Source organism: Stappia sp. TSB10GB4, from assembly GCF_900185745.1.
Classification (GTDB): domain Bacteria; phylum Pseudomonadota; class Alphaproteobacteria; order Rhizobiales; family Stappiaceae; genus Stappia.
Genome location: NZ_FYAV01000069.1, coordinates 1 through 56,059, shown reverse-complemented (window position 1 = coordinate 56,059; position 56,059 = coordinate 1). Strand labels below are relative to the sequence as shown.

The following is a 56,059-nucleotide window of genomic DNA, read 5'->3' as shown; positions in this document are numbered from 1 at the left end:
CGCGGGTACGCTCTCCCACGCCGGCGAAGACGGAGTAGCCGCCGTGCGCCTTGGCGATGTTGTTGATGAGTTCCATGATCAGAACGGTCTTGCCGACGCCGGCGCCGCCGAACAGGCCGATCTTGCCACCCTTGGCGTAAGGCGCCAGCAGGTCCACGACCTTGATGCCCGTCACGAGGATCTCGGCCTCGGTGGACTGCTCGGTGAAGGTCGGGGCTTCCTGGTGGATGCCGCGCTTCGTCTCATGAACGATCGGGCCAGCCTCGTCGACCGGCTCGCCGATGACGTTCATGATGCGGCCAAGCGTGCCGGCACCGACCGGAACCGAAATCGGCTCGTCCGTGTCGACCACCTTCTGGCCGCGAACGAGACCCTCGGTCGCATCCATGGCGATGGTGCGAACGGTGTTCTCGCCGAGGTGCTGAGCAACCTCGAGAACCAAGCGGTTGCCGTTGTTATCGGTTTCCAGGGCGTTCAGAATCGCCGGCAGATGATCGTCGAACTGAACGTCGACGACGGCGCCGATGACCTGCGTGATGCGCCCGACTGCTTTGTCAGCCATTTTGCTATCCTCGTCTCGATCCGGTCAGAGCGCCTCGGCGCCCGAAATGATTTCGATCAGCTCCTTGGTGATCTGAGCCTGCCGCTGACGGTTGTAACTGAGCGTCAGCTTGTTGATCATGTCACCGGCGTTGCGCGTGGCGTTGTCCATCGCGGACATGCGCGCGCCCTGCTCGGACGCTGCGTTTTCCAGAAGTCCACGGAAGATCTGCACAGAAATGTTGCGCGGCAGGAGCTCGGCCAGGATCTCGCCCTCGTCCGGCTCGTACTCGTAGACCGCGTCGGTCTGAACGGTCTTCGCCATCTCGCCGAAGGTCGCCGGAATGAGCTGCTGGGCCGTCGGAACCTGGCTGATCACCGACTGGAAGCGCGCATAGAACAGGGTGCAGACGTCGAACTCGCCGGCATCGAACATCGCGCGGACCAGGTCGCCGATCTCGTTCGCGTTCTCGAAGGCGACCCGCTTGACGTGCCGCAGTTCGATCGTCTTGACGATGTGCGAGCCGAGATCACGCTTCAGGGCATCGAAGCCCTTCTTGCCGACGCAGACGATCTTCACCGTCTTACCCTGCGCGATCAGCAACTTCGCCCGCTCGCGCGCCAGCTTGGCGATTGAGGAGTTGAAGCCGCCGCACAGGCCGCGCTCCGCGGTCGCGACCAGCAGGAGATGCACGTCATCCTTGCCGGTGCCGGCGAGAAGGCGCGGAGCATCGTCCCGGCCCTCGAAGGCGCTGGCGAGATTGGCGAGGACGGCCTCCATGCGTTCCGCGTAGGGCCGTGCAGCCTCGGCCGCCTCCTGAGCGCGACGCAGCTTCGCCGCGGCCACCATCTGCATGGCCTTGGTGATCTTCTGCGTCGCCTTAACGGAGGCGATCCGGTTTCGTAAGTCCTTCAGGCTCGGCATGGCCGCCCCTTGTCCTGGATGCCGTCAGTCGCGTCAGGCGAAGTTCTTGGCGAAGGCCTCGATGGCCGCCTTGAGACGAGCCTCAAGGTCGGCGTCGAGCGCCTTCTTCTCCCAGATGCCATCCAGGAGATCCGCATGTTCGCCGCGCAGGTTCAGAAGCAGGCCCTCTTCAAAGTCCCTGACCTTGTTGACCGGCAGCTTGTCCAGGTAGCCATTGACGCCGGCATAAATGACGGCGACCTGCTCCTGGGTCTTCAGCGGCTGGAACTGGCCCTGCTTCAGAAGCTCGGTCAGGCGCGCACCACGGTTCAGCAAGCGCTGGGTCGTGGCGTCGAGATCCGAACCGAACTGGGCGAAAGCCGCCATCTCGCGATACTGGGCAAGCTCGCCCTTGATCTTGCCGGCAACCTGCTTCATCGCCTTGATCTGGGCCGAAGAGCCCACGCGCGACACCGACAGACCGACGTTCACCGCCGGACGGATGCCCTGGAAGAACAGATCCGTCTCGAGGAAGATCTGGCCGTCGGTGATCGAGATCACGTTGGTCGGAATGAAGGCCGACACGTCGTTGCCCTGGGTCTCGATGACCGGAAGGGCGGTCAGCGAGCCGGAGCCGTTGGCCTCGTTGAGCTTGGCCGAACGCTCGAGCAGGCGAGAGTGGAGATAGAACACGTCGCCCGGGAAGGCTTCTCGTCCCGGCGGACGGCGGAGCAGCAGGGACATCTGGCGATAGGCCACGGCCTGCTTGGTCAGATCGTCGTAACCGATCACGGCGTGCATTCCGTTGTCGCGGAAGAACTCGCCGATGGCGGTGCCGGAGAACGGCGCCAGGAACTGCAGCGGCGCCGGGTCGGAAGCCGTCGCGGCGACGATCACCGAGTACTCGAGAGCGCCCGATTCCTCGAGCTGCTTGACGAACTGGGCAACGGTCGAACGCTTCTGGCCGACAGCGACGTAGATGCAATAGAGCTTCTCGCCCTCATTGTCGGTCGCATGCATCGGCTTCTGGTTCAGGAACGTGTCCAGAATGATCGCCGTCTTGCCGGTCTGACGGTCGCCGATGACCAGCTCGCGCTGGCCGCGACCGACCGGGATCAGGGCGTCGATGGCCTTCAGGCCCGTCGACATCGGCTCGTGAACGCCCTTGCGCGGCAGGATGCCCGGCGCCTTGACGTCGACGCGGCGCATCTCGGAACCCTCGATGGGGCCCCTGCCGTCGAGCGGGTTGCCGAGCGGGTCGACGACGCGGCCGAGCAGCCCCTTGCCGACCGGGATCTCGACGATGGCGCCGGTCCGCTTGACCGTGTCGCCTTCCTTGATGTCACGGTCGGAGCCGAAGAGCACGACGCCGACATTGTCGGTCTCGAGGTTCAGCGCCATGCCCCGGATACCGCCGGGGAACTCGACCATCTCGCCCGCCTGGACCTTGTCGAGGCCATAGACGCGCGCGATACCGTCACCTACCGAAAGAACCTGACCGACTTCGGTAACTTCGGCTTCCTGGCCGAAATTCTTGATCTGGTCCTTGAGGATGGCGGAGATTTCCGCTGCCCGAATATCCATCAGCCGACCTCTTTCATCGCGAACTTGAGGGAGTTGAGTTTTGTCTTGAGCGAAGTGTCGATCATCCGGCTGCCGACCTTGACGACAAGGCCGCCGATCAGCGAGGGATCGACCTTCGGCGAAATCACCACCTTCTTGCCGGTCGACGCATTGAGCGCGTCGGCGAGGGCGGAGAGCTGGGCCTCCGACAGCGGTGCCGCGGAGACGACGTCGGCCGGCACTTCGCCGCGGCGACGGGCGAGACCAGCGCGGAACGCGGCGATCATGCCCGGCACGGCGAAGAGACGCCGATTCTTCGCGGCGAGCTTGAGGAAGTTGGCGGCCAGCCCCGTAACGCCGGCCTTGTCCAGAACCGCCGTCAGGGCCTTTAGCTGTTCATCGGCGGAAAACACAGGGCTTTCCACGAGGCGGCGCAGGTCTGCGCTGTCCTGGAGCAGCTTGTCGAACGCTTCCAGCGCCTTCTCGACGTCCGCCACGGAGCCCTGCTCCTCTGACAAGTCGAGCAGTGCCGTTGCGTAACGGTGCGCCACACCTGAAATGAGAGATACGTTGTCGGTCACAGGGTCCGTGCTCTCTTCGGCAGGTTTGAGCCGATGCGCCCAGCAGGGCTGACCGCAAGGCTTTGGAAAATCTGATCTTTCGCGGTCAGGCGAGTGTGCTTGGTCACAACTGCCCCGGAAAGCCGCGCTTCGATTAGCACAGGCTTCAAGGCGGAGCAACATCGCCACGGTGTCCAAATGCCGCAATTGCGCCCGAAAAAGGTCGAACAGAGCAAAAGTGGCCGGCAAACGCCCCTGCTGCGGCTTTTTACCCTGCTCAGAAGAAGCTCTGCGGATCGATGTCGACCTGCAGGCGGACACCGCCCGCCGGCTTCGGCAGACGGGCGATCCAGGAGCGCATGAGCGCCTGCAGGTCGACAGTGCGCGGCGCCATCGCCAGCAGACGGAAGCGGTAGCGCCCGCGCACCAGCGCCAACGCCGCCTCCGCCGGACCAAGGACCGTGAGCCCGGGGCTCGTCGGCGACAGCCGCGCCACCTGGCGGGCATAGTCCTGTGCCCGCCCCCGGTCGGGCGCCGAAACGATCAGCGCGGCAAGACGTCCGAAGGGCGGCAGGCCGGCCGCCTTGCGCGCAGCAATCTCCGCCTCGTAGAAGGCGGTACTGTCTCCGGACGCCAGCGCGCGGATCACCGGATGGTCCGGCGCGTAGGTCTGCAGCAGACCGCGCCCGCCGCCGCCGATGCGCCCGGCGCGGCCCGTCACCTGCGCCAGAAGCTGGAAAGTCCGCTCCGCCGCGCGCGGATCGCCATTGGCGAGGCCGAGATCGGCGTCGACCACTCCGACGAGGCGCATGAGCGGAAAATTGTGGCCCTTGGCGACAAGCTGGGTGCCGACCACGATATCGGCCCCGCCCTCCTCGATGATCCGCATCTCGCGGCGCAGCCGGTCGGGGCCGCCCTGCAGATCGGAGGACAGCACCAGCACCCGCGCCTGCGGAAAGAGATCCGCCGCCTCTTCCGCGATGCGCTCGACGCCGGGGCCGCAGGCGACCAGCGACTGGGTGTCGCCGCAGGCCGGGCAGTGGTCGGGGCTCGGCTCCTCATGGCCGCAATGATGGCAGGACAGGCGGCCGCGGAACCGATGCTCGACCAGCCAGGTCGAGCAGTTGGGACACTGGAAGCGGTGGCCGCAGGAGCGGCACAGGGTCAGCGGCGCATAGCCACGACGGTTGAGGAAGAGCAGCGCCTGACCGCCGCCGGTCAGCGTCTCGCCGATCGCATGGCGGAGCGTGGGCGCCAGCCACTGCCCGCGCTCCGGTCCATCCTGGCGCATGTCGATGACCGAGATTTCCGGCATAGGCGCACCGGTGGCGCGCTCGGGCAGCTCGAGGCGGGCATAGCGACCTTGGTCGGCATTGACGCGGCTTTCCACCGACGGGGTGGCCGAGGCGAGAACCACGGGAAAGCGCGAGATGTGCCCGCGCACCACCGCCATGTCGCGGGCATTGTAGGGCACACGGTCGTCCTGCTTGTAGGCGCCGTCGTGCTCTTCGTCGACGACGACGAGGCCGAGCTCGCGGAACGGCAGGAACAACGCCGAGCGGGCACCCACCACCACCCGCACGTCACCCGTCGCCACCCCGCGCCAGACCCGCGCCCGCTGGCGGGTGGCGACCTCCGAATGCCATTCGGCCGGCAGCACGGCGAAACGGCGCTCGAAGCGCTGCAGGAAGGCGCTGGTAAGGGCGATCTCCGGGATCAGGACCAGCGCCTGGCGCCCCTGGCGCAGGGCTTCCGCCACCGCCTCGAAATAGACTTCCGTCTTGCCCGACCCGGTGACGCCGTCGATCAGGAAGGTGCGGAACCCCTGCCCCACCGCGGCGACCAGCTCCGCCGCGGCCCGCGCCTGCGCCGGTGTCAGGACAGGGGGCGCCCAATCGGGATCCGGCCGTGGCGAGGGAGGGATCGCCGGCAACTCGACACTTTCCAGCGCGCCGTGCGCCAGCAACCCGTCGACCACGGAAGAACTGACGCCGGCCGCATGGGCAAGACCGCTGCGGGTGAAGCCGGTGCCGTCCTGCAACAGCGCCAGAACCCGCTGGCGCGCCGGCGTCAGGCGCTCGGGACGTTCGCCGGTGGGCGACAGGCGGACGCCGGCGAGCGGCGGCTCGCTCTCCAGTGCTTCTTCCGAGCGCAGCACCATGCGCAGCACCATGCCGGGCGCGGCGAGCGTCCAGTTCGCCACCCAGTCGACCAAGGCGCGCAGCTCGTCGTCGAGCGGCGGGGCATCCTCGTAGACATGCAGGATGTCCTTGAGCCGTGAGGGGGCGACGCTGCCGGCCGCGGAACCGCCCTCCGGCTCCAGCGACCACACGGCGCCCACCACCTCGCGCGGGCCGAGCGGCACGCGGACAATGGAGCCGGGCTGCACGCGCAGCCCCGCCGGCACGCGGTAGCTGTAGGCCGTGCCGATGGCGACCGGCAACAAAACCCTGGCGACCGTGGCCGGCCGCACCTTGCCGGCATTGCCAAAAAGATCGGGCACCCGCGTCCTCGTTCCTGCTCGTTGCTGTTTGCGGCCTGGGCAAACCGTTCCGCCAGAGGATCTGCCGCGGGCGAATCGGGGCTGTCGCCGCAGGCCATCCTAAGGTATGCAGTCAGGCCCGGGCGAGGCAGATGCCCCGCCGACCCGAAACTCCGCAAGAACCCGTTTCCCGAAGGAGCCAGAGCCCGCCATGAAGTTCTTCGTCGACACCGCAGACACCGGGGAGATCCGGGATCTCGCCGCGACCGGCCTGCTCGATGGCGTCACCACCAATCCGTCGCTGATCCTCAAGTCCGGACGCCCGATGAAGGACGTCATCGCAGAGATCTGCGACATCGTCGAGGGTCCCGTCTCGGCCGAGGTCACCGCCACCGAGGCGGACGCAATGATCGCCGAAGGCCGCACGCTCGCCGAGATCGCCGAGAATATCGCCGTGAAGCTGCCGCTGACCCTTGACGGCCTGAAGGCCTGCCGCACCCTGACGGATGAAGGGCACATGGTGAACGTCACCCTGTGTTTTTCCGCCAATCAGGCGCTGCTCGCCGCCAAGGCCGGCGCGACCTTCGTCTCACCGTTCATCGGCCGGCTGGACGACGTCAACATCGACGGCATGGACCTCATTCGCGAGATGCGGATCATCTACGACAATTACGGCTTCGAGACGGAGATCCTCGCCGCCTCGATCCGCACCGCCAACCATGTGCGCGAATGCGCGCTTGTCGGCGCCGATGTCGCGACCGTGCCGCCGGCCGTGCTGAAGGGACTGGTCAAGCACCCGCTGACCGACAAGGGGCTGGAGCAGTTCCTGGCCGACTGGGCCAAGACCGGACAGAGCATCCTTTGAACGCAAGCGAAGGGGCGGCCGCCACGCCGCTGGCCGCCCCGATTCGTGTCTGCCTCATGCCATGCTAGCCTTGCTTCATGAGCGCCGCTGATTCCCTGCTTGTGTCGGCGAAAGCCGATGTGAACGCCGCCGTCGGAGACTGGCTCGACCATCTCGGATCGGAGCGGCGGCTCGCCGACCGGACGTTGGTCGCCTATGAGCGCGACGTGCGCCAGTTCCTGCGCTTTCTGACCAACCACCTTGCCGAGCCGCCGGGGCTCGACGCCCTAGAGGAGCTGCGCCCGTCGGACTTTCGCGGCTTTCTCGCCTCGCGCCGGCAGTCGGGGGCGGAAAGCCGGACACTGGCGCGCGGCCTGGCCGGCATCCGCTCCTTCCTGCGGTATCTCGAGACGCGCGGCGAGGTGAATGCCGCCGCCAGCGCGGCGATCCGCCCACCCAGACAGAAGCGCTCGCTGCCCAAGCCGGTGTCGGCCGGCGATGCGATGACGCTCGTCGATGCGGATGCGGCCATGGATGCCGAGCCCTGGGTGGCGGCGCGCAATGCCGCTGTCCTGACCCTGCTCTATGGCTGCGGGTTGCGCATCTCCGAGGCGCTGTCGCTGACTGGCAGGATGGCGCCGCGCCGTGGCACGAGAAGCCTGCGGATCGTCGGCAAGGGCGGGCGCGAGCGCGTGGTTCCCGTGCTGCCCGTGGTCTGCGACGCGGTGGAAAGCTATCTCGCCCTCTGCCCCTACGTGCCGCAGCCGGACGGCCCGCTGTTCCTCGGCGTTCGCGGCGGGCCGCTCAGCCCGCGCATCGTCCAACTGGCCATGGCGGGGTTGCGACGAGCGCTCGGCCTGCCCGAAAGCGCCACCCCCCACGCCCTGCGCCATTCCTTCGCGACCCATCTGCTGGCCGGCGGCGGCGATCTGCGGACGATCCAGGAACTGCTCGGCCATGCCAGCCTGTCGACCACCCAGGTCTACACCGAGGTGGATGCGGCCCGCCTGCTGGAGGCTTATGACCGAGCCCATCCACGCGCCCATCAGCAGAAGTGACATGTTGCCGCAATGAACGCCGGGATTGCATCGCAACATCGAATTCCCTTGCGATGCTGCCGGGGCTGGACAAGAATCCGGCATGTGGAACCTTCTGATTCCCTTGGCTGCCGCCCTTGTCCTGTTCTTCGCCGCTCCACCGAGCATCGCCTACGCGGAGAACCGATGCCGCATCCCCGAAGCCGGACGCTGGTATAACCCTCGCGCGGCCAGCCAGCAGGTCCGCCGCATCGAGATTGAAAGCCACTGCTCCGGCGGGCAGGTCGTGTCGCGGATGCGGGTCTTCACGCGCTGTTCCCCCAGGGACTGCAAATGGGGATGGACCGAGGCTACCCGCCTCACCAACGGTCGGTTGCTGGCCCGGTTCCCCGGCCTGTTCGGAGCCAGGGAAGTCGAGGTCATCCGGATGGAAGACCGGATCGAGGCTCTGGTAAAGATTCAGTCGCATACGCCCGGCACACCGGATGCCTTTCACGCGGCGATCCTCGATCGGGAATAATCCCGCGGGCTTTCAACCGGGCAAAACTGGTCGTCACAGCCTTTCTGCACTACACTTCCCGTAGCGTCTTCCTTGTCTGCGCAGGACTCGCCCTCGAATCCTGCCGCACGACCGGGCGGACGGAGGCATGTCGTCCCGACATGTCGCGAGCAAAGGGAGAGTAGCATGCGCATTCTCGCAGGACTGACGGGCGTCGCCGCCCTCATCGCCTTCTCCGCCGCGCCGGCCATGGCCGAGTGCAACTGGTCCAAGATGTCGCAGAAGACCACCCCGACGACGACCGCCGAGGCTCCGCAGAGCTCCATCGCCACCAATGACCTCAGCGAGGCCCTCGTCGTGGCCGGCAACACGACCGCGCAGACCGGAACACAGACCGCAGAGTAGGCCGGCCGCGCCCGCAACGGCGCCGGTCGCCGCTTCCCCGCGATCAAGCAAAAGGCCCGCACCGGAAAACCGATGCGGGCCTTTTCAGTCGACACAGACGCTCGGCCAAGCGGGCGCACAAGGCTTGCAGCCGCAGGGTCTCCCTGCCCTCAGGCGTGGATCGGCTTGGCGAAAGCGGCCATTGCGGCTTCCTTCACGGCCTCGCTCATCGTCGGATGCGCATGGCAGGTGCGCGCCAGATCCTCGGCGGAGCCGCCAAACTCCATCAGCACAGCCGCCTCGTGGATCATCTCGCCGGCGCCATGGCCGATGATGTGAACGCCGAGCACCTTGTCGGTCTCCGCGTCGGCCAGAACCTTGACAAAGCCTTCCGTATGGTTCGTCGCCTTGGCGCGGCCATTGGCGATGAAGGCGAACTTGCCGACCTTGTAGGACACGCCCTCCGCCTTCAGCGCCTCTTCGCTCTTGCCGACCTCGGCAACCTCGGGGCTGGTATAGACGACGCCGGGAATGACCCCGTAGTTCACATGGCCGGCCTGTCCCGCCAGCATTTCGGCAAGGGCGACGCCCTCGTCCTCGGCCTTGTGGGCCAGCATCGGCCCGGCGATCACATCGCCGATCGCGTAGATGCCAGGAACGGTGGTCTGGTAGTGGCCGTCGGTCTTGACCCGCCCGCGCTCGTCGAGCGCCACGCCGACCTCTTCGAGGCCGAGCCCTGCCGTATAGGGACGGCGGCCGATGGCAACGAGCACCACGTCGGCTTCCAGCGTCTTCGCGGCTGCCTCGCCGCCGGCGGCCGGCTCCACCGTGACGGCGAGCTGCTTGCCGGTCTTCTCCACGGCCGTCACCTTGGACGACAGGTGGAACTCGACGCCCTGCTTCTTGAGGATGCGCTGGAAGTTGCGGGAAATGTCGGCGTCCATCGGGCCGAGGATCTTGTCCATGAACTCGACGACCGTCACCTCGGAGCCGAGCCGCCGCCACACGGAGCCGAGCTCGAGGCCGATGACGCCGGCGCCGACGACCACCAGCTTGCCTGGCACCTTGTCGAGTTCCAGCGCGCCGGTGGAAGAGACGATCTGCTTCTCGTCGATCTCCACGCCGGGAAGCGGCGCCACGTCGGAGCCGGTGGCGATGACGATGGACTTCGCCGCGATCTCCTGCTTCGAGCCGTCCTCGGCGGTCACCTCGACACGGCCGGCCGCAAGGATGCGGCCCGTGCCGTGGAACGGCGTCACCTTGTTCTTCTTGAACAGGAATTCGATGCCGCTGACATTGCCGTCGATGGTCTTCTGCTTGTGGCCCATCATCGCCTTGAGATCGAGCTTCGGCTTGCCGACCTTGATGCCGAAGTCCTCGAAATGCTCGGACGCCTCCTCGAACAGTTCCGAGGTGTGCAGCATCGCCTTGGAGGGGATGCAGCCAATGTTCAGGCAGGTGCCGCCATGGGTGGCGCGCTTCTCGACCACCGCCACCTTGAGCCCGAGCTGCGCTGCCTTGATGGCGCAGACATAGCCGCCAGGTCCGGTGCCGATGACGACGAGATCAAACTGTGACATAGCATTCGCCTCTTGTTGCGTTCGTTCCGGCAGCGTCCGCTGCCATGTTTCCTGACTCAAGGGAGGATCGAGCGACCGCCGGACACGTCCAGGATCGCGCCCGTCGTGTAGCTCGCGGCGTCCGACAACAGCCAGGCAATCGCCTCGGCGCATTCCTCGGCCCGTCCGGCCCGGCGCATCGGCAGCTCGGCCGCCACGCGCGTCGCCCGGTCGGGATCGCCTCCCGAAGCGTGGATTTCCGTCTCGATGATGCCCGGACGCACCGCATTGACCCGCACGCCCTCGGCGGCCACTTCCTTGGCAAGGCCCACCGTGAACGTGTCGATCGCCCCTTTGGCGGCGGCATAGTCGATATATTGCGCCGGCGAGCCGATCTTGGCAGAGGCCGACGACACGTTGACGATGGCCCCGCCCTTACCGCCATGAGCGGTCGACATGCGGCGCACCGCCTCGCGGGAACACAGGATCGTGCCCAGCACGTTGATATCGAAGATGCGCCGCAGCCGGGCAAAGGACATGTCCGTCAGCCGCGCGGCAACGTCGACCACACCGGCATTGTTCACCAGCCCGGTCAGCCGGCCGATCCTGTCCGCCTCGGCAAAGGTTCTCAGGCAATCGTCCTCGCTCGCGACATCCGCCCTGATCGCTTTTGCCCGGCCGCCACCCGCCTCGATCGCCGAGACGACGTCATCGGCGCGCTCAGGATTGGCGACATAGGTCAAGAGGATCGTTGAGCCGGTAGCGGCGAGGCGAATGGCCGTCGCAGCGCCAATGCCGCGGCTGCCGCCTGTCACGATCATGACGGTTTCGGTCATCGGCCTCTCCGTTCAAGATACCTGCGTCACCAGATCAGCGCTCCGCCAGAGCGAGCCTAGCGCCGAAACCGGCAAAGGCGACCGCAACCGTCCGGCTCATCCAGGCCATCACCTGCCTGCTGCGCAGCGCACGGGCACCAACGGCCGCCGCAAAGACGCCGTAACCGATGAACGCCACCAGCGTCAGCCCCATGAAGACGGAGCCCATGGACAGGATCTGCAGTTCCACTGCCCCCTGCCCCGGGGCCAGAAACTGCGGCAGGAAGGCGAGGAAGAACAGCGAGAGCTTCGGGTTGAGCATATTGATCAGAAAGCCCGTCCGCGCCACCGCAACCAGGTCCGCAGGCCCGGAGGTGTCACGGTCGAAGGCCAGCGGTCCGGCATTCCTGAGCGCCTGCCAGGCGAGATAGAACAAATAGGCGGCGCCCGCATATTTCAGCACCTGAAAGGCGAGTGCGCTCGCGTGCAACAGCGCGGCGAGCCCGAAGGTGGCGGCGATCAGCGCCGGCAGAATGCCGAGCGTGCAACCGAAGGCCGCGGCGATCCCCGGCAGGCGGCCACGCGCAAGGCCGGTCGCGACCGTGTAGACGACACCCGTGCCTGGGGAGAGCACCACCACCAGTGCCGTCAGCAGGAATTCCCAACCCATGATCCGCCTCCCGTTACTTTAGCCGCCCGCGAGCCGGCGGCGCACGCTGACAACGATCGCACCGTGCAGCACCAGCACCAGCGCCAGGGACACCGCGTGCTGAACCGGGCTGGCCGCACCGGCAAGCTCGCCGAAGGCAAGCGCCCCTAGCGGCAGGAACAACACCGTCGCCGTCACCAGGCCGGGGTTGGAGCGTCTCAGCGCAACCGCCTGTACGATATGCAGGACAGCGTTGACGAGCAGCAGATAGACGCCGATCAGGCCCCAGCCCGGCGATACGGCGCGCATCAACCACAGGGTCACCGCCATCGTGCCCCAGACCCCGCCGACATTGATCACGGAGACGGCGGCGACCGACAGCACCTCACGCCCCTTGCCGATCACCTCGTTGACGAAGCGGCGGAACCGGTCGCCGTCATGTTCCTCGAGCTGGTGCAGCATGTAGACGGGCAGGCCCAGGAAGATGAGTACCTCGGCCCAAGGCCAGCCGGCGGTCAGAAGCGGCGCCAGAACGAGCAGCACGACCCCGGCGAGGGCGCCGCCATAGACCCAGTTCGCCTGCAATCTTGCGATTGTCTCACGCATGGCCGCCCTCCCGGAGGTCAGGTGCGCGCCCGCACCGTCGCGACGTGTCGCGGGACGGCGCGGTTCGCGCCGCCCCGCGGCTCGGACTTACAGGTCGAGAACGAGCCGCTTGATGTCCTCAAGGCTCTCCTTGACGCGCACGAGGAAGGTGACCGCTTCCTTGCCGTCGACGATGCGGTGATCGTAGGACAGGGCCAGATACATCATCGGACGGGCGACGATCTGGCCGTTCACGACCATCGGGCGTTCCTGGATCTTGTGCATGCCGAGAATGCCCGACTGCGGGGCATTTAGGATCGGCGACGACATCAGCGAGCCGTAAACGCCGCCATTGGAGATGGTGAAGGTGCCGCCCTGCATCTCGTCCATGCCGAGCTTGCCGTCCCGCGCCTTGCGGCCGAGTTCGGCGATCTTCTTCTCGATCTCGGCGATCGACATCTGGTCGGCATCGCGCACGACCGGAACCACCAGCCCCTTGTCGGTGCCGACGGCGACGCCGACATGGCAGTAGTTCTTGTAGATGATGTCGGTGCCGTCGATCTCGGCATTGACCGCCGGAATCTCCTTCAGCGCATGGCAGACGGCCTTGGTGAAGAAGCCCATGAAGCCGAGCTTCACCCCGTGCTTCTTCTCGAACAGGTCCTTGTACGTGGAGCGCAGCTCCATCACCGGGCCCATGTCCACCTCGTTATAGGTGGTCAGCATGGCGGCGGTGTTCTGCGCGTCCTTCAGACGGCGAGCAATGGTCTGGCGCAGCTTGGTCATGCGAACGCGCTCCTCGCGCGCCGCATCTTCGCCAACGGACGGCGCACGCGCGGCAGCAGGCGCCGCGGAGGCAGAGGGTTGCTGAGCCATACCGGAGGCGACGGCGGCGATGACATCGCCCTTGAGCACCTGACCGCGCTTGCCGGAACCGGCGACCTGATCGGCGGCAAGACCCTTTTCCGCCATCATCTTGGCGGCGGCCGGGGCCGGCGGCATGCTCGTGCCGGCGGCAGCGGCCGGTGCCGGCTTCGCAGGGGCCGGCGCCTTGGCGGGGGCCGCGGCACCCGCGCCGACGGCGATCTTCAGCAGCAACTGGCCGGGCGTGACCGTGTCGCCGGTCTTGGCGGCGATCTCGACCACGGTGCCCGCGGCCGGTGCCGGGATCTCCTGGGCGGCCTTGTCGGTCTCCAGTTCGACGAGAACGTCGTCGGCCTTGACCTGATCGCCGACCTTCACGAACCACTCGCCGACATCGGCCTCCGTCACGCTCTCGCCGGCCGACGGCACCACCACGTCGACGGTCTCGGCGGATGCGGAAGCGGCCGGAGCGGGCTTGGCGCTCTCGGCCTTGGGCGCGGACGCCTTTGCGGGCGAGGCGGCGGCCGCACCCGCACCTTCCGAAATCTGTCCCAGCAGGGCGCCGACCTCGACGGTATCGCCTTCCTTGACCAGGATATCGGTGAGCGTGCCGGAGGCAGGCGCGGGAACCTCGACCGTCACCTTGTCGGTCTCCAGTTCGACGATCGGCTCATCCGCGTTCACCTTGTCGCCAGGCTTCTTGAACCACTGGGCGATGGTCGCCTCGGTCACGGATTCTCCGAGGGTGGGCACTCGAATTTCGGTCGCCATGATCAAAATCTCTTTCCGGTGGCGGCGCGGAGCAGGTTCTCGCGTCCGCGCGAGCGATGGAGTCGGGCATCCCCGGCTGCTTTGGACCGGGACGGTATCGGCTCCCGGACCTTCGCCCGGGAGCCGGAAGGGCTAGTCGGCAAACGCCTCGTCGAGGAACGCCTGCAACTGCGCCATGTGCTTGGACATCAGACCCGTCGCCGTCGCCGCGGAGGCGGCGCGGCCGACATAGCGCGGACGCGGATGCTTTGCGTTGATCTGGCTCAGCACCCAGTCCAGATAGGACTGCACGAAGAACCAGGAGCCCATGTTCTTCGGCTCTTCCTGGCACCAGACGAAGTCCGCATCCTTGAACCGCGACAGCTCGGAGACCAGCGCCTTGGTCGGGAACGGATAAAGCTGCTCGACGCGCAGGAGATAGACATCGTCGATGCCGCGCTTCTCGCGCTCCTCGAACAGGTCATAGTAGACCTTGCCCGAACACATGACCACGCGCCGGATCTTGTTGTCCGGCTTCAGCTTGATGTCGCTGTAGCCCTCGAGCTGCGCATCGTCCCACAGCAGGCGGTGGAACGCCGACCCGTCGGAGAACTCGTCGAGGCGGCTGACCACGCGCTTGTGCCGCAGCAAGGACTTCGGCGTCATCAGGATCAAGGGCTTGCGGAAGTCGCGCTTCAACTGCCGGCGCAGGATGTGGAAGTAGTTCGCCGGCGTGGTGCAGTTGGCGACCTGCATGTTGTCTTCCGCGCACATCTGCAGGAAGCGCTCCAGGCGCGCCGAGGAGTGCTCGGGACCCTGGCCCTCGTAGCCGTGCGGGAGCAGGCAGACGAGACCCGACATGCGCAGCCACTTGCGTTCGCCCGACGACAGGAACTGGTCGAAGACCACCTGCGCGCCGTTGGCGAAGTCGCCGAACTGGGCTTCCCAAAGGGTCAGGGCGTTCGGCTCCGTCAGCGTGTAGCCGTATTCGAACCCGAGCACGGCCTCCTCGGAGAGCATCGAATTGATGACCTCGTAGCGGGCCTGCCCCTCGCGCAGATGGTTCAGCGGAATGTAGCGCTGCTCGTCCTCCTGGTCGTAGAGGACCGAATGGCGCTGCGAGAACGTGCCGCGCTCGCAATCCTGGCCCGACAGGCGCACCGGATGGCCTTCCAGCAGCAGGGTGCCGAAGGCCAGCGCCTCGGCGGTCGCCCAGTCGATCCCCTCGCCGGTGTCGAACATCTTCTCGCGATTGTCGAGGAAGCGGCGGATCGTGCGGTGGATGTTGAAGCCCTCGGGCACTCGCGCCAGCGCGCTGCCGACAAGCTTGAGGTCTTCCGTCGGTACCGCCGTCTGGCCGCGCCGCGGATCGTCGAGATCCTCAGCCTGCTTCAGGCCCGACCACTTGCCGTCGAGCCAGTCGGCCTTGTTCGGCTTGTAGGCCTGACCGGCGTCAAACTCCTCGTCGAGACGGGCACGCATACCGGCGCGCATCGCCTCCAGTTCCTCGGCGGTGATCACCCCTTCCCCGATCAGCTTCTCGGCATAGATCTGCAGCGTCGTCGGATGGCTGCGAATCTTGCGATACATGATCGGCTGGGTGAACGCCGGCTCGTCCGACTCGTTATGGCCGAAGCGGCGGTAGCAGATCATGTCGATCACCACCGGCTTGCCGAAGAGTTGACGGAACTCCGTCGCGACCTTCGCCGCATAGACCACGGCTTCCGGATCGTCGCCGTTCACGTGGAAGATCGGCGCCTCGATCATCTTCGCCACATCCGAGGGATAGGGCGAGGACCGCGAGAAGCGCGGGTTGGTCGTGAACCCGATCTGGTTGTTGATGATGAAGTGGATCGACCCGCCGGTCCGGTGGCCGCGCAGCGCCGAGAGGCCGAAGCACTCGGCGACCACGCCCTGGCCAGCGAAGGCCGCATCGCCATGCAGCAGCAGCGGCAGGACCTTGGAGCGGTCGACTTCGGTGGTCTCGACCCAGTGGCCGTTGACCGCCGAAAGCTGGTCCTGCTTGGCGCGCGCCTTGCCCAGCACCACCGGGTCGACGATCTCCAGATGCGAGGGATTGGCGGTCAGCGACAGGTGCACCTTGTTGCCGTCGAACTCGCGGTCCGACGAGGCGCCGAGGTGATACTTGACGTCGCCCGAGCCCTCCACCTCGTCAGGGGCGAAGGAGCCGCCCTTGAACTCGTGGAAGATCGCCCGCAGCGGCTTGCCCATGACCTGGGAGAGCACGTTGAGACGGCCGCGATGGGCCATGCCGAGCACGATCTCCTGGACGCCAAGCGCACCGCCGCGCTTGATGATCTGTTCGAGCGCGGGAAGCAGCGCCTCACCGCCGTCAAGACCGAAGCGCTTGGTGCCGGTGTATTTGACGTCGAGGAACTTCTCGAAGCCCTCGGCCTCGATCAGCTTGTTGAGGATCGCCTTCTTGCCTCGCGGCGTGAACTCGATCTCCTTGTCCGGCCCCTCGATGCGCTCCTGGATCCACGCCTTCTCCGCCGGATTGGAGATGTGCATGAACTCGACGCCGAGGGTCGAGCAATAGGTGCGCTTGAGGATCTCGAGCATCTCGCGAAGCGTCGCGAATTCGAGGCCGAGCATGTAGTCGATGAAGATCTTGCGATCCCAGTCGGCCTCGGTAAAGCCGTAGGACGAGGGATGCAGTTCCTCGTGATCCATCTGCTCCTTGAGGTTCAGCGGATCGAGGTCGGCGTGCAGGTGACCGCGCATGCGATAGGCGCGGATCATCATCAGCGCGCGCACGGAATCGCGCGTCTGCTGCTGGACGTCGGCATCGGTCAGGGCTTTGCCCCTCTCTTCCGCCTTTGCCTTCAGCTTGTCGCCGATCGCCTTCTCCACCGGCGCCCAGTTGCCGTCGAAGGCGTTGACGAGGTCGCCCCTGGCCGTCGGTGGCCAGTCGGCACGCTTCCAGGATGCGCCGCGCGCCTCCTTGAGAACGTCGGCCGTTTCATCCGCCAGGTTGGAGAAGAAGTCGCGCCACGTCTCGTCGAGAGAGCCGGGATCTTCCTTGAAGCGCGCGTAGAGATCTTCAATATACGCTGCGTTGCCGCCGTAAAGAAACGACGTCATCGCGAAGGCATTGTTCGCGTCCTGCCGAGCCATCACCATAGCGAGGTTACCCCCGCCCGCCTGTTGAGGGGAGCCCTTTCACGCAGCGCCCCGATAAACGGATGTGGGATGAAGCAGCGCGATGCGTGTCCCGCGCCGCTCCTGTTCAAAGCGGTACACGGGAAACTTCCTTGAGGGAAGCTCCCGTGCTCCATATGTGGCTGCGAACTCGGTAAAAAACCGGTTATCGCGAAAAATCAGCCCTTGAGAACCTCAAGCAGGGTCTCGCCGAGCTTGGCCGGCGACGGGGAGACGCGGATGCCCGCCTCTTCCATCGCCGCGATCTTGTCCTCGGCGCCGCCCTTGCCGCCGGAGATGACTGCGCCGGCATGGCCCATGGTGCGGCCCGGAGGCGCCGTACGGCCCGCGATGAAGCCGGCCATCGGCTTGCTGCGGCCCTTCTTGGCCTCGTCCTTGAGGAACTGGGCGGCCTCTTCCTCCGCCGAGCCGCCGATCTCGCCGATCATGATGATCGACTTGGTCGCGTCGTCGGCGAGGAACATCTCCAGGATGTCGATGAATTCGGTGCCCTTGACCGGATCGCCGCCGATGCCGACGGCCGTGGTCTGGCCGAGGCCCGCGTTCGAGGTCTGGAACACCGCCTCATAGGTCAGCGTGCCGGAGCGCGAGACGACGCCGACCGAGCCCTTCTTGAAGATGGAGCCCGGCATGATGCCGATCTTGCACTCTTCCGGCGTCAGAACGCCCGGGCAGTTCGGGCCGAGTAGACGCGACTTGGACTTCTCCAGCCGGGCCTTGACCTTGACCATGTCGGCGACCGGAATTCCTTCCGTGATGCAGACGATGAGCGGCACCTCGGCCTCGATCGCCTCGATGATCGCGGCGCCCGCGCCTGCCGGCGGAACGTAGATCACCGATGCATCGGCGCCGGTCGCTTCCTTGGCCTCGCCGACGCTGGCGAAGATCGGCAGCGAAGCGGCCGCATCAACCCCCGAAGTCCAGCTTTCGCCGCCCTTCTTGGGATGCACGCCGGCGACCATCTTGGTGCCGTAATAGGCCAGGGCCTGCTCCGTGTGGAACGTACCGGTCTTGCCGGTCAGGCCCTGGACGATGACCTTGGTGTCTTTGTTGACGAGAATGGACATCAGGCGGCCTCCTTCACGGCCTTGACGATCTTCTGAGCAGCGTCGTCGAGGTCATCCGCGGCGATCACGTTGAGACCGCTTTCGGAAATGATCTTCTTGCCGAGTTCGACATTGGTACCTTCCAGGCGAACGACGAGCGGCACCTGGAGGCCGACTTCCTTCACCGCCGCCAGCACGCCTTCCGCGATCACGTCGCAGCGCATGATGCCGCCGAAGATGTTGACCAGGATGCCCTTCACGTTCGGATCGGAGGTGATGATCTTGAACGCGGCCGTGACCTTCTCCTTGGAGGCGCCACCGCCGACATCGAGGAAGTTCGCCGGCTCGGCGCCGTAGAGCTTGATGATGTCCATGGTCGCCATGGCAAGGCCAGCGCCATTGACCATGCAGCCGATGTCGCCCTCGAGCGCCACATAGGCGAGGTCGTACTTGGAGGCCTCGATTTCCTTCTCGTCCTCCTCGGTGATGTCGCGCAGTTCGACGATCTCCGGATGGCGGAAGAGAGCGTTGCCGTCGAAGGAGACCTTGGCGTCGAGAACGCGCAGGCGGCCGTCCTTCATGACGATCAGCGGGTTGACCTCAAGCAGGCTCATGTCCTTCTCGACGAAGGCCTTGTGCAGGATCGGGAACAGCGTCATGCCGTCCTCGCGCGCCGCACCGGTCAGCTCCAGCGCATCGCAGAGCTTGGCCGCATCGGCCTCGGTCACGCCCGTGTCCGGATCGATCGGGAGCGTATGGATCTTCTCCGGCGTCTCCTCGGCCACGGCCTCGATGTCCATGCCGCCTTCAGTCGAAACGACGAAAGCCGGACGGCCGACGGTGCGGTCGACGAGAATCGAGAGATAAAGCTCGCGCTCGATGTCGGCGCCGTCCTCGATATAGAGGCGGTTGACGACCTTGCCGGCCGCGCCGGTCTGCTTGGTCACCAGCGTGTTGCCGAGCATTTCGGCCGCGTGCGACTTCACCTCGTCCAGCGAGAAGGCGAGACGAACGCCGCCCTTGGCGTCGGGGCCGAGTTCCTTGAACTTGCCCTTGCCGCGACCGCCGGCATGGATCTGGGACTTGACGACCCAGAGCGGGCCGGGAAGCTGCTTGGCAGCGGCCTCGGCCTCGTCGGCCGAGAAGATGGCCACGCCCTTGGCCACCGGCGCGCCGTAGGCCTTAAGAACCTCTTTGGCCTGGTATTCGTGGATGTTCATGTGTCTATCCCCGGATGGTTTTGACAGAGCTCGCCCGATGCGAGACGGGAGGCCAGCGGCCTCCCGTGAAAACGTCCTCAGGCAAGCGCCGGCTGGATCTTCTTGCAGGCCTCGACCAGGCCGTCGACAGCCGCGACGGACTTGTCGAAATTGGCCTTTTCCTCGCCTTCGAGAGAGATCTCGATGATGCGCTCGACACCGTCGGCACCGATCACCACCGGAACGCCCACATAGGTGTCGGTGAGGCCGTACTGGCCGGTCAGATGCGCGGCGCAGGGCAGCACGCGCTTCTTGTCCTTCAGGTAGCTCTCGGCCATGGCGATGGCAGAGGCGGCCGGCGCGTAGAAGGCCGAGCCGGTCTTCAGCAGGCCGACGATCTCGGCGCCGCCGTCACGGGTGCGCTGGACGATCTCTTCCAGACGCTCGGCGGTGCACCAGCCCATCTTGACGAGGTCCGGGAGCGGAATGCCGGCGACGGTGGAGTAGCGGGTCAGCGGCACCATGGTGTCGCCATGGCCACCCAGCACGAAGGCGGTCACGTCCTCGACGGAGACGTTGAACTCCTCGGCGAGGAAGTAGCGGAAGCGGGCGGAGTCCAGCACGCCGGCCATGCCGACGACCTTGTTGGCCGGCAGGCCGGAGAACTTCTGCAGGGCCCAGACCATCGCGTCGAGCGGGTTGGTGATGCAGATGACGAAGGCGTTCGGAGCATGCGCCTTGATGCCCGCGCCCACCTGCTCCATCACCTTGAGGTTGATCTCGAGCAGGTCGTCGCGGCTCATGCCGGGCTTGCGCGGCACGCCGGCGGTGACGATCACCACATCGGCACCGGCGATCGCCTCGTAGGAATTGGCGCCGGAGAGCTTGGCGTCGAAGCCATCGACCGGGGAGGATTCGGCAAGGTCGAGCGCCTTGCCCTGGGGGGTGCCTTCAGCGATGTCGAAGAGGACGATGTCGCCGAGTTCCTTCAGGCCGGCGAGGTGGGCGAGCGTGCCGCCGATCTGTCCTGCGCCGATCAGAGCGATCTTGTTCCGAGCCATATCCTGTTGCTTCCCTTTACGTAAAATGGAGCATTGGCCGTTCTCAACGGTCGCGCATGGCACTAAACCCTTTGGCGCGTGCGTGCAAGCTAATCGAAGGGCTAGCGGCAGGTCCGCTGGCCCAACTCAGGCGCCGGTTTTCCTCAGGCCGGCTCGCTCAGCCAGGCCTGCGACCGCATCTCGACGAGACGCGAGATCGTGCGCTGGAACTCGAAGGCCTCCGTTCCGGTGGAGGCGAGATAGAGCCCTTCGGGTTCGGCCTCGGCGGAGACGATCAGCTTGTTGCGGTTGTTGTAGAGCGTATCCACCAGGTTGATGAAGCGCTTGGCGGCATTGCGCTGGGGCAGGTCCATCACCGGAACGCCCTCCAGCACGAATGTGTGATAGGAGAGTGCCAGGCGCTGATAGTCCGCCGCGCCGAGCGGCTTCTCGCACAGTTCGGCAAAGGTGAAGCGGGCAACGCCGGCGGCTGTGCGGGACACCGGGATCTTGCGTCCCTTCACCTCCAGCACCTCCTCGTGCGCCGGCAGCCCATGGGTGAGCTTGCGCCAGAGTTCGTCCAGCATCCGCTCGGTGCCGGCGCCCAGCGGCGACAGATAGAGCGGCGCGCCGGCAAGCTTCTCCAGGCGGTAGTCGGTGCGCGCATCAAGGCAGACCACGTCGACGCGCGTCTTGAGCAGGTCGACGAAGCCGAGGAAATGGCCCCGATTGAGCCCGTCGCGATAGAGGTCGTCAGGGGCCACGTTCGACGTCGCGACCACCACCACGCCCAATTCGAACAGCCGCGTGAAGAGACGGCCGAGAATCATCGCATCGGCGATGTCGGTCACCGTGAACTCGTCGAAGCACAGGAGACGGGTGTCGGCGGCCAGATCCGCCGCCACCGGAGGGATCGGATCATCGCCCGCGAGCCTGCCGTCCCGGATCGCGGCGCGGACCGCATGGACGCGCTCATGCACGTCCGCCATGAATTCATGGAAATGCACCCGCCGCTTCTTCTTCATCATCGCGATATCGAAGAAGAGGTCCATGAGCATGGTCTTGCCGCGGCCGACCTTGCCCCAGACATAGAGCCCCCTGACGGGTGCCCTGGCGGCACCGCGCTTGCCGAACAGCCAGCCGAGAGCGCTCTTCTTGGAGGCGGGCCCGGTCTCGGCCAGCAGCGCGTTCAGCCGGTCGAGGGCGTCGGCAACTTCGGTCTGGGCCGGATCCCGCTCGATTTCTCCGGCAGCCACGAGCGCGTCGTAGCGTCCCGTGACCGTATGCGCGAGCGGAATTGTTCGCCCGTCCGGGTGCGTAGCAGCCATCAACCCGTCCCTGAAACCAGCCCGTGAAAGACCCGACCGTGGAGCCGGGTTCTGGAAAACGCAACCCTTGCCCGCAAGGGGCCTCTCCTGCGCTGGATAGCCCGAGCGTACGGCCAAGGGCAAGTGCCTGGCTCCCGCTGCCTCAGACCGTCTCGCCGGGGAGAAAGGCACGATCGACGGGTACCTGGAGGCCGGTCGCCAGGCGGTTGGTCTCGCTGGCCATGCCGACCACGGCGAGCAACTCGCCAAGTTGCTCCTCGCTCATGCCCTTGGCGCGCGCTGCGGTCGTATGGGAGCGAATGCAATACTCGCAACCATTGGCGATCGACACAGCGACGTAGAGCATCTCCTTCACGAGCGGGTCGAGCGCGCCGGGGGCCATCACCTCCTTCAGGCTCGCCCATGTCCGCTCGAGAAGCGCCGGATCATTGGCAAGGACGCGCCAGAAATTGTTGATGAAATCCGTCTTGCGGGTGGCGCGGATATCCGCGATCACCGCCGCCGCGCGAGGCGAGAGTTGATCATCTTGCAGGATCGGCCAGATCGACATCGCCTCGTCCCTTACGTCTCAACCCGTGCCCGCGGCTTCGGGCGACAGGCTCTTACCGATAGACCTGGATCGGCGCACCGGAGGTGGTGCGGCCGGAGAACGTCTCGGCGCCGGTCGCATAGAGTTCCGCGATGGTCGTGCCGCTGGCATCCTTCAGCAGCACCTGCTTGCCCTGCAGGTCCCAGGCCGAGATCGTCTGCATCTGCGGCGACGCGCAGCCGCGGGAGTTCGCGCGATACCCGCCGCTCCAGGTGGTCAGCGTCATGAAGAGCTTGCAATTGTCCGCGCCGGAGGTGATCGACCAGCCGCCGAGCATATCGCTGCGGCCGATCTCCCGTGCCCCGGCCGGGGGGCCGCTCGGGGCCGCACCGGCGCCGGGATCGACCGCAGCGACATCCGTCTGGCCCATCGGGTCACTGTAAAGCGGCTGCCCCGCCGTACCGGGAGCCGGCTCCATCGGCCGCAACGGCTCCAGCGACTGGCTCGCGACGGGGGCCGTCGGCGTTGCCGGAAGCGGGGCGCTTCGGTCTCCGTATCCCAGGCGCTGACAGCCGGCGAGCGCCACGGTCAGGCAGAGCGCGGCTGCCAGGGGGGAGCCATACCGGGAGGAACGGGTCATGATGTATCTGTCCTTGCTCGTTCTATGCTCTGGACGGTCGGCTCGCGGATCTGCAGACGGCAACGTCGCAGGGACAGTCCGTCCCCACCGGACATCTTCCGGCTTCAGCCTCCGCAGAGGCGGATTTCCCGACGCAACCCCTCATCGCAGGCCCGGCCGATTCTTGTCGGTTTTGGTGACCAAATGGTTGACGCGCCTTCAATGCGGAGGCAATTGGTCCAAATCATGGCCCAGACCAAGCTGATGTCGGATCTCCGGCCTCGGCCACGAATCCGCCGCAGAGCGATGTCATGACTGCCGGGCGGTCTGGGGAGACCCGAGGAGCGGTGCTGTCTTTGTCAGGAGCATCGCATGTCGTATCGAACCGACAAGCCGCAGGCCGGCTACTACAGGAAATTGACCTACAACGATCTGGCGCAGTTCCGCGACCATCTCTTGCGGCTTGACGCGACCGCCCGCCGGGCCCGCTTCGCCATGCCTGCAAGCGATGCTTTTCTGCGGTGCTACGCAGACACCAGCTTCACGCTCGGAACGGTGATTCACGGCTATTTCGTCGATGGCTGCCTGCGCGCGGTCGCCGAATTGCGCCCGTTCGAGGATCGCGCCATCGCCGAGGCCGCGTTCTCGGTCGAGCCTTGCTGCCAGCAGACAGGCATCGGCACCCGGCTGATGGAGCTGACGCTGATCGCCGCCCGCAACCGCGGCTGCCGGCATATCTACATGAACTGCCTCGCCACCAACCGCGCGATGCAGCAACTGGCGCGCAAGTTCACCGCGGACCTGACATTCGAGATGGGCGACATCGTCGGCCGGATCGAGCCGCGCAGCTTTTCCGCGTTCAGCCTGGTCCGCGAAGGGCTCGCCGACCTGTTCGGGCTGATCGGTGCGCTGACGGACCGCTCCCGCAGACCGATTGGCGGTTGAGGCCCCGCGCGGCTGGTGGCCGCATGTCAGGCGATCCGGCGCATGGCCACCGGGCGGAACAGCCCGTCCTCAAGAGCCAGATTGATGCGCCGGCGCAGCTCATGAAACGCATCGCGCAACGCATCGCGCCCGACCAGCCGCGACGTATGCGGGCCCACGCACCAGTCAAGCAACCGCGCATGGGTCGGCCAGACCCGGCGCGTTGCAGCCAGCGCGGCTGCGCTCAGGCCGACCACCACATCCGGCACCGGAGCATGTGGCAGCGCGAACAACTGCCAGCTCTTGGGCTGGAGATCTGCCGCTGACAATCCATGGGCGGCGAGCACACGCTCGACACCTTCGGCAAGGCGGGGCGCCGGCGAGAGGCCGGCGGAGAACGCGCGAATGCTGCGACCGTCATCTGCGTTCAGATAGGCTTCGGCCATCGGGCTGAGCCTGGCGTTGTCATCGCACAGGAACAGGACATTCACAGTCATCGGTACTCCTTGCTGCACGCATGGCCCATTCGCATGGCAGATGGGCATTGCGTACGCCGGTTTCCACCGCCGGCCCCACGACGACAGCACAACGAATCGGATTTCTGCCCCCGCGCAGGTGATACGGAGGATCGGAAACGCCAATATGACGAGCAGGGAGAGAGTTCAGGGCGAAAAGACGGCAATCAGAAGGCGCAGCCGGCGTCCGATGCACCCTGCCGCATCATGCGAAACTGTCGTAGGCGGCCAGCGCCTCCGCCCCATAGATCATCGAGGGGCCACCGCCCATATAGACCGCGACACCGATCGCCTCGAGCACCTCTTCGCGCGTTGCCCCATACTTCGCGGCCGCCTTTGCATGGTAGGCAAGGCAGCCATCGCAGCGCGCCGCAATACCGATCGCCAGGGCGATCAGTTCCTTGGTCTTGGAATCGAGCGCTCCCGGTCCGATCGCAGCTTTCGCGGTCTCGTGGAAGCCCTTGGCAACGCCGGGTATCCCGCTGCGCAGCTCCGCCATCCTAAGATCCGTCTGATCAAGAAAAGCACTCCAGTCGTTGACAGCCATGATGCGTCATCCCGCGTTGATTTGAGTGCGGCGACGCTAACCGCGCGGCGAGAGACGGACCTTGCGCTGGATCAAGCACGGAGGCTTCCGCTTGACCGGTCGACGCAATCCGGTCACCTCTTCGCCGAGCGCAACCAACCGGAAGACCGCCCATGCCCTTCGCTATCTGGTGCATTCTTGCCGCCGCCATCCTGCCCATTGTCTCCGCGTTTCCGGGCAAGCTCTCCAAGGAGTTCGACAATGCGCGCCCGCGCGATCCGGACTACTGGAAGGACGGCTTTCGCGCCCGTGCGGCAGCAGCCCAGGCCAACGGTTTCGAGGCCCTGCCGCTGTTCGCGGCCGCCGTTATCGTCGGGCTCTGGCAGGGCGGGGATGCGGAGTGGATCGACCGGTTGGCCGGGCTGTTCATCGGCGCCCGGCTGATCTTCATCTTCTGCTACTGGACCGACCGGGCAACTCCCCGCTCGCTTGCCTGGGCCGTCGGGTTCCTCTCCAGCGTGGCGATCTTCACCAGCCCGGTCTGGAGCTGAGGCAACGCAAAAGGCCGCCGGGATCGCTCCGGACGGCCTTTCGAAAAGTGGCGAAACCTGAAGGGCGAGCGCGTCAGACGCGGCGCTCGACCATCATCTTCTTGATCTCGGCAATCGCCTTGGCCGGGTTCAGGCCCTTCGGACAGGCCTGCGAACAGTTCATGATCGTGTGGCAGCGATAGAGGCGGAACGGATCCTCGAGATTGTCGAGGCGCTCGCCCGTCGCCTCGTCGCGCGAATCGATCAGCCAGCGATAGGCCTGCAGCAGGATGGCCGGACCGAGATAGCGGTCGCCGTTCCACCAGTAGCTCGGGCACGAGGTCGAGCAGCAGGCGCACAGGATGCACTCGTAGAGGCCGTCGAGCTTGGCGCGGTCCTCGTGGCTCTGGCGCCACTCCTTCTCCGGAGCCGGCGTCGTCGTCTGCAGCCAGGGCTCGATGGAGCGGTGCTGGGCGTAGAAGCGGGTCAGGTCCGGCACAAGGTCCTTCACCACCGGCATGTGCGGCAGCGGATAGATCTTCACCGGGCCGTCGCCGATCTCCTCCATGCCGCGGGTACAGGCCAGCGTATTGGTCCCGTCGATGTTCATCGCGCAGGACCCGCAGATGCCCTCGCGACACGAACGACGGAAAGTCAGCGTCGGATCGATGTTGTTCTTGATGTAGATGAGCCCATCCAGAACCATCGGTCCGCAATCGTCGAGATCGACGAAATAGGTATCGACGCGCGGGTTGCGGCCATCATCCGGGTTCCAGCGATAGATGCGGTATTCCCGCAGGTTGGTGGCGCCGGCCGGCTTGTCCCAGACCTTGCCCTGGGTGACCTGGGAGTTCTTGGGAAGCGTCAACTGTACCATGTCTCGTCGCTCCGCGTTTCGGTCGGCCGAATTCGGGCCAGCCGTCCATTCCGTTCACGTTCCAGCCGCTCAGGCAGCACGCCTCAGCAGCACATTGTCTTTCGTTTCGCCTTCGACCCGATAGCCGGAGGCAGCGAGCACGGCGAGGCAGTCTTCCTGCCAATGCTCGCGGCAGTTGGTTTCCAGTAGGATCGCACCGGGGTGGCCGCTCGGATCCGTCGACCTGATATAGGGCAGCAGAACCCGGTCTTCGTATCCCTCGACATCGACCTTCAGAACGTCGACGCGCGTCACGCCGTGGCTCACCAGGATCTCCGCCAGCGGCTCCACGCGAACCTGGCGCGGCCGCCAGTCGCCCTGCCATTCCTCCGTCAGGTCCGGCAACAGGGTCGCAAAGCCGCAATTGCTGGGCTCGCTCCACAACTCCATCGTTCCGCGGCGTTCGCCGACGGCAACCGTCGCCAGATCTATTCCCGCCAGTCCGTTGGCGGCGATGTTGAAGGCAAGGCGCCCCGCCGTTTCCGGATTGGCCTCCACCGCCAGAACGGTGGCGCCGCAGCGCGCTGCGGCAAGGCTGTAGCTGCCGACATTGGCACCGACATCGACGAAGACCGTGCCCTTGTGCAGGTGGGCGGCAAGGAAGTGCCGCTCTGCCCGCTCGGGCAGGCGCTGCCGCGCCAGGATCTTGCGGTCGTCATAGTTGGAGCCGGGATAGAGCCGGAAGCGGAGCCCTTCGACCTCGGCATCGAAGGGCCCGGCGAAGAGGCGGGCAACGACCGCCCGCAACTTCTTGCGTAAGGTCGGTGCGAGATCATGCCAGTCGGCGAGCCGCCACGCGAAACGCGCCAGTCCCCGGGCTCGGTAGGTCCCGAAGGGAGAGGTCGTATCGACGAGTGTGGCTGCCGCCGTCATGTCCGCAGGGCTCCAGGCGCACCGGCAAAACCTTCAAGGCCCGGTCGGTGCGCAGTCTCCATCAGTAGACGCGCGCCTTCGGCGCGATCTTCTTCGGGTCGATGCCGCCTTCCTCGTAGGTGGTCAGCGGCTCGGTGATCACCGGGCGATACTTGAGCGTCACCTTGCCGGCCTCGTCGACCCAGGCAAGCGTGTGCTTGCGCCAGTTCTCGTCGTCGCGACCGCCCATCGGACCGTCCTTGTAGTCCTCGCGGGCATGGGCGCCACGGCTCTCCTTGCGCGCTTCGGCGCCGAAGACCGTGGTGATGGCGTTGGCCATCAGGTTCTCAAGCTCCAGCGTTTCCACCAGATCGGAATTCCAGATCATCGAGCGGTCGGTGACCTTGAGGTCGGCCATCTCCCCCCAGATCTGCGACAGGCGCCGGCAGCCCTGCTCCAGGCTTTCCTGGGTGCGGAAGACGGCGGCGTCCTCCTGCATGGCGCGCTGCATCTTCTCGCGCAACTGCGCGGTCGGCGTGCCGCCATTGGCATGACGGAGCCGGTCGAAATGTCCCATGATCCGGTCGCAGCAGGCTTCGTCGGGCGTCGGCACCGCCGACTTGCGATCGATCACCTCGCCGGCCTTGATCGCCGCAGCCCGCCCGAAGACGACAAGGTCGATCAGCGAGTTGGACCCGAGGCGGTTGGCACCGTGCACCGAGGCGCAGCCCGCCTCGCCGACGGCCATCAGACCCGGTTGGATGGCATGCGGATCGTCCGCCGTCGGGTTCAGCACCTCGCCCCAGTAGTTCGTGGGAATGCCGCCCATGTTGTAGTGAACGGTCGGCAGGACCGGGATCGGCTCCTTGGTCACGTCGACACCGGCGAAGATCTTCGCCGACTCGGAAATGCCCGGCAGGCGCTCGCCCAGGATGGCCGGATCGAGATGGTCGAGATGCAGGAAGATGTGGTCCTTGTTCTTGCCCACACCACGCCCCTCGCGGATTTCCATCGTCATGCAGCGCGAGACGACGTCGCGGGAAGCGAGATCCTTGGCCGAGGGAGCATAGCGCTCCATGAAGCGCTCGCCCTCGGAGTTTACGAGATAGCCGCCTTCGCCGCGCGCGCCTTCGGTGATCAGGCAGCCGGCGCCGTAGATGCCGGTCGGATGGAACTGCACGAATTCCATGTCCTGCAGCGGCAGGCCGGCACGCGCCACCATGCCGCCGCCGTCACCGGTGCAGGTGTGGGCGGACGTCGCCGAGAAATAGGCCCGGCCATAGCCGCCGGTGGCCAGCACCACCATCTTGGCGGCGAAACGGTGAATGGTGCCGTCGTCGAGGTTCCAGGCGATGACGCCCTGGCAAATCCCGTCCTCGGACATGATCAGATCGAGCGCGAAATACTCGATGAAGAACTCGGCATTGTTGCGCAGCGACTGGCCGTAGAGCGTGTGCAGGATGGCATGGCCCGTGCGATCGGCGGCGGCGCAGGTGCGCTGCACCGGGGGGCCGTCGCCATAGTTCTGCATATGACCGCCAAAGGGACGCTGATAGATCCGGCCGTCCTCGGTGCGCGAGAACGGCACGCCGTAATGCTCCAGTTCGTAGACCGCCTTCGGCGCCTCGCGGGCCAGATACTCCATGGCGTCGGTATCACCGAGCCAGTCGGAGCCCTTCACCGTGTCATACATGTGCCACTGCCAGCAGTCGGGCGTCATGTTCTGCAGCGAGGCGGCGATGCCGCCCTGCGCCGCGACCGTGTGGGAGCGGGTCGGGAAGACCTTGGAGATACAGGCGGTCCTGAGACCCTGCTCGGCCATGCCGAGCGTCGCCCGCAGGCCGGCGCCACCGGCTCCCACGACCACCACGTCATAGCGGTGATCGACGAAGGAATAGGCTTGTCCTGCCATGGTGTTCAGCCTCCGAAGCTGATCTTGAGGACGGCAAAGATCGACGCAAGGCCGATGAACGCCGAAAAGAAGGTGTTGGCCATCAGCGCCAGGAACTTGGTCAACTCGCCGTGCACATAGTCCTCGATGATGACCTGCATGCCGAGCTTCATGTGATAGGTGCCGGAGACCACCACCATCAGCATGACGATCGCCACCAGCGGATTGGCGAGGGCGGCCGCGACCGATGCGTGATCGCCGCCCTGCAGGGTGATGATCAGGATCACGAAGAAGGTGATCAGGAAGACATTGGCGACGGCGGTGACGCGCTGGCGCCAGAAATGCATGGTACCGTCCCTGGCGGAGCCGAGGCCGCGAACGCGCGCGAGCGGTGTGCGCATGTCAGTCATGGGTCGAGCCTCCTTCAACGAACCGCATAGCCGACGACCCACAGCAGGATCGTCAAGGACACGGAACCGATGATCGTCGCGCGGGCGAGCCACTCACGGGCCTCGGGACCGAATCCGTGTCCCATGTCCCAGATGAAGTGCCGCATTCCGCCCAGCATGTGGTGGACCAGCGCCCAGGTGAAGCCGAACAGCACCAGCCGCCCGAGAATCGACCCATACAGAGTGTTGACGAAGTCGAAATACTCCGGCCCCGCTGCTGCCGCCACCAGCCACCAGGCAACAAGGATCGTGCCGAAATACAGCGCCCCGCCCGTGATGCGGTGCAGGATCGACATGACCATTGTGAGGATGGGTTTGTAGATCTGGAGATGCGGCGAAAGCGGCCGGCTGTTTCTCGTCCCGACGTCCGACATGGATTGTTCTCCCGTCTCCCTCATCGGCTTACGCTTACGTAAACGTTAGCTAAATCAGGGCCTTGTATACCCGCCTTCTAACTCCATCGGACGGGTACGTCAAAATATCCTGTCGGATAAGACGGAGCACGGATTTCGATGCCGATCCAAAGCAGGCTTCGACGCGTGCGGCGGCCGGTCGGCGCTCCACTCCTCAAAACGCCTTACCTATACGTCAGACGCTTGTGCAGATGTACCATCATCACCGTGGCGAAGATCGGCGTCAGCAGGTTGAGCAGCGGCACGGCGAGGAAGGCGGCGATTGCCAGCCCAGCCAGGAAAACGGTGCCCGAATGGGAGCGTCGCAATGCACGCGCTTCTTCCGGCGGACGAAACCGCGTCGCCGCGAACTCGAAGAACTCGCGGCCGAGCAGATATCCGTTGATCACGAAGAAGGCGACCAGATTGACGCCGGGCACGAGCAGCAGCAGCAAGGCCAGAAGGTTGCCGGCGATGACGATGCCGGCAAACTTGATCGCCTGCGGCAGGGCAACCGACAGCGGCAGGGCCTTGCCCGGCGGGTGCGCCGGATAGTCGTCACGCTCCACCACCTCGGCGATATCATCCTGCAACAGGCCGGCGATGATCGCGGTCACGGGTGCGACGAGAAAGCCGAGCAGGAAGATCACCCCGATGCCCGTCAGCAGCGACAGGACCGTCTCAAGCCAAGGATAGGGCAGGCTGACCAGGGCAGCGACGGCACCGTTCAGGGCGAGCCAGACCACGAACAGCAGCGCCAGGGTGTAGCCGAGCGTCTTCCAGAAGATTGCCCGCAAGGGGGGCTCGAAGATCTGGGTGAGCGCGCGCAGGGCGGAGGAAATCATATCGGGAACGCGGTCCTTCTCGCGAGCTGTCTCGCCCCTCACTTAGGAAGCCGGCGCGTCCACCACAAGCCGGTCCGGCTCACCGGTCGACGGGCCGCCAGGCAAGATCCGGCGCCGGGGCATTTCGCTCCTGCAGCGCCTGCCGCGCGAAGGAATAGAAGAAGCCCCCGCCCGCTGGCTGGTCATGCCTGCGATCGATCGCCCAGCCGCCAAGATGGCACTTGAGCAAGGTGCCGACACCGCCATGGCCGACGAAAAGCACCCGCTCGTCCTCCGGGATGCGCTCCAGATGCACCGCCACCCGGTCGACGATTCGGGCCTGGGCATCGCAGGCCCGCTCCCAGCCGCGAACGCTGGTGTGCGGGCTCCCGAAGAACGCATCGGCCACGCGCTCGAATTCTTCCGGCGGCAGGAAACCCGTCGACGACCTGTCGTTCTCGTGCATCAGGTCATCGACCACCAGTTCGAGACCGAAGCGATCGGCGAAGACCGCAGCCGTCTCGATCGCCTTCCTCTCGCCACTCGAGACGATGTGCCCGAGGGAGGCGAATTCCGGCCGCAGCAGGCCAAGGCGGGCGCGCCCGAGCCCCTTCTCGGACAGGCTCCAGTCGGGGACGGGAACGTCGGGATCGATGCGCACCTGCGGATGGGTAAGATAAAGACAGTCGGCGGGCCCCGGCACCATCTTCAGCCCTGCCCCTCGGCCCATCTGCGAATCAGCCAGTGGGCGATGGAAAGCGGCGGCGGCACCTTCAGGCCCTGGGGATGGGCATCCGCCAGCATCGCCGTCACCTCGTCGCGAGAGAACCAGCGACAGGCCTCAAGTTCGGCCGCGTCCATGGTGATGTCGCGGCTGAGCGCGGTACCGTGGCAGCCGATCATCAGGGACGCCGGGAACGGCCAGGGCTGGCTCGCCATATAGCTGACGGCACCGACCCGGATACCGGATTCCTCGAACACTTCCCGGCGCACCGCTTCCTCGATCGTCTCTCCCGGCTCGATGAAGCCGGCAAGGGTGGAAAACACCCCCTCCGGCAGGCGCGGCGGACGCCCCATCAGGCAGGCGTCGCCATCCGTCACCAGCATGATCGCCACCGGATCGGTCCGCGGAAAATGCTGACCGCCGCAGGCGGGGCAGTCGCGCCGGTATCCGCCCAGCGCCATGACGCTGGGGGCCCCGCAGCGTGAGCAGAAGCGATGGCTTGTGTGCCAGTGCAGGAAGGCACTGGCCTGAGCCAGCATGCCGAGTTGCGGGGGCGGCAGCACTCCCTGTAGCGCCAGGGAGCGGATGTCGATCAACTTGCGTCCACCCGCCTCGATGCGCACCGGGTCCGCCGCCAGCGCGGCGGCAAAGACCGGTGCCCGCGTATCGGGCTGGAAGCCGAGCAGGATCGTCTCTTCCTTCTCGATCGGGGCATAGACCGCCCCGGCCTGCTCCTGCCAGAGCACGGACATCGGCCCGCTGTCCGTCCCCACCAGCGGCTTGCCCTCGCAGAAGAAGACGAAGCGGGCCTGCGGATTGCTCCGGTGCCCTGCCATCCACTCCGCATCTCCGCGATATTCGGACAGACGCTCCAGCGGATTGCCATGATAGGCAAACCCGAAGGCGGTATCGGGTGTGTTGGTCATGCTGAAACGGTCCTCGGCTCAGGTCGCGTGGCTGGTGAACGGGACCCAGGCGTCCTGCGGCAAGCGACCGGCAATCGCGGCAGCCAGCGCTTCGGCCTGCCCGGCAGCGTAGGGCACCGCAGCGCCCGATCCCCACACGGGGCCCGGCCAGGCGACATCTCCCTCACGGCGGGCGATGACATGAACATGAAGCTGCGACACGATGTTGCCCAGCGCTCCGACATTCAGCTTGTCGCATCCCGTCTCCGCCTTCAGGGCCTCGCTGGCAAGGGCGATCTCACGCATCAGAACGGCTTGCTCCGCCTCAGCCAGATCGATGATCTCGACGAGGTCCGGTCGGCGCGGAACCAACAACAGCCAGGGGAAACGGCTGTCTCGCATGAGGCGCAGGGAAGACAGCGACAGATCGGCGACGGCCAGGCTGTCGGCCGCAAGCCGCGAGTCGAGACTGAAGGACGCCATGAATGCTCCGTCGGGAGGCGGGCTGGGACAGGAAAGCGCACTATAGCCGCCGCAGATGCCAGCGCCAGCCCTTCGCGAAGCAGCGTTTCCCGTTGACGGGGCTCCTCGCGAAAAGGCATGCCAGACAACAGAAACGACAAGGCCGGAACCGCCGGCGAGAGGGAGGAAGCCGATGCTGCCTGAGGCAACGAGCTACGAGGACCTTGCCGCGCGTTTCGCCTGGCAGGTGCCGGAGCGGTACAATATCGGCCTCGACATTTGCGACAAGTGGGCCGACGTCGACCCGGAGCGCACGGCGATCATCGCCATCTCGGAAGACGGCCGCCGGGAGGTCGTCAGCTTTGCGGCCCTGAAGGCGCTGTCCAATCGCATCGCCAATCTGCTTTGCCGCGATGGTGTCCGCCAGGGCGACCGGGTCGCCGTCCTGTTGCCGCAAGCGGTGGAGACAGCCGCGACCCACATCGCCGCCCTCAAGATGGGTGCGATCACCATCCCGCTGTTCATGCTGTTCGGCGACGAGGCGTTGGCCTACCGGCTCGGCAATTCCGGCGCCCGCGCGGTCGTCACCAATGCCGAGGGCGCAGCCAAGCTCGCCCGGATCCGCGATCAGCTTCCCGATCTACAGATCGTCTATACGATCGATGGCGCGGCTCCCGGCACCATCGATCTGCATGCGCAACTCGCAAGCCAGTCCGCCGCCTTCACGCCGGTCGACACGCTGGCCGACGATCCTGCGATCATCATCTACACCTCCGGCACCACCGGCCAGCCAAAGGGCGCGCTGCATGCCCAGCGGGTGCTGCTCGGCCACCTGCCCGGCGTCGAGATGAGCCACGATCTCTTTCCCCAGCCCGGGGACCGCATCTGGACGCCTGCCGACTGGGCCTGGATCGGCGGGCTGCTCGACGTGCTGATGCCGGCGCTGCATCACGGCATCACCGTCGTCGCCTGCCGCTTCCGCAAATTCACCGCAGAGGCCGCGTTCAAGCTGATCGCCGAGGAGGGAATCCGCAACGCCTTCCTGCCGCCCACCGCGCTCAAGATGATGCGGGCCCATGGCGAGCCGGCGGCGGGCCTGCGTCTCAACATGCGAACGATCGCCAGCGGCGGCGAGACGCTGGGTGCGGAGTTGGTGGAGTGGGGCCGGCGGGTGTTCGGCGTCACCATCAACGAGTTCTACGGCCAGACCGAGTGCAACATGATCGTCTCATCCTGCGCGCGGCTGATGCCGGCGCGGCCGGGTATCATGGGCCGTGCGGTGCCCGGCCACGACCTTGCCATCGTCGATGCCACGGGCACGCCGCTCCCCGACGGCCAGCAGGGCACGATCGGCGTCCGGCGCCCAGACCCGGTGATGTTCCTCGGCTACTGGAACAACCCCGAGGCGACGCAGGCGAAGTTCGCCGGCGATTACCTGCTGACCGGCGACATGAGCGTGCGCGATGCCGACGGCTGGCTGCGCTTCGTCGGACGGGACGACGACGTCATCACCTCGGCCGGCTACCGGATCGGCCCCGGTGAAATCGAGGATTGCCTGATCGGTCATGCGGCCGTCGCCATGGCCGGCGTCGTCGGCAAGCCGGACACGGCCCGCACGGAGATCGTCAAGGCCTATGTGGTGCTGGCGGATGGGCATGCCCCTTCGCAAGCGCTTGCCCGCGAGTTGCAGGACTTCGTCAAGGCGCGGCTCGCAGCACACGAATATCCGCGCGAGATCGCCTTCGTGGATGCCCTGCCGATGACCACGACCGGCAAGATCATCCGCAAGGATCTGCGCGCCCAAGCGGTTGCCGAGACCGGGGAGAGCGGGGTCCGCCGGTGATCCTTGCGGGATTTTCCCTTGCATCGGCGGGCGGAACTCACGATATAGGGCGCGGGAGGTTGGTGGTGGACGAGCCACTCGCCAACCGGGTCAGGTCCGGAAGGAAGCAGCCCCAACGAGTCGCGGCACGGGTCACCGTGCCAGCCTCCCACCCTTTCCGTTTCAGGCGCCGACCCGGTTTTCCTTCCTGTTCGCGAGGTCATCACGACCAGCGCGGGAATGCGTGATGGCGCGTTATCGCAAGCGGCGGCGGGGAAATCCTGCCTGACGCGCCGAATAGGCCTCAACATCCGGCGGTCGCGCCGTTAAGCTCGGGCCCATGGACGGTCTCATCCCCACCTCTTCCGACGAGAATTCCGGCGCTTCCGCGTATCGCGTGCTTGCGCGCAAGTATCGCCCGCGCAGCTTCGACGATCTGGTCGGCCAGGAACCGATGGTCCAGACCCTGCGCAACGCCTTCGACACCGGACGCATCGCCCAGGCCTGGATGCTGACCGGCGTGCGCGGCGTCGGCAAGACCACGACGGCACGCATTCTCGCCCGCGGGCTCAACTATGAGGTTCCCGGCGAAGTCGACCGGCCGACGGTCAACCTCGACAAGCTCGGCGTGCATTGCGAGGCGATCATGGACGGCCGCCATGTCGACGTGATCGAGATGGATGCCGCCTCGCATACCGGCATCGACGACATTCGCGAGATCACCGACGCGGCGCGCTACCGGCCAGCCTCCGCCCGCTACAAGGTCTACATTATCGACGAAGTGCACATGCTGTCGAAGTCGGCCTTCAACGGCCTGCTGAAGACGCTCGAAGAACCGCCCGAGCATGTGAAGTTCATCTTCGCCACCACCGAGATCCGCAAGGTGCCGGTGACGGTCCTGTCGCGCTGCCAGCGCTTCGACCTGCGCCGCATCGATGCCGAGAAGATCGTCGGCCTGCTGCGCCGCATCTCGCAGGCCGAGGGCATCGCTGTTGCCGACGAGGCGCTGGCGCTGATTGCCCGGGCGGGCGAAGGCTCGGCGCGCGACTCGCTGTCGCTGCTCGACCAGGCCATCGCCCATGGCAGCATCTCCCTGGGAGGCGGCGACACGATCGGCGCCGAGACCGTGCGGGCGATGCTCGGCCTTGCCGACCGTGCCCGCGTCATCGATCTCTTCGAGCACCTGATGCGCGGCGATGCGGGCGCGGCCATGGCCGAATTCCGCCAGCAATACGAAGTCGGCGCCGACCCGGTGGTCGTGCTGTCCGATCTTGCCGAGTTCACCCATCTCGTCACCCGCCTGAAAATCGTTCCCGATGCCGGCGATGATGTCTCCGTGACGGAGACGGAGCGCGCGCGCGGCCGCGAGCTTGCCGGTCGCCTGTCGCTGCGCCTGCTGTCGCGCGCCTGGCAGATCCTGCTGAAGGGCATCGAGGAGGTCCAGGCCGCGCCGAAGCCGCAACTGGCCGCCGACATGGTGCTGGTGCGCCTTGCCTATGCCGCCGACCTTCCCGACCCGGAAGATGCCCTGCGAATGCTGCGCGAGGGCAAGGCCGCGGCACTCGGCTCCAACCTGCCCGCGCCGCCAGCTCGCCCGCAGACGTCCGGCGGAGACGCTTCCGGCCGACAGGCGCCAGGCGAGCCGGCACAAGCCGCCTCGTCGCCAGTCGCTTCCGGCGCCCCCTACTCCCCCCCGACGGCGGAGCCGGTCGCCGTCTCCGCGCAGATGCGCACCTCCGCACAGGCGCTACCTGGTCAGGCGCTACCTGGTCAGGCCCCACAGTCGCAGATCGCTCCCACCTCGCCGCCGCGCCTGCAGGCGCTGGCCGGGGGACTGGCGGGTGGCCTTGCGCCGGAGGCGACGCGCGCACAGCCTTCTGCCGACAGCCAGCCTGCACCTAGCCACGGGCTCGCCTCGCTTGCTGACTGTGCGGCCCTGGCGGGCGAAAAACGCGATATTCGTCTGAAGGTCGAGATTGAACGGCAGATGCGGCTGGTCCGCTTCGAGCCGGGCCGAATCGAATTCCAGCCGGTCGAGGGCGCCGACCCCGATCTCGCCGGCCGGCTCGGTCGCCGCCTGTCGGAATGGACCGGCACCCGCTGGATCGTCACCGTCTCCAGGACGCAAGGCCGGCCGACGCTGCACGAGGAGCGCGAGGCCAACCAACGCCAGCTCTTCTCCGACGCGCGGGCCGAACCCACCGTCGCCGCCCTGCTCTCGGCCTTTCCGGGAGCCAAGGTCGTCGACGTGCGAATGATGGCGGCCGAGGACGCGCCCCTTGACATGGCGCCGGCCGAGGACGAAATCGACCCCGACGCATGATACACCGGCGGAACCCGGCACAGCCGTCCGCCGATTGGCAGGTCTGAACCAGCGCCCTGCCGCACCGCTCTCAAGGAGAGACCCATGGACTTCCTGAAGATGATGAAACAGGCGAAGCAGATGCAGGAGCAGATGGGCTCGCTGCAGGAAGAGATCGCCTCGCTTTCGGTCGAAGGATCGGCCGGCGGCGGCATGGTCACCCTGACCATGACCGGCAAGGGCGAGCTCAAGGCCATCCGCATCGACCCGTCCATGGCCAAGCCCGACGAGGTCGAGATCCTTGAGGACCTGATCCTTGCGGCGCATCAGGATGCCAAGGCCAAGGCCGAGGCACTGCTGCAGCAGAAGACCCAGGAACTGATGGGTGGCCTTGGCCTGCCCGCCGGCTTCAAGCTGCCGTTCTGACCCCATGGCCAACCGGGCGGTCGCCGGACCCGAGGTCGAACGGCTGATCCAGTTGCTTGCCAAGCTGCCGGGGCTGGGTCCCCGGTCGGCCCGGCGCGCGGCGCTGCACCTCATCAAGAAGAAGGACCAGTTGCTGGTCCCGCTGGCGCAGGCGATGGGCGTCGCCGTGGACCGGGTGACGGTGTGCTCGACCTGCGGCACCGTCGACACCTGCGACCCCTGCACCATCTGCGCCGATCCGCGCCGCGACACGACCACCATCGTCGTCGTGGAAGACGTCTCCGACCTTTGGGCGCTGGAGCGCGCCGGGGCGCTGAACTGCCGCTATCACGTTCTCGGCGGCACCCTGTCGCCGCTCGACGGCATCGGTCCGGACGACCTGACCATCGACAAGCTGATCGAGCGCGTCGTGGCCGGCGGCGTGACGGAAATCGTCCTTGCGGTCAACGCGACGGTCGAGGGCCAGACGACCGCGCATTACATCACCGACCGCCTGCGCGGCATGGACGTCAAGGTGACGCGCCTTGCCCACGGCGTTCCTGTCGGCGGCGAGCTCGACTATCTCGACGAGGGAACACTGGTACAGGCGCTGAAGGCCCGCACGTCCTTCTGACCCCGCATGTCGTCCCGCACGGTGCGTCATGCTAGGCTTGACGCGCCACAGCCATTGCACCGGATCGTCATGCCTCGCACCTTGCCCGCTTTTTTCGTTCCCATGGCCCTGTTTCTCGCGGCCCTGTGCAGCCCGCCGGCCCAGGCGCAACAAGGGCTGCAGACGAAATTCGACCGGTTTCTGGAAACCCGCATCGCACCGGCGGCCCGCGCGGCCGGCGTACCGCAACGGGTGATCGACCGCGAACTCGCCGACCTTTCGCCCGACACCTCGCTGCCCGGCCTTGGCGATCCCGACGGGCCAGAGCGGCCGCCCTCGGTCAACTACCAGTCCGAGTTCCGCGCCCCGGCCGGCTACTTCCGCGACAATCAGTTCAACGCGCTGGCCGCACAGGGACAGCGACTGGCGCAGACCCACGCGGCCACGCTTGCGCGCATCGAGGCCAAATACGGCGTCCCGTCGCGGATCATCCTGGCGATCTGGGGCCGCGAATCCGGCTATGGCGCGGCCCGTATTCCTAACGACGCTCTGAGGACGCTGGCCACCCGCGCCTTCATGGGGACCCGGCGGGAGTTCTTTGCCGGCGAGACCGTCGCCGCCCTGCAGATCCTCGCCGAGGGACACATCACGCGGGCCGACCTGCGGAGCTCGTGGGGCGGCGCGCTCGGCCAGCCGCAATTCCTGCCCTCCAGCTTCCTGCGGTTTGCGGTGGATTTCGACGGCGACGGCAAGCGCGACATCTGGCGGTCGGTGCCGGACACCCTCGCCTCGATCGCCAACTATCTCGCCTGGCACGGCTGGGTGAAAGGGCGTGACTGGGGCTACGAGGCACTTGTGCCGGCTTCCGTCTCCTGCTCGCGCGAGGGGCCCGATCGCGGCCAGCCGATCTCCGCCTGGGTCGCGGAAGGCGTCAGCCGCGTCAGGGATCGTCCCTTCCCCTCCCATGAATTGCCGCAGCCGGGCTTCCTGCTGATGCCCGCCGGCCGCAACGGCCCCGCCTTCATCGTCACGGACAATTTCTATGTGCTGAAGGCCTATAACGAGTCCGATGTCTACGCGCTGTTCGTCGGCCATCTCGCCGACCGCTACAACAGCAGTGCCGGTTTCGTCCAGGGCTGGAAAGAGGTGAAGACCCGCTCGCGCGGCGCCGTCCGCGACCTGCAGCTCCAGTTGGAAGGCAAGGGCCACGATGTCGGCGGGGCCGACGGGCTGATCGGCTTCAAGACCCGCCGCACCCTCGGGCTCGAACAGGAAAAGGCCGGACGGCGGGCAACCTGCTGGCTGGAGTAACCTACTCGCTGACGATGCCGGCGTCCGCCGTCTCCATCCGGAAGGCGGCGGCCATCAGCGCCTTGGTGTAGTCGGTCTTCGGAGTATCGAAGACCTCCACCGCCGCGCCCGCCTCCACCACCTTGCCGGCGCGCATGACGATGACCTCGTTGGCGAGCGCGCGCACCACCTTGAGATCGTGCGAGATGAAGAGATAGGCGAGGCCATGGCGCGTCTGCAGGTCGCGCAGGAGATCGACCACCTGGGCCTGCACGCTCATGTCCAGCGCCGAGGTCGGCTCGTCGAGCATGACGAATTTCGGCTGCAGCACCATGGCGCGGGCGATGGAGATGCGCTGGCGCTGGCCGCCGGAAAACTCATGCGGATAGCGGAAGCGGGTGTCGGCATCGAGGCCGACCTCGACAAGGGCGGCCGCCACCCGGTCATCCCGCTCGTCCGCGGTGATGCCGGGGAAGTGGACGGCAAGGCCTTCGCCGACGATATCGGCCACCGACATGCGTGGACTGAGCGAGCCGAACGGGTCCTGAAAGACGATCTGCATGTCACGGCGCAGCGGACGCATGTCCTTCCATGACAGGGTGTCGATCTCGCGGGCACCGAAGCGGATCTTGCCGGTGGAGGCAATCATCCGCAGCAGAGCCAGCCCCAGCGTCGTCTTGCCGGAACCGCTCTCGCCGACGATGCCGAGCGTCTGCCCCTCGCGCACCGTGACATCGATACCGTCGACCGCCTTGATGTGATCCACGGTGCGGCGCAGCAACCCGCGCCGGATCGGGAACCACACCTTCACGTCGCGCGCTTCCACCACCACCGGGCGGCTTTCGTCCGTCACCGGCGGCTTGCCCTTGGGTTCGGCCGCGATCAGATGCTGGGTGTAGCTGTGCTGCGGGTTCTCGAAGACCTCGCGCACCGGGCCGCTTTCGACGATCTTGCCTTTCGTCATCACGCAGACCCGGTCGGCGACCTTGCGGACGATGCCGAGATCGTGGGTGATGAACAGCATCGCCATGCCGACGTCGCGCTGCAGTTCCTTCAAGAGCTTGAGGATCTGCGCCTGCACGGTGACGTCGAGCGCGGTGGTCGGCTCATCGGCGATCAGCAGGTCAGGCTCGTTGGCCAGCGCCATGGCGATCATCACGCGCTGGCGCTGGCCGCCGGAGAGCTGGTGCGGATAGCTCTGCAGGCGGCTCTCGGGATCACGAATGCCGACCTGGTCGAGCAGTTGCACCACCCGAGCCCGTGCGGCCGCATCGCCCATGCCGCGATGGACCTTCAGCACCTCGGCGATCTGCTTCTCCACCGTGTGCAGCGGGTTGAGCGAGGTCATCGGCTCCTGAAAGATCATCGAGATCTCGTTGCCGCGAATGCGGCGCAGGGCCGCCTCGCCGGCCTTGAGCACGTCCTCGCCCTTGAACAGGATCTCGCCGCTCGGATGGGAGGCTGCCGGATAGGGCAGCAGCTTGACGGTCGAGAGCGCCGACACCGACTTGCCGGAGCCGGATTCGCCGACCAGAGCCACGGTCTCGCCGGGGCCGATGTCGAAGGAGATCCTGTCCACCGCCGTATGGGTCACCCCGTTCTGGGTGAAGGCCACCGACAACTCGCGGACCGAAAGCAGCGGCGGTTTGTTCTGTGCGCTCGTCATGGGGTCCTCACGCGAAGCTCTTGCGCGGATCGAAGGCATCGCGCACCGCCTCGCCAATGAAAATCAGCAGGCTCAACATCGCCGAGATGACGATGAAGCCGGTGATCCCGAGCCAGGGCGCCTGCAGGTTGTTCTTGCCCTGCGCCAGCAGTTCGCCCAGCGAGGCGGAGCCCGGCGGCAGGCCGAAGCCGAGGAAATCGAGCGCCGTCAGCGTCGAGATCGAGCCGTTCAGGATGAAGGGCATGAAGGTCAGCGTCGCCACCATCGCGTTGGGCAGAAGATGGCGCCACATGATCGTGGGATTGCCGACGCCGAGTGCTCGCGCCGCCGTCACATATTCGAAGTTCCGGGCTCGCAGGAATTCCGCCCGCACCACGCCGACCAGCGCCACCCAGGAGAAGGCGAGCAGGATGGTGAAGAGCGTCCAGAAACCGGGAATGAGGACCGAGGACACGATCAGGATGAGGTAGAGCGTGGGGATCGCCGTCCAGACCTCGATGAAGCGCTGGAACAGAAGGTCGACCCAGCCGCCGTAATAGCCCTGCACAGCGCCGGCCGCGATGCCGACGACAGAGGAAGCCAGCGTCAGGGCGAGGCCGAACAGGACGGAGATACGGAAGCCGTAGACAAGCCGAGCGACCACGTCGCGCCCCTGGTCATCGGTGCCGAGCCAGTTCCAGTTGCCGAGGGCGCAGTTGGGGTCCTCCGCTCCCAGTGGATAGCGGACGCAGCGCTCCTGCTTGTCGAGCCGCCAGGACGGCGGGGCGGGTGCGGGCACCGGAATCTCGTTGTTGACGGTGCGATAGGAATATCGGATCGGCGGCCACAGCATCCAGCCGTTGGCGCTGATCTCTTCCTGGATATAGGGGTCCCGATAGTCGGTGACCGCAAGGAAACCGCCGAATTTCTCTTCTGGATAATCGACGAAGATCGGCGCCAGAACCTCATCCTTGTAAACGACGACGATCGGCCGGTCGTTGACGAGAAATTCGGCCAGAAGCGACAGGCCGAACAGGACAAGGAAGATCCAGAAAGACCAGTAGCCGCGCCGGTTGGCCTTGAAGTTGGTCAGCCGGCGCTGGTTGATCGGCGACAGCCAGCCCTTCGGCCGGCCGATCGGTGCAGTGGCAGTGGCCGCGGCCTCCACCTTGCCCGGGGTTTCCGTCTTCAGATCCATCGCTCAGACCTCCCTGCTCTCGAAATCGATCCGGGGATCGATCCAGGTGTAGGTCAGGTCGGAAATGAGATTCACCAGAAGGCCCATAAGCGAGAAGATGTAGAGCGTCGCGAAGACCACGGCATAGTCGCGGTTGATCACCGCCTCGAAGCCGAGCAGGCCAAGGCCATCGAGCGAGAAGATCGTCTCGATCAGCAGCGACCCGGCGAAGAAGGACGAGATGAAGGCGCCCGGAAAGCCGGCGATCACGATCAGCATGGCATTGCGGAACACATGGCCGTAAAGCACCTGGCGCTCGTTCAGGCCCTTGGCGCGGGCGGTCTGGACATACTGCTTGCGGATCTCGTCGAGGAAAGAGTTCTTCGTCAGAAGCGTCACCGTGGCGAAGGCCGACAGAACCATGGCGGTCAGCGGCAAGGCGAGGTGCCAGAAATAGTCGAGAATGCGCTCGGGCCAGGAGAGCTGGTGCCAATTCTCCGAGGTGAGGCCGCGCAAGGGGAACCAGTCGAGAAACGAGCCGCCGGCAAACAGCACGATCAGCAGCACCGCGAAGAGGAAGCCTGGAATCGCATAGCCCACGACGATCACAGCGGAGGTCCAGACATCGAAGCGCGAGCCGTCCCTCACCGCCTTGCGGATGCCCAGCGGGATCGAGATCGCATAGGAAATGAACGTCATCCATAGCCCCAGCGAAATCGAGACGGGCATCTTCTCGATCACCAGGTCAATCACCGAGATGTCGCGGAAGTAGCTCTGCCCGAAGTCGAAGCGGGCGTAGTTCCACAGCATCACGGCGAAACGCTCCAGCGGCGGCTTGTCGAAGCCGAACTGGCGCTCCAGTTCCTTGATGAACGCCGGATCGAGGCCCTGTGCGCCGCGATATCTCGACCCGACGGCTCCCGCGTCCCCGGCCGTGTCCGCGCCGCTGCCGGCGAAATCGCCGCCGCCGCCGGAGATGCGGGCCGTGGCGGACACGTCCGTGCCCTGAAGCTGGGCGATGACGCGCTCGACCGGTCCGCCGGGAGCGAACTGGATGATGATGAAATTGATGGCCATGATGCCGACCAGTGTCGGCACGATCAGCAGCAGCCGGCGCAGGATATAGGCGCCCATCGTATCAGAGATCCCTTTCTTGCCGGCCGACAACAGGCAAACCTGCCGGTTGGCCTCCGCAATGCCTGATGCGTTGGAGTGTCTCGCGCATGTCAGCGTATGCCGATTCGCTCTGCGCGCTCACGGTCGTACCACCAGTGGAGTTCCGGCGTGAAGCCATGCGTCGGTGGCGCCTCAGGATGCCCGAACACGTCCCACATGGCGACCGTATGGATCGGCTTGTACCACTGCGGCACCCAATAATGGCCGGCCCGCAGGACCCGGTCCAGGGCACGGGCAGCGACGGTCATCTCTTCCCTGGTGGACGCTGCGACGACAGCATTGATCAGCGCATCGACCGCCGGGTCCGCGATGCCAGACAGGTTGCTCGATCCCGGCTGGCTTGCCGCCTCCGAACCCCACATCTGGCGGATCTCCTCTCCAAGGGTCGCGGACAGGGAATACCGGCGCGAGGCGATGTCGAAGTCGTAGTCGTTCAGGCGGGACTGATACTGCGCCGGATCGACGACACGGAAATTCGCCCGGATGCCGAGCCGCTCCAGATTGCCGATATAGGGCAGGACGACACGCTCGAAGCTGTTCGTGTTCGACAGGAATTCGAAGGCCAGCGGTTCTCCGCTCGGCAGAAGCAGCCGGGCTCCATCGCGCCGGCATCCCGCCTCCCGCAGCAGCCGGTCCGCCTCGCGCAGCATCGCACGATCCTGTCCCGTTCCATCCGAAACCGGCGGCGCGACGGCCGGACCGAACACCGCGTCGGGCACCTGTCCGCGCCAGGGCTCCAGCAGCGCCAGTTCCGCTGCGTCCGGTTCGCCTTCGGCCGACATCGCGGAATTCTGGAAATAGGAACTCGTCCGCTTGTAGGCTCCGAAAAACAGCGAGGTGTTGGTCCAATCGAAGTCGAACGCCAGACCCAGCGCCTGGCGAACACGCGGGTCCGAAAACTTTGAGCGGCGCAGGTTCAGGTACCAGCCCTGCGCACCCGAGGGCCGACCGTCGGGGATTTCTTCCCGGATCACACGACCGTCCTGAACGGCGGGAAAGTTGTATTCCGTCGCCCATGTGCGGGCGGTGAACTCCTCGCGGAAGGTGAGAACGCCCTTCTTGAAGGCCTCGAAGTCCACCTGGCGATCGCGGAAGAATTCCAACCGGATGCGGTCGAAATTGTAGTGCCCGCGGCTGACGGGCAGGTCCGCCGCCCACCACGATTTCACCCGCTCATACTCCACGAAACGGCCCACCTCGTGGCGCCCGACCTTGTAAGGTCCGGACGAGAGCGGCGGGGGCAGCGTCGTCTGGGCAAAGTCGTAGCGCGAGTAATAGGCCTTGGAGAAGATCGGCATGCCGGTCGCGATGAGCGGCACCTTGCGCGACTGCTTGCCGGAAAACACCAGCGATACCTTGTGAGGATCCTCGACGCGCGCGTCATCAAGTTCGCGCAGCCCCTGGCGGATCGAAGGGTGCCCCTTCTCCTTCAAGGTCATCAGCGAGAAGGCGACATCCTCCGCCGTCAGCGGGCTCTCGTCGTGAAACCGGGCTTCCGGTCTCAGCGTGAACGTATAGACATTTCCATCTTCGGAAATCTCGACAGTCTCGGCGATCAAGCCATAGACGGCATCCGGCTCGTCCAGCGCCCTCACCATCAGCGTGTCGAAGCACAGCTCCATCCGGGGCGGCGCATCCCCCTTGAGAATGAACGTATTGAAGGTATTGAAGGTCTGCGGGTTCTGATTGAAGGTCCAGAAGGGTGCCGTGAAGACGATGCGCCCGTCTTTCGGAGCGTCCGGGACCACATAGTCGAAATGGCTGAATCCGGCCGGATACTTGAGGTCGCCGAACACCGACAGTCCATGCCGGGCTGCAGCGCCGGCGTTCTGTTCCACATCGGCACGCGCAAGCCTGCCGGGGAGCGGCAGAAGCGTTGCAGCGGAAAAGGCCACCGCTCCGGCCAGCACGGTCCTGCGATCCAGATCAAACCGGGCGCCACCGGCAGCCCTCGGTGCCTTCGGCCTGTCTTCCACCATCACCGCCCTCCCCGCACGCGCGCCGCGCGCGCCTCATCCCACCACCAGATGGTCGGGAAGCCGTGGGTGTATTCGGGGATGTTGTCAGGATGACCGAACCGGTTCCAGCGGGCCGTGCGGTCGACATCGATATACCATTGCGGCACGACGAATTGATGCGCCATCAGAACCCGATCGAGCGCGCGTGTCGCCGCCACCAGTTCCTCTCGGTCCTTCGCAAAAATAACCTTCTCGATGAGTGCGTCGATGCCGGGGTCCTTGATGCCGCCATAGTTGCGCGACTGCGGCCGATCCGCCGCCTCGCTGCCCCAGTAATCCCGCTGCTCGTTGCCCGGAGACAGGGACTGTGCCCAGCCCAGCGTCGTCATGTCGAAGTCGCGTTCGCGGATGCGGTTGATGTATTGCGGCGTGTCGACGGTGCGAAGCGTGAGCTTGATGCCGATGCGCTCGAGATTACGCGCATAGGGAAGCACGTAGCGCTCGGAATTCGGATCATTGTTGATGTACTCGATGACCAGCGGTTCGCCCGTCTGGCGATCGACCATCTGGCGACCGCGAAGCTCATAGTCGGCCTCGCCCAGCAATTCGACAGCCCTGCGCATGTTGTCGCGCAGGTTGGCGGGATCGCCGTTCACCGGGTTCTCATAGGGCGTCGTGAAGACGCGCTCTGGAATGAGGTCGCGCACACTCTCCAGAATGGCCAGTTCCTGACCCTCCGGCAGTCCGCTCGCGGCAAGCTCGGTGCCCGCGAAATAGGATGGGATGCGCTTGTACTGGTCGAAGAACACCGTCTTGTTGGCGGTCTCGAAGTCGAAAACCAGGTTGAGCGCCTGTCGCACCCGGACATCGGCGAAGGGTTTCCGCCGCAGATTGATGACAAAGCCCTGCATGATGCCGCGCGCCTTGTCGGGGAATGTCTCAAGCACCACGCGCCCGTCCCTCACGGCCGGGAAGTCGTAACCGGTCGCCCAGTTCTTGGCGCTGTTCTCGGCACGGAAATCATATTGGTCCGCCTTGAACGCCTCCAGCATCACCGTCTGGTCGCGATAGCTGTCATAGCGAACCTTGTCGAAGTTGTTGGTGCCGACCCGTGTGGGGTGGTCCTTGGCCCAGTAATCCTCGACCCGCTCGTACTCGATGTACCGCCCGGCCTCGAAGGCGCCGATCCGATAGGGGCCGGATCCGACCGGTCGCTCCAGCGTTCCGCTGCCGATATCGCGCGGTCGGCCGCCCGGTCCGGTCCCCTCCCACCAGTGCTTCGGCAGGACAATCATCTGGCCGACGATCTTCGGCAACTCGCGATTGCCGGGAGAATCGAAGGTGAAGCGGATGACGCCGTCGGCCACCTGCTCGGCCGTCTCGACATGACGATAGTAGAAGGCCTGGCTGGGATTGACCTCCTTGAGCTTGCCGAAACTCCAGATGACGTCGTCGACGCTGATCTGGGTTCCGTCATGCCAGCGGGCCTGCGGATTGAGCCTATACTCCACCCAGGAATAGTCGGAGGGGTAGCGCATGGCTTCCGCGATCAACCCGTATTCCGAATTGATGTTGATCTCGTCGAGCGCCGGCTCCAGCAGAGAATCGTACATCAGACCCAAGCCCGGCGCCGGATTGCCCCTTGGCAGGATGGGGTTGAACGTGTCGAAGCCACTGCTGTCGCCGAGGCGGACGATGCCCGCTTTCGGAGCATCGGGATTGACATAGTCGAAATGCCGGAAGTCAGGCGGATACTTCGGCTCGCCGCTCAGCGAGGAGGCATGCCGCCATTCCGGTTCCTCCTGCGACGATGCCGTCGACAGCCCGGCAAGCAGCAGGCACAGCGCCGCCAAGGGCAGGGCGATGATCCACCGCGGAACCGGCCAACCCTGTACAGCGACTGTTGCACGGGATCTTGAACGGGAGGGCATCGTCTGGCGATCTGACTGCATCATGGCGCTTCAACGGATCCATCTGTCTTGCCGCGGCGCACGACCCACGGCCGCGCACGGTTGCTGCTGCATTGTCTTGCCGACACATATTAGGGAGTTGCGCCCCCCGCCGACAGACGTGAAACGCTTCATGACGAAAGTTTAATCGTGGCAGGATGGTTCGGTGCGTGCCCGGCGCTCACGCTGCGGCGAGCTTCTCGCGATACATCCGCTGGTCGGCGAGTTCGAGGATCTCGGGAATCGTCGTGGCATCGTCCGGGTAGACCGCCCAGCCGACACTGGCGCGAATGGCGATGATGTTATCGCCCGCGCGCACCGGCTCGCTGACAGCCTCCCGCAGTCGCGCAGCAATATTGGCGGTGGTCTGATGATGGGTCATCCCAGGCACTACGACGACAAACTCGTCGCCACCGATACGGGCGATCGTGTCGGAGTCCCTTGTTTCGGCCCGCAACCGCTTGCCGACCTCTTGCAACACCAGATCTCCCACCGCATGGCCGAACGTATCATTGATCGGCTTGAACGCATTGAGATCCACAAAGAACACCTGGAAGCCCAGTCCCGTCCGCTCGCCCAGCGCGGCGAGTTGCTCGAGCCGATCCTCCAGCAATCGCCGATTGGGCAGGCCGGTGAGTGCGTCATGCAGCGCCATCGACCGCGCCCGTTGCTGTGCGATCACCACCATGACGGACAAGAGCGCGATCGCAAAGGTGACGCCGAGACCAACCAGTTGGACGATTTGAACTTCCGGCGAGGTGGCAACCCAGCCGCCGACCGGACGGCTGGCCATCTGCCACATGCCGTTCGGCAGGCTGACCGGCAGAATCACCCCTCCACCACTGGACAGGGGCGTTTCGAACAGCGCCGGGTCGCCGAGGATCATTCCGCCGGCAGGGCCCAGCCCGTCGGCCCCGCGAAGGGCAAACTGGTATCCGCTCATCTCCGGGCGAATGCCTGCATCCTCGAACAGGGCATCCATGTCGATCACCACCGAGGCCACGCCCCAGTAGCGGCGCTCGGACCTGCCGTCATCCTCGTTCATCGGAATGAGAACCGGCGAACGAGCAATCAGGGCGCGTCCACCCTGAACAAGGTCGACGGGGCCGGCGACGACGGTGCGCCGCTCATCCATCACTCGCTTCACCACCGGCCATTGCGCCGGGGTCTTGCTGTAATCCAGACCAAGAACTCTCAGGTTTCCAAGCAACGGATGGACGTAGCGGACGACATTGCCGGGAGCCAGGGCAATCAGCTTCACATGGCGGTTTGCCGAGGAAAGTTCCTCCGCAAAGCGTCGGAACTGCCTTTGCGTGAGTTCGCCGTTGATTGCCGTGAAGCTCACCAGGCCTTGCGAAATATACAACGTCGCGCTGATCGTTCCTTCGAGCCGCGCCCGCGCCTCCGACAGTCGCGCCAGCGTCTCGTTCTGCAGACGCTTGTGGGCATTCTCGGTGAGCAATGCAGAAATATACGCCGTGAGAGTGATCCCGAGGACGCAGACGAATGCCACCACGGCCCCAGCCATCATCCGGTGTTTCCACCGGATGAGCGTCAATTCCTTGACACCGGATGCCTGCGTCATGCCCCCCCACCTGGAAATGATGCGGCTATGGCGAGCCGCCTGGTTCAGGTCGGCTTGCACGTCGATCAGACCGCGCTTCCACACCTGATAAAACTACGTAACACGGCACAGTTAAAGATGTATTTTCAACTCGATGAAGAAATTCGGGACGAACAACAACATCCCTCCAGCGCGGGCCGAAAGCGTTATATCCGAAAGCCCTTCCCCGTTACAGGGGAAACTCAACGGCATTCGGCGGCGCCGAACGGTCTTCCGAATGAGCGCTGCTCCCCCGGCCAAGATCCATCACGCCTATGCAATTAGCGAAAAGGCCGGCGCTTTCGCGCCGGCCTTCAGCACCTGAAATGGATGGCAACCAAGCCACAGGGGCGTGGTTGCCGCGGTCACTGGGCCTGTGTGCCTTCGACAGGCGCCGCGTCAGCCGGAGCCTCCTCGGCCTGGGCCTCGGGCAGCGGCTGCGGGTTGTCCGACAGCGTGCGCAGATAAGCAACGAGGTTCGCGCGGTCCTCGGGCCTGCGCATGCCGGCATAGCCCATCGATGTTCCAGAGACCTCCTGCCGCGGCGCGGCAAGGAAGTGGTCAAGGTTCTCGTAGGTCCAGGTCTCATGCTCCTGCGCATAGGCCTGCATGCCACTCGAGTAGCGGAACCCTTCATGGCTCGCCGGAGCACGGCCAACCACTTCCCACAGGCCCGGGCCAACCTTGTTGGTGTTGGCGCTGGAGAAATCGTGACAGGCCACGCAAGCGCGGATCAGGCGTTCACCGTCCGCGGCCGACGCGCTGGCGAGGCGCACGGCGATGGGTTCCACCTGCGGAGCGTCCTGAGCCGGAGCCGGTTCCGAATCCGCTTCAGCCACGATGATCTCATAGCCTGGCTTTTCCGGCGCCCCCTGATGGAAGATGATTTCCGACACGATGCCGAGCCCCATCGTCAGGAGGAGGACGGACAGGATCGCACCAGCGATCATATTTAGCTTGGCAGAATTCATTCCCGCTGGCTCCAACTCCCTCGGTTGCCGCAAGGCCAATGCAAGCAGGCCCCGCGCAACGCGGCGCGTGGTGAAAAAGTCGCCGGAAACTACAAAGTTTTTGACGCTCGTGTCCATAGGTTTAAAAGAGCAATCCATGATACAAATGATCGCACGCCGTAGCCGGGCCCGCCGCACGCCCGTCCGCCCTCTGAAAGGACGCCCGTGACAACGGCTGCCGACCCGTCCGCACTCGTGGTCATCCCCGCGCGCATGGCATCCACGCGCCTGCCAGACAAGCCCCTCGCCGACATCGCCGGCAAGCCGATGATCGTTCATGTCATCGAGCGCGGCCTGTCCGCCGGCATCGGGCCGGTGATCGTGGCGTGCGACCATCCGGACATAAAGGCCGCCGTCGAGGCGGCGGGCGGCACGGCCATCATGACCGACCCGAACCTGCCTAGCGGCTCCGACCGGGTTCGCGCCGCCGCACAGGCCGTCGACCCGGAACGACGGCACGGCATCGTCTTGAACCTGCAGGGCGACGTGCCCTTGATCGATCCGCAAGCCATCCGCGCCGCTTTCGACCCTCTCGCCGATCCGCTGGTGGATATTGGCACCATCGCCACGGAAATTCGCAGCGAGGCGGGCAAGACAGACCCCAGTTTCGTCAAGACCATCGGCACACCGGTGACGGATCGGCGGCTGCGGGCGCTCTACTTCACCCGCGCGACGGCCCCGACAGGGCCAGGACCGCTCTACCAGCATATCGGCCTTTACGCCTATCGGCGCGATGCCCTCGACCGCTTTGTCGCCCTGCCGCCCTCTCCCCTCGAGATGCGCGAAAGCCTGGAGCAGTTGCGGGCGCTCGAAGCGGGAATGCGCATCGATGTCGGGCTCATCGACAGCGTGCCGATGGACGTGAACACCCCGCGCGACCTCGAAGCCGTAAGGGCGGTCTTCGCCTCGCGCCCTTCAAACCCAAGCTGACACCGGTCCATCATGTCCAACAAGAAACGCATCGTCTTCCAGGGCGAATACGGCGCCAACTCGCACACGGCCTGCCACAACGTCTATCCCGAGTATGAAGCCGTGCCGTGCCCGACATTCGAGGACTGCTTTACCGCCATCGAGAGCGGAGAGGCCGATCTCGGCATGATCCCGGTGGAGAATTCCGTCGCCGGGCGTGTCGCGGACATCCACCATCTGCTGCCGCGCTCCTCGCTCCAGATCATCGGCGAGTATTTTCTTCCGATCCGTTTCCAACTGATGGCCCTGCCGGGCACCCGGATCGAGGATCTGAAGAGCGTGCAGAGCCATGTCATGGCGCTCGGCCAGTGCCGCAAGATTATCCGCACGCTCGGATTGCGGCCGATCGTGGGCGCCGACACGGCCGGGTCGGCCCGCCAGATCGCCGAGGCGGGCGACCGCACCGCCGCGGCGCTGGCGCCGGAGATGGCCGCGCAGGCCTATGGGCTGGAGATCCTGCGCCGGGACGTGGAGGACGAGGCCCACAACACCACCCGGTTCCTGATCCTGTCGCGCGAAGCCCTGCGCGCGGAAAATTCCGGGCAGCCCATCATTACCACCTTCATCTTCCGCGTCCGCAACGTGCCGGCCGCGCTCTACAAGGCGCTCGGAGGCTTCGCCACCAACGGCGTCAACATGACCAAGCTGGAATCGTATCAGCTCGAAGGCCAGTTTTTCGCGTCGATGTTCTATGCCGATGTGGAGGGCCATCCGGACGATCGCAGCGTCTCGCTGGCGCTTGAGGAACTGGAGTTCTTTTCCGCCGAGTTCAAGCTCCTTGGCATCTATCCAGCCAGTCCGTTCCGCGACAAGATCCGCGAGCCGGAAGCAAATCGCGCCTTGCGGCCGACGCCCGGAATCTGATCGGTCGCTCCGTCTGCCGACACCAAAAGGGACACTTTCGCCATCATGACCAGTCTGCGCTTCGACACCTTGTGCATCGGCAATGCCATTTGCGACGTTTTTGCCCATGTGGAGGAAGATTTTCTCCTGCGCGAAAAACTCGTTAAGGGAGCAATGCGGCTGATCGACACCGAAGAGGCGGTCCGTCTCTACGAAAAAATGGGACAGACGACGCGGATTTCAGGCGGCAGCGCCGGCAACACAGCGGCCGGAGTTGCAGCACTCGGCGGCGCCACAGCCTATTTCGGCAAGGTGGCCGAGGACGAGCTGGGCGCTGCCTATCGGCATGACATGCGCGGCACCGGCGTGCATTTCGAAACGCCGGTCCTCGTCGATGGCCCGCCCACCGCACGGTCGATGATCCTCATCACGCCGGACGGCGAGCGGACGATGAACACCTATCTCGGTGCTTGCGTGGAACTTTCGGAGAAGGACATCGACGCGCAAACAGTGGCGGCGTCGGCGATCACCTATATGGAAGGCTACCTTTGGGATCCGCCGGCAGCCAAGGCGGCGTTTCTGAAGGCCGCGGAAATCGCCCACGCGCATGACCGCAAGGTCAGCCTGACACTCTCCGACAGTTTCTGCGTCGACCGCTACAGGTCCGAGTTCCTCGGCCTCATGCGGAACGGCACGATTGACCTGCTGTTTGCCAACGAACACGAGTTGAAGGCGCTGTACGAGACAGCCGACCTGGATACCGCCATTGCCGCGGTGCGCGAGGATTGCGCGGTCACGGCGCTCACCCTCGGTGCACAGGGCGCGATGGCCATTTCCCGAAACGAGACGATCCGCGTGCCTGCCGCGGAAGTGACCGATGTGGTCGATCTCACCGGCGCCGGGGACCTGTTCGCTTCCGGCTTCCTGCTCGGCCAGGCGCGCAGCTACGACTTCACCACTTCTGCGGAGCTCGGATGCCTTTGCGCGGCCGAAGTGATCGGGCATGTCGGCGCCCGTCCCGAGCGCTCGCTCAAGCGGCTGGCCGAACAGCAGGGCTTCGGCCTCTGATCTCCAACGGGGCATCCCCGAACGCAAAGCGGCCGCGCCTGAGGCGCGGCCGCCGTTGTTTCAAGCCGCTACGGAAGAGCGCAGTCAGTCGGCCAGATCCTGAACGGAGGCCACCGTGCCCTCGTCGGTCAGCCGGTAGACGATCGGCGCTCCGGTTGCCAGTTCACGCTTGAGGATCTCCTCCGGCGACAGACCCTCCAGTTCCATGATCAGCGCCCGCAGCGAATTGCCGTGGGCAGCGACAATCACCCGCTTGCCCGAAATCACCTGGGGCAGGATTTCCGAGTGGTAGTAGGGAAGAACGCGCTCCGCCGTCATCTTCAGGCTTTCACCGCCCGGCGGCGGGACGTCGAAGGAGCGGCGCCAGACATGCACCTGCTCCTCGCCGAACTTCTCGCGCGCCTCGTCCTTGTTCATTCCCGTCAGATCGCCATAGTCCCGCTCGTTGAGCGCCGCATCGCGAACCGTCTCGAGATCCTGCTGGCCCAGTTCCTCGAGGATCAGCGTCAGCGTGTGCTGAGCCCGTGTGAGGTCGGATGTGTAGGCGACGTCGAAGGCCAGCTTCAGATCGCGCAGCTTGCTGCCTGCGGTCCGAGCCTCGGCAACCCCGAGTTCCGTCAGGTCCGGGTCCTTCCAGCCGGTAAAGAGGTTCTTGAGGTTCCAGTCGCTCTGCCCGTGGCGCACGAGCACAAGAAGATGTTCCATTGCCAGACTGTCTCCAGGTCGGATGGGGGACGAGGCACTCAGTCGACGAGACCGAGAACGTCGTCCATCGTATAGAAACCGGGTTTCCTGTCGCGCGCCCACAGGGCCGCCTTCACCGCGCCACGAGCGAAGATCTGACGGTCCTGAGCATGGTGGGACAGCGTAATCGTCTCCAGTGGTCCCGCAAAGACCACACTGTGATCGCCGATAACCGTGCCACCGCGCAAGGTCGCAAAACCGATGTCACCGCGCGGCCTTTCACCGGTAATGCCATCGCGGCTGCGCACGCTGTGCTGCGACAGGGTCAATCCTCGGCCTTCGGCCGCAGCCTCGCCCAGCAGCAGCGCGGTCCCGGACGGGGCATCGACCTTGTTCCGGTGGTGCATCTCAAGCACCTCGATGTCGAAGTCCTCGTCCAGCGCCGCCGCCGCCCGGCGGACCAGCGCGGCAAGCAGATTGACGCCAAGGCTCATGTTTCCGGACTTGACGATCCGGGCATGGCGGCCTGCCGGGCGGATCGCGGCGACGTCCTCCTCGCCGAGACCGGTCGTCCCGATGACATGGACGATGCGAGCCTGGGCGGCCAGTTCACTGAAGTGCCGCGTCGCGGCCGGGGTGGTGAAATCGAGGACTCCATCGGTCGCGGCAAACGCGGCCAGCGCATCATCGCAGACGGCGACACCATTCGGCTGCAGGCCCGCCAGGACGCCCGAATCCTGGCCGACAGCAGGCGAGCCGGGCCGTTCCACCGCCGCCGACAACCGCACACCATCGATCTGCGAAAGCGCGCGGATCAGCGCGCCGCCCATGCGTCCGGCAGCCCCCACCACTGTCAGGCGCATTTCCGTCATCGCGCAACTCCGTCCTCGTATCCCCGGCGCGGAACCGGGTTTTCCGGGCGGTATAGCAGGTTGATGGACGCACGCAACGCCGCAGGGCCGTCAATGCGGCACAAACACCGCCCGTTGCAGCCGCGAAGCCGTTGCACCCGCGCATCGACAGAGCCGGCGCGCAGCCGCCCGGCTTTGCTGGCGCCCGCGTGGCGGGCGGATTTTCTATGCTCTATCAATCGTATGATGATAGCTTGCATGTGCCGGGGCAATCGGACAGACTTCCGCAAACGGACGCCGCATCGGAAAGCTACCGTGAGAAGAACCCGACTGATCATTCCGGTTCTTTGCATCCTGATCTTGGCGATGCTCCCGCCCGGCATCGCCAGATCGCAGTTTGGCCGTGAGGCCTCCGGCGAGTTCTGGACCCTGCCCGAACTTTTCGCCAGATTTCCCCAACAGCGCGAACTGAGCGAGGCCTTCACCCAGAAGGTGGTCGGCGCGGCCATGCCGGCCGGGCCCGCCTCGCAAGGTCCGGTGCGCATTGCGGTCCTCTACCCTGGCTTTCAGTCCTCGGATTATTGGCGCCGCAGCATCGTCGCACTCGAGCGGCGCCTCGACGAGATCGGGATCCGCTACGAGATCACCACGCAGTTTTCCCTGCCAGGGGCCGAGATCCGCGAACAGACCCAGCAGATCGCCGATGTGTTGAAATCGGACCCCGACTATCTTGTTTTCACTCTCGATGCCCTGCGCCACAGGGTGATCGTGGAACGCCTGATCGCCCGCGGCCGGCCGAAGGTCATTCTGCAGAACATCACCACCCCCTTGCGCGGCTGGGGGACCGACCAACCCTTTCTCTACGCGGGGTTCGACCACGCAACCGGGGCCATGATGCTGGCCGACCGGATTCTCGAGACCCGGCCGCAGCCGGAAAAGTTTGCCATCTTTTACGGACTGAAGGGACATGTCAGCCACGCCCGGGCGGAGCCTTTCCGTTGGGGTGGACGGCCCCCATCCGGCGTCGTTTTGCGCCAAGATGATGGTCCCAACACATCGAAGGAGCCGCCCAATGAACGAGATTACGCGCATCGGCATGGACACGTCCAAGCATCTCTTCCAACTCCACGGGGTTGATGCCGCCGGAGAGACGGTGCTGCGCAGGCAACTGCGCCGCGGGCAGCTTGAAGCGTTCTTCACGAGCTTGCCGCCGGCGCGGGTGGTGATCGAGGCCTGCACCGGCGCCCACCACCTGGCGCGCCGGCTGCGAAGCTGGGGCCACGAGCCCCGGCTGATCGCGCCGCACCGCGCCAAGCCCTATGTCGGGCGCAACAAGAACGACGCGGCCGACGCGGCCGGACTGTGCGAGGCGGGCGGGCGTCCTGGCATGCGCTTCGTGCCGGAGAAGAGCCCCGAGCAACAGGCCCGGCTGATGCTGATGGGCGTGCGCGCCAGCCTGATCCGGGCGCGCACCCAGGTTGCCAACGCGATCCGCGGCTATGCGGCCGAGTTCGGGCTGATCGCGCCCAAGGGGCTGTGCCGCATCGAGACGCTGCTGGAGCAGGTGGCGAGCGACCCCGCCCTGCCGCCGCTCGCCCGCAAGCTGTTCGCGCTGCAGGGCGAGCAATATGCCGCGCTGGCGCCGGCGCTTGCAAAGGTCGAGGCGGAGCTCGAAGCGTTCGTGCGCGACGACGACCTCGCCCGGCGGCTTAAGGCGATCCCTTCGGTGGGACCGGTGGGCGCGGCCTTGTTGACGATCAAGACGCCGGATCCGCGCGTGTTCGCCTCGGCCCGCGGGTTTGCGG

General features: G+C 65.7%; 53 protein-coding genes and 1 other RNA gene (1 of these 54 cut by a window edge). 17 read left to right on the top strand and 37 right to left on the bottom strand.

Annotated elements, in window-relative coordinates:
* The 5 genes from atpD to TSB10GB4_RS19750 all read right to left on the bottom strand — a co-directional run.
* Positions 1–562: the beginning of a F0F1 ATP synthase subunit beta gene (atpD, locus tag TSB10GB4_RS19770; RefSeq protein ID WP_186397144.1), read on the bottom strand. 878 nt of this gene lie to the left of the window's left edge; the window shows 562 of its 1,440 coding nt (coding positions 1–562); its start codon is at positions 560–562; the stop codon falls past the left edge of the window.
* A gap of 24 nt (positions 563–586) precedes the next feature.
* A complete protein-coding gene (locus TSB10GB4_RS19765; protein ID WP_186397143.1) occupies positions 587–1,465 on the bottom strand; it encodes a F0F1 ATP synthase subunit gamma in 879 nt (292 codons plus the stop codon).
* Positions 1,466–1,498: 33 nt separating this feature from the next.
* A complete protein-coding gene (gene atpA, locus TSB10GB4_RS19760) occupies positions 1,499–3,028 on the bottom strand; it encodes a F0F1 ATP synthase subunit alpha (protein WP_186397142.1) in 1,530 nt (509 codons plus the stop codon).
* Entirely contained in the window at positions 3,028–3,588 is a 561-nt protein-coding gene (locus TSB10GB4_RS19755) for a F0F1 ATP synthase subunit delta (RefSeq protein ID WP_244293129.1), read from the bottom strand. Before TSB10GB4_RS19755 ends, atpA begins: the two co-directional genes overlap by 1 nt.
* Positions 3,589–3,844: 256 nt before the next feature.
* Entirely contained in the window at positions 3,845–6,070 is a 2,226-nt protein-coding gene (locus TSB10GB4_RS19750; protein WP_208984891.1) for a primosomal protein N', read from the bottom strand.
* A gap of 190 nt (positions 6,071–6,260) precedes the next feature.
* Here TSB10GB4_RS19750 and fsa point away from each other — a divergent pair, with 190 nt between their 5' ends.
* The 4 genes from fsa (at position 6,261) to TSB10GB4_RS19730 (ending at position 8,834) form a co-directional block, all read left to right on the top strand.
* A complete protein-coding gene (gene fsa, locus TSB10GB4_RS19745) occupies positions 6,261–6,914 on the top strand; it encodes a fructose-6-phosphate aldolase (RefSeq protein ID WP_186388717.1) in 654 nt (217 codons plus the stop codon).
* Positions 6,915–6,991: 77 nt separating this feature from the next.
* Complete coding sequence (locus TSB10GB4_RS19740; protein WP_186397141.1) at positions 6,992–7,951, top strand: tyrosine recombinase XerC; 960 nt, start codon at positions 6,992–6,994, stop codon at positions 7,949–7,951.
* Between the two features lie 82 nt (positions 7,952–8,033).
* On the top strand, positions 8,034–8,450 hold the full coding sequence (locus TSB10GB4_RS19735) for a hypothetical protein (RefSeq protein WP_186388715.1): 417 nt from the start codon (positions 8,034–8,036) through the stop codon (positions 8,448–8,450).
* Positions 8,451–8,615: 165 nt separating this feature from the next.
* Positions 8,616–8,834: a hypothetical protein gene (locus TSB10GB4_RS19730; protein ID WP_186388714.1), complete on the top strand. Its 219-nt coding sequence runs from the start codon at positions 8,616–8,618 to the stop codon at positions 8,832–8,834.
* Between the two features lie 149 nt (positions 8,835–8,983).
* Here the strand turns inward: TSB10GB4_RS19730 and lpdA are convergent, their stop codons facing one another.
* The 12 genes from lpdA to TSB10GB4_RS19670 all read right to left on the bottom strand — a co-directional run bounded on the left by lpdA (position 8,984) and on the right by TSB10GB4_RS19670 (position 23,000).
* Positions 8,984–10,546, bottom strand: a complete 1,563-nt coding sequence (gene lpdA, locus TSB10GB4_RS19725) for a dihydrolipoyl dehydrogenase (protein WP_371328921.1) — start codon at positions 10,544–10,546, stop codon at positions 8,984–8,986.
* Positions 10,450–11,208 (bottom strand): SDR family oxidoreductase, encoded by a 759-nt coding sequence (locus TSB10GB4_RS19720; RefSeq protein ID WP_186397140.1) that lies wholly within the window; start codon positions 11,206–11,208, stop codon positions 10,450–10,452. Before TSB10GB4_RS19720 ends, lpdA begins: the two co-directional genes overlap by 97 nt.
* 34 nt (positions 11,209–11,242) lie before the next feature.
* Complete coding sequence (locus tag TSB10GB4_RS19715; protein WP_186388711.1) at positions 11,243–11,857, bottom strand: LysE family translocator; 615 nt, start codon at positions 11,855–11,857, stop codon at positions 11,243–11,245.
* Positions 11,858–11,875: 18 nt separating this feature from the next.
* Positions 11,876–12,442, bottom strand: coding sequence for an HXXEE domain-containing protein (locus TSB10GB4_RS19710; protein ID WP_186397139.1), 567 nt, complete (start codon positions 12,440–12,442; stop codon positions 11,876–11,878).
* Between the two features lie 87 nt (positions 12,443–12,529).
* Positions 12,530–14,056, bottom strand: a complete 1,527-nt coding sequence (odhB, locus tag TSB10GB4_RS19705; RefSeq protein WP_186397138.1) for a 2-oxoglutarate dehydrogenase complex dihydrolipoyllysine-residue succinyltransferase — start codon at positions 14,054–14,056, stop codon at positions 12,530–12,532.
* Positions 14,057–14,188: 132 nt separating this feature from the next.
* Entirely contained in the window at positions 14,189–17,173 is a 2,985-nt protein-coding gene (locus tag TSB10GB4_RS19700; RefSeq protein ID WP_186397137.1) for a 2-oxoglutarate dehydrogenase E1 component, read from the bottom strand.
* A 203-nt stretch (positions 17,174–17,376) separates the two neighbouring features.
* A complete protein-coding gene (sucD, locus tag TSB10GB4_RS19695) occupies positions 17,377–18,285 on the bottom strand; it encodes a succinate--CoA ligase subunit alpha (RefSeq protein WP_186388708.1) in 909 nt (302 codons plus the stop codon).
* The gene (sucC, locus tag TSB10GB4_RS19690) at positions 18,285–19,484 is read right to left on the bottom strand and encodes an ADP-forming succinate--CoA ligase subunit beta (protein ID WP_186397136.1); all 1,200 of its coding nucleotides are present in this window, start codon (positions 19,482–19,484) and stop codon (positions 18,285–18,287) included. Before sucC ends, sucD begins: the two co-directional genes overlap by 1 nt.
* A 77-nt stretch (positions 19,485–19,561) precedes the next feature.
* The gene (mdh, locus tag TSB10GB4_RS19685) at positions 19,562–20,524 is read right to left on the bottom strand and encodes a malate dehydrogenase (protein ID WP_186388706.1); all 963 of its coding nucleotides are present in this window, start codon (positions 20,522–20,524) and stop codon (positions 19,562–19,564) included.
* A 143-nt stretch (positions 20,525–20,667) separates the two neighbouring features.
* Positions 20,668–21,831 (bottom strand): cell division protein ZapE, encoded by a 1,164-nt coding sequence (gene zapE / locus TSB10GB4_RS19680; protein ID WP_186397135.1) that lies wholly within the window; start codon positions 21,829–21,831, stop codon positions 20,668–20,670.
* Positions 21,832–21,973: 142 nt separating this feature from the next.
* Complete coding sequence (locus tag TSB10GB4_RS19675; RefSeq protein WP_186397134.1) at positions 21,974–22,381, bottom strand: carboxymuconolactone decarboxylase family protein; 408 nt, start codon at positions 22,379–22,381, stop codon at positions 21,974–21,976.
* A 52-nt stretch (positions 22,382–22,433) separates the two neighbouring features.
* The gene (locus TSB10GB4_RS19670) at positions 22,434–23,000 is read right to left on the bottom strand and encodes an AprI/Inh family metalloprotease inhibitor (RefSeq protein ID WP_186397133.1); all 567 of its coding nucleotides are present in this window, start codon (positions 22,998–23,000) and stop codon (positions 22,434–22,436) included.
* Between the two features lie 351 nt (positions 23,001–23,351).
* On the opposite strand from TSB10GB4_RS19670, the gene TSB10GB4_RS19665 reads away from it, so the two are divergent.
* Positions 23,352–23,924, top strand: a complete 573-nt coding sequence (locus TSB10GB4_RS19665; RefSeq protein WP_186388702.1) for a GNAT family N-acetyltransferase — start codon at positions 23,352–23,354, stop codon at positions 23,922–23,924.
* A gap of 26 nt (positions 23,925–23,950) precedes the next feature.
* Here the strand turns inward: TSB10GB4_RS19665 and TSB10GB4_RS19660 are convergent, their stop codons facing one another.
* Together TSB10GB4_RS19660 and TSB10GB4_RS19655 are read right to left on the bottom strand one after the other, a co-directional pair.
* Positions 23,951–24,400: a low molecular weight phosphatase family protein gene (locus tag TSB10GB4_RS19660; RefSeq protein WP_186388701.1), complete on the bottom strand. Its 450-nt coding sequence runs from the start codon at positions 24,398–24,400 to the stop codon at positions 23,951–23,953.
* A gap of 223 nt (positions 24,401–24,623) precedes the next feature.
* Complete coding sequence (locus TSB10GB4_RS19655; protein WP_186388700.1) at positions 24,624–24,965, bottom strand: carboxymuconolactone decarboxylase family protein; 342 nt, start codon at positions 24,963–24,965, stop codon at positions 24,624–24,626.
* Positions 24,966–25,117: 152 nt separating this feature from the next.
* On the opposite strand from TSB10GB4_RS19655, the gene TSB10GB4_RS19650 reads away from it, so the two are divergent.
* Complete coding sequence (locus TSB10GB4_RS19650; RefSeq protein WP_186397131.1) at positions 25,118–25,495, top strand: MAPEG family protein; 378 nt, start codon at positions 25,118–25,120, stop codon at positions 25,493–25,495.
* Positions 25,496–25,568: 73 nt separating this feature from the next.
* Here TSB10GB4_RS19650 and TSB10GB4_RS19645 read toward each other — a convergent pair whose 3' ends face one another.
* The 9 genes from TSB10GB4_RS19645 to TSB10GB4_RS19605 form a co-directional block, all read right to left on the bottom strand.
* Positions 25,569–26,351 carry a succinate dehydrogenase iron-sulfur subunit gene (locus tag TSB10GB4_RS19645; protein WP_067223334.1) on the bottom strand — a complete coding sequence of 261 codons (783 nt, stop codon included), beginning with the start codon at positions 26,349–26,351 and terminating at the stop codon, positions 25,569–25,571.
* A gap of 69 nt (positions 26,352–26,420) precedes the next feature.
* A complete protein-coding gene (locus tag TSB10GB4_RS19640) occupies positions 26,421–27,263 on the bottom strand; it encodes an FkbM family methyltransferase (RefSeq protein ID WP_186397130.1) in 843 nt (280 codons plus the stop codon).
* 61 nt (positions 27,264–27,324) lie between these two features.
* On the bottom strand, positions 27,325–29,154 hold the full coding sequence (sdhA, locus tag TSB10GB4_RS19635; protein ID WP_186388697.1) for a succinate dehydrogenase flavoprotein subunit: 1,830 nt from the start codon (positions 29,152–29,154) through the stop codon (positions 27,325–27,327).
* A gap of 5 nt (positions 29,155–29,159) precedes the next feature.
* The gene (gene sdhD, locus TSB10GB4_RS19630) at positions 29,160–29,543 is read right to left on the bottom strand and encodes a succinate dehydrogenase, hydrophobic membrane anchor protein (protein ID WP_186397129.1); all 384 of its coding nucleotides are present in this window, start codon (positions 29,541–29,543) and stop codon (positions 29,160–29,162) included.
* A 14-nt stretch (positions 29,544–29,557) separates the two neighbouring features.
* Complete coding sequence (gene sdhC / locus TSB10GB4_RS19625; protein WP_186388695.1) at positions 29,558–29,956, bottom strand: succinate dehydrogenase, cytochrome b556 subunit; 399 nt, start codon at positions 29,954–29,956, stop codon at positions 29,558–29,560.
* A gap of 203 nt (positions 29,957–30,159) precedes the next feature.
* Positions 30,160–30,819: a sulfate transporter family protein gene (locus TSB10GB4_RS19620; protein ID WP_186397128.1), complete on the bottom strand. Its 660-nt coding sequence runs from the start codon at positions 30,817–30,819 to the stop codon at positions 30,160–30,162.
* A gap of 79 nt (positions 30,820–30,898) precedes the next feature.
* The gene (locus TSB10GB4_RS19615; RefSeq protein WP_244570971.1) at positions 30,899–31,528 is read right to left on the bottom strand and encodes a histidine phosphatase family protein; all 630 of its coding nucleotides are present in this window, start codon (positions 31,526–31,528) and stop codon (positions 30,899–30,901) included.
* Positions 31,507–32,448 (bottom strand): NAD(+) diphosphatase, encoded by a 942-nt coding sequence (gene nudC, locus TSB10GB4_RS19610; protein WP_186397127.1) that lies wholly within the window; start codon positions 32,446–32,448, stop codon positions 31,507–31,509. The genes TSB10GB4_RS19615 and nudC overlap by 22 nt, the downstream gene beginning before the upstream one ends.
* An 18-nt stretch (positions 32,449–32,466) precedes the next feature.
* Positions 32,467–32,910, bottom strand: coding sequence for an HIT domain-containing protein (locus tag TSB10GB4_RS19605; protein WP_186397126.1), 444 nt, complete (start codon positions 32,908–32,910; stop codon positions 32,467–32,469).
* A gap of 172 nt (positions 32,911–33,082) precedes the next feature.
* Between TSB10GB4_RS19605 and TSB10GB4_RS19600 the strand changes: the two genes are divergently transcribed.
* From TSB10GB4_RS19600 to TSB10GB4_RS19575, 6 genes are all read left to right on the top strand, one after another.
* Positions 33,083–34,732 carry an acyl-CoA synthetase gene (locus tag TSB10GB4_RS19600; RefSeq protein ID WP_186397125.1) on the top strand — a complete coding sequence of 550 codons (1,650 nt, stop codon included), beginning with the start codon at positions 33,083–33,085 and terminating at the stop codon, positions 34,730–34,732.
* Positions 34,733–34,786: 54 nt separating this feature from the next.
* Positions 34,787–34,884: signal recognition particle sRNA small type (gene ffs, locus TSB10GB4_RS19595), an RNA gene on the top strand.
* 167 nt (positions 34,885–35,051) lie between these two features.
* On the top strand, positions 35,052–37,034 hold the full coding sequence (locus tag TSB10GB4_RS19590) for a DNA polymerase III subunit gamma/tau (RefSeq protein ID WP_186397124.1): 1,983 nt from the start codon (positions 35,052–35,054) through the stop codon (positions 37,032–37,034).
* A gap of 84 nt (positions 37,035–37,118) precedes the next feature.
* Positions 37,119–37,439, top strand: coding sequence for a YbaB/EbfC family nucleoid-associated protein (locus TSB10GB4_RS19585; RefSeq protein WP_186388689.1), 321 nt, complete (start codon positions 37,119–37,121; stop codon positions 37,437–37,439).
* Positions 37,440–37,443: 4 nt separating this feature from the next.
* A complete protein-coding gene (recR, locus tag TSB10GB4_RS19580) occupies positions 37,444–38,052 on the top strand; it encodes a recombination mediator RecR (RefSeq protein WP_186397123.1) in 609 nt (202 codons plus the stop codon).
* A gap of 102 nt (positions 38,053–38,154) precedes the next feature.
* Positions 38,155–39,342 (top strand): lytic transglycosylase domain-containing protein, encoded by a 1,188-nt coding sequence (locus tag TSB10GB4_RS19575; RefSeq protein WP_186397122.1) that lies wholly within the window; start codon positions 38,155–38,157, stop codon positions 39,340–39,342.
* Between the two features lies 1 nt (position 39,343).
* Here TSB10GB4_RS19575 and TSB10GB4_RS19570 read toward each other — a convergent pair whose 3' ends face one another.
* The 7 genes from TSB10GB4_RS19570 to TSB10GB4_RS19540 all read right to left on the bottom strand — a co-directional run bounded on the left by TSB10GB4_RS19570 (position 39,344) and on the right by TSB10GB4_RS19540 (position 49,800).
* The gene (locus TSB10GB4_RS19570) at positions 39,344–40,987 is read right to left on the bottom strand and encodes an ABC transporter ATP-binding protein (RefSeq protein WP_186397121.1); all 1,644 of its coding nucleotides are present in this window, start codon (positions 40,985–40,987) and stop codon (positions 39,344–39,346) included.
* 7 nt (positions 40,988–40,994) lie between these two features.
* A complete protein-coding gene (locus TSB10GB4_RS19565) occupies positions 40,995–42,164 on the bottom strand; it encodes an ABC transporter permease (protein ID WP_186397120.1) in 1,170 nt (389 codons plus the stop codon).
* 3 nt (positions 42,165–42,167) lie between these two features.
* Positions 42,168–43,277, bottom strand: a complete 1,110-nt coding sequence (locus TSB10GB4_RS19560; RefSeq protein WP_186397119.1) for a microcin C ABC transporter permease YejB — start codon at positions 43,275–43,277, stop codon at positions 42,168–42,170.
* A gap of 92 nt (positions 43,278–43,369) precedes the next feature.
* Positions 43,370–45,298, bottom strand: coding sequence for an extracellular solute-binding protein (locus TSB10GB4_RS19555; protein WP_186397118.1), 1,929 nt, complete (start codon positions 45,296–45,298; stop codon positions 43,370–43,372).
* On the bottom strand, positions 45,298–47,208 hold the full coding sequence (locus tag TSB10GB4_RS19550) for an extracellular solute-binding protein (protein WP_186397203.1): 1,911 nt from the start codon (positions 47,206–47,208) through the stop codon (positions 45,298–45,300). Before TSB10GB4_RS19550 ends, TSB10GB4_RS19555 begins: the two co-directional genes overlap by 1 nt.
* Before the next feature lie 199 nt (positions 47,209–47,407).
* On the bottom strand, positions 47,408–48,811 hold the full coding sequence (locus TSB10GB4_RS19545) for a diguanylate cyclase domain-containing protein (protein WP_186397117.1): 1,404 nt from the start codon (positions 48,809–48,811) through the stop codon (positions 47,408–47,410).
* A 383-nt stretch (positions 48,812–49,194) separates the two neighbouring features.
* Entirely contained in the window at positions 49,195–49,800 is a 606-nt protein-coding gene (locus TSB10GB4_RS19540) for a cytochrome c family protein (RefSeq protein ID WP_186397116.1), read from the bottom strand.
* 204 nt (positions 49,801–50,004) lie between these two features.
* Here TSB10GB4_RS19540 and TSB10GB4_RS19535 point away from each other — a divergent pair, with 204 nt between their 5' ends.
* From TSB10GB4_RS19535 to TSB10GB4_RS19525, 3 genes are read left to right on the top strand one after another with little or no spacing between them, the layout of a single operon-like run.
* Entirely contained in the window at positions 50,005–50,769 is a 765-nt protein-coding gene (locus tag TSB10GB4_RS19535; RefSeq protein ID WP_256376465.1) for a 3-deoxy-manno-octulosonate cytidylyltransferase, read from the top strand.
* Positions 50,770–50,781: 12 nt separating this feature from the next.
* Entirely contained in the window at positions 50,782–51,672 is an 891-nt protein-coding gene (locus tag TSB10GB4_RS19530; protein ID WP_186388679.1) for a prephenate dehydratase, read from the top strand.
* A 45-nt stretch (positions 51,673–51,717) separates the two neighbouring features.
* A complete protein-coding gene (locus tag TSB10GB4_RS19525; RefSeq protein WP_186388678.1) occupies positions 51,718–52,719 on the top strand; it encodes an adenosine kinase in 1,002 nt (333 codons plus the stop codon).
* Between the two features lie 84 nt (positions 52,720–52,803).
* Here TSB10GB4_RS19525 and TSB10GB4_RS19520 read toward each other — a convergent pair whose 3' ends face one another.
* On the bottom strand, positions 52,804–53,424 hold the full coding sequence (locus tag TSB10GB4_RS19520) for a 2,3-bisphosphoglycerate-dependent phosphoglycerate mutase (RefSeq protein WP_186388677.1): 621 nt from the start codon (positions 53,422–53,424) through the stop codon (positions 52,804–52,806).
* A gap of 38 nt (positions 53,425–53,462) precedes the next feature.
* The gene (gene dapB, locus TSB10GB4_RS19515; RefSeq protein ID WP_186388957.1) at positions 53,463–54,266 is read right to left on the bottom strand and encodes a 4-hydroxy-tetrahydrodipicolinate reductase; all 804 of its coding nucleotides are present in this window, start codon (positions 54,264–54,266) and stop codon (positions 53,463–53,465) included.
* Positions 54,267–54,569: 303 nt separating this feature from the next.
* Here dapB and TSB10GB4_RS19510 point away from each other — a divergent pair, with 303 nt between their 5' ends.
* Both TSB10GB4_RS19510 and TSB10GB4_RS19505 read left to right on the top strand, forming a co-directional pair.
* Positions 54,570–55,391: a hypothetical protein gene (locus tag TSB10GB4_RS19510; RefSeq protein WP_186397115.1), complete on the top strand. Its 822-nt coding sequence runs from the start codon at positions 54,570–54,572 to the stop codon at positions 55,389–55,391.
* Positions 55,327–56,059 (top strand): IS110 family transposase (locus TSB10GB4_RS19505; protein WP_186394098.1); only part of this gene is annotated, 733 nt, incomplete at its 3' end. The genes TSB10GB4_RS19510 and TSB10GB4_RS19505, both read left to right, overlap by 65 nt.

What these genes read in the sequence shown, in the direction of transcription:
- TSB10GB4_RS19765 (WP_186397143.1), bottom strand. Translation starts at nt 1,465, where the DNA reads ATGCCGAGCCTGAAGGACTTACGAAACCGGATCGCCTCCGTTAAGGCG.
- atpA (WP_186397142.1), bottom strand. Translation starts at nt 3,028, where the DNA reads ATGGATATTCGGGCAGCGGAAATCTCCGCCATCCTCAAGGACCAGATC.
- fsa (WP_186388717.1), top strand. Translation starts at nt 6,261, where the DNA reads ATGAAGTTCTTCGTCGACACCGCAGACACCGGGGAGATCCGGGATCTC.
- TSB10GB4_RS19740 (WP_186397141.1), top strand. Translation starts at nt 6,992, where the DNA reads ATGAGCGCCGCTGATTCCCTGCTTGTGTCGGCGAAAGCCGATGTGAAC.
- TSB10GB4_RS19735 (WP_186388715.1), top strand. Translation starts at nt 8,034, where the DNA reads ATGTGGAACCTTCTGATTCCCTTGGCTGCCGCCCTTGTCCTGTTCTTC.
- TSB10GB4_RS19730 (WP_186388714.1), top strand. Translation starts at nt 8,616, where the DNA reads ATGCGCATTCTCGCAGGACTGACGGGCGTCGCCGCCCTCATCGCCTTC.
- lpdA (WP_371328921.1), bottom strand. Translation starts at nt 10,546, where the DNA reads ATGCGCCGAGGCGATTGCCTGGCTGTTGTCGGACGCCGCGAGCTACAC.
- TSB10GB4_RS19720 (WP_186397140.1), bottom strand. Translation starts at nt 11,208, where the DNA reads ATGACCGAAACCGTCATGATCGTGACAGGCGGCAGCCGCGGCATTGGC.
- TSB10GB4_RS19715 (WP_186388711.1), bottom strand. Translation starts at nt 11,857, where the DNA reads ATGGGTTGGGAATTCCTGCTGACGGCACTGGTGGTGGTGCTCTCCCCA.
- TSB10GB4_RS19710 (WP_186397139.1), bottom strand. Translation starts at nt 12,442, where the DNA reads ATGCGTGAGACAATCGCAAGATTGCAGGCGAACTGGGTCTATGGCGGC.
- odhB (WP_186397138.1), bottom strand. Translation starts at nt 14,056, where the DNA reads ATGGCGACCGAAATTCGAGTGCCCACCCTCGGAGAATCCGTGACCGAG.
- TSB10GB4_RS19700 (WP_186397137.1), bottom strand. Translation starts at nt 17,173, where the DNA reads ATGGCTCGGCAGGACGCGAACAATGCCTTCGCGATGACGTCGTTTCTT.
- sucD (WP_186388708.1), bottom strand. Translation starts at nt 18,285, where the DNA reads ATGTCCATTCTCGTCAACAAAGACACCAAGGTCATCGTCCAGGGCCTG.
- sucC (WP_186397136.1), bottom strand. Translation starts at nt 19,484, where the DNA reads ATGAACATCCACGAATACCAGGCCAAAGAGGTTCTTAAGGCCTACGGC.
- mdh (WP_186388706.1), bottom strand. Translation starts at nt 20,524, where the DNA reads ATGGCTCGGAACAAGATCGCTCTGATCGGCGCAGGACAGATCGGCGGC.
- zapE (WP_186397135.1), bottom strand. Translation starts at nt 21,831, where the DNA reads ATGGCTGCTACGCACCCGGACGGGCGAACAATTCCGCTCGCGCATACG.
- TSB10GB4_RS19675 (WP_186397134.1), bottom strand. Translation starts at nt 22,381, where the DNA reads ATGTCGATCTGGCCGATCCTGCAAGATGATCAACTCTCGCCTCGCGCG.
- TSB10GB4_RS19670 (WP_186397133.1), bottom strand. Translation starts at nt 23,000, where the DNA reads ATGACCCGTTCCTCCCGGTATGGCTCCCCCCTGGCAGCCGCGCTCTGC.
- TSB10GB4_RS19665 (WP_186388702.1), top strand. Translation starts at nt 23,352, where the DNA reads ATGTCGTATCGAACCGACAAGCCGCAGGCCGGCTACTACAGGAAATTG.
- TSB10GB4_RS19660 (WP_186388701.1), bottom strand. Translation starts at nt 24,400, where the DNA reads ATGACTGTGAATGTCCTGTTCCTGTGCGATGACAACGCCAGGCTCAGC.
- TSB10GB4_RS19655 (WP_186388700.1), bottom strand. Translation starts at nt 24,965, where the DNA reads ATGGCTGTCAACGACTGGAGTGCTTTTCTTGATCAGACGGATCTTAGG.
- TSB10GB4_RS19650 (WP_186397131.1), top strand. Translation starts at nt 25,118, where the DNA reads ATGCCCTTCGCTATCTGGTGCATTCTTGCCGCCGCCATCCTGCCCATT.
- TSB10GB4_RS19645 (WP_067223334.1), bottom strand. Translation starts at nt 26,351, where the DNA reads ATGGTACAGTTGACGCTTCCCAAGAACTCCCAGGTCACCCAGGGCAAG.
- TSB10GB4_RS19640 (WP_186397130.1), bottom strand. Translation starts at nt 27,263, where the DNA reads ATGACGGCGGCAGCCACACTCGTCGATACGACCTCTCCCTTCGGGACC.
- sdhA (WP_186388697.1), bottom strand. Translation starts at nt 29,154, where the DNA reads ATGGCAGGACAAGCCTATTCCTTCGTCGATCACCGCTATGACGTGGTG.
- sdhD (WP_186397129.1), bottom strand. Translation starts at nt 29,543, where the DNA reads ATGACTGACATGCGCACACCGCTCGCGCGCGTTCGCGGCCTCGGCTCC.
- sdhC (WP_186388695.1), bottom strand. Translation starts at nt 29,956, where the DNA reads ATGTCGGACGTCGGGACGAGAAACAGCCGGCCGCTTTCGCCGCATCTC.
- TSB10GB4_RS19620 (WP_186397128.1), bottom strand. Translation starts at nt 30,819, where the DNA reads ATGATTTCCTCCGCCCTGCGCGCGCTCACCCAGATCTTCGAGCCCCCC.
- TSB10GB4_RS19615 (WP_244570971.1), bottom strand. Translation starts at nt 31,528, where the DNA reads ATGGGCCGAGGGGCAGGGCTGAAGATGGTGCCGGGGCCCGCCGACTGT.
- nudC (WP_186397127.1), bottom strand. Translation starts at nt 32,448, where the DNA reads ATGACCAACACACCCGATACCGCCTTCGGGTTTGCCTATCATGGCAAT.
- TSB10GB4_RS19605 (WP_186397126.1), bottom strand. Translation starts at nt 32,910, where the DNA reads ATGGCGTCCTTCAGTCTCGACTCGCGGCTTGCGGCCGACAGCCTGGCC.
- TSB10GB4_RS19600 (WP_186397125.1), top strand. Translation starts at nt 33,083, where the DNA reads ATGCTGCCTGAGGCAACGAGCTACGAGGACCTTGCCGCGCGTTTCGCC.
- TSB10GB4_RS19590 (WP_186397124.1), top strand. Translation starts at nt 35,052, where the DNA reads ATGGACGGTCTCATCCCCACCTCTTCCGACGAGAATTCCGGCGCTTCC.
- TSB10GB4_RS19585 (WP_186388689.1), top strand. Translation starts at nt 37,119, where the DNA reads ATGGACTTCCTGAAGATGATGAAACAGGCGAAGCAGATGCAGGAGCAG.
- recR (WP_186397123.1), top strand. Translation starts at nt 37,444, where the DNA reads ATGGCCAACCGGGCGGTCGCCGGACCCGAGGTCGAACGGCTGATCCAG.
- TSB10GB4_RS19575 (WP_186397122.1), top strand. Translation starts at nt 38,155, where the DNA reads ATGGCCCTGTTTCTCGCGGCCCTGTGCAGCCCGCCGGCCCAGGCGCAA.
- TSB10GB4_RS19570 (WP_186397121.1), bottom strand. Translation starts at nt 40,987, where the DNA reads ATGACGAGCGCACAGAACAAACCGCCGCTGCTTTCGGTCCGCGAGTTG.
- TSB10GB4_RS19565 (WP_186397120.1), bottom strand. Translation starts at nt 42,164, where the DNA reads ATGGATCTGAAGACGGAAACCCCGGGCAAGGTGGAGGCCGCGGCCACT.
- TSB10GB4_RS19560 (WP_186397119.1), bottom strand. Translation starts at nt 43,277, where the DNA reads ATGGGCGCCTATATCCTGCGCCGGCTGCTGCTGATCGTGCCGACACTG.
- TSB10GB4_RS19555 (WP_186397118.1), bottom strand. Translation starts at nt 45,298, where the DNA reads ATGGTGGAAGACAGGCCGAAGGCACCGAGGGCTGCCGGTGGCGCCCGG.
- TSB10GB4_RS19550 (WP_186397203.1), bottom strand. Translation starts at nt 47,208, where the DNA reads ATGCCCTCCCGTTCAAGATCCCGTGCAACAGTCGCTGTACAGGGTTGG.
- TSB10GB4_RS19545 (WP_186397117.1), bottom strand. Translation starts at nt 48,811, where the DNA reads ATGACGCAGGCATCCGGTGTCAAGGAATTGACGCTCATCCGGTGGAAA.
- TSB10GB4_RS19540 (WP_186397116.1), bottom strand. Translation starts at nt 49,800, where the DNA reads ATGAATTCTGCCAAGCTAAATATGATCGCTGGTGCGATCCTGTCCGTC.
- TSB10GB4_RS19530 (WP_186388679.1), top strand. Translation starts at nt 50,782, where the DNA reads ATGTCCAACAAGAAACGCATCGTCTTCCAGGGCGAATACGGCGCCAAC.
- TSB10GB4_RS19525 (WP_186388678.1), top strand. Translation starts at nt 51,718, where the DNA reads ATGACCAGTCTGCGCTTCGACACCTTGTGCATCGGCAATGCCATTTGC.
- TSB10GB4_RS19520 (WP_186388677.1), bottom strand. Translation starts at nt 53,424, where the DNA reads ATGGAACATCTTCTTGTGCTCGTGCGCCACGGGCAGAGCGACTGGAAC.
- dapB (WP_186388957.1), bottom strand. Translation starts at nt 54,266, where the DNA reads ATGCGCCTGACAGTGGTGGGGGCTGCCGGACGCATGGGCGGCGCGCTG.